Genomic DNA, 55,570 nt, shown 5'->3' with positions numbered 1-55,570 from the left:
TCAACACAAATAACACCAGGACGAACAGCACCAGGAACAGGGTATAGCGGGCTTGGATGGAGCGCAGTGGGGGCATGGGGTCGTCCTTACGAAGCGTTTATTATCGACGCGGCTTTTTTAGAGCTTCGTAGGGCTATCGGCCTGGCAGGGCGGAGCTTTAGGTACGATCGTGCAAGAAAAAACCGCGCCGATGAGCGGCGCGGTGTTTATTCAGATATCCAGCATGGCCATCACTGCCTCGGGGTAGCGCAAGCCAGCGGGCGCCTCGGCGGGGAAGATCACCTCCAGGGCCGCCAGTTCGCTCGGGCTGAGGCTGACCGACAGCGCGGCGGCATTCTCTTCCAGGTATTTACGCCGCTTGGTGCCGGGAATCGGAATGATGAAATCACCCTGCGCCAGCACCCACGCCAAGGCGAGTTGCCCGGCGCTGATGCCTTTGTCGGCGGCCAGCGCCTGCACCTGTTTGACCAGTTCGAGGTTCTTGGCGAAGTTCTCGCCCTGGAAGCGTGGGCTGAAGCGGCGATAGTCATCGGCGCCGAAGTCGTCCGGGCTTTGCAGCGCGCCAGTGAGAAAACCACGGCCCAGCGGGCTGTAGGGCACAAAGGCGATGCCCAGGCGCTGGCAGGTGGCGAGGCAGCCGTTATGTTCCTGGTCGCGGCTCCACAGCGAGTATTCGCTTTGCAGGGCGCTGATCGGGTGCACCTTGTGGGCACGCTCCAGGGTGGCGGCGGAGGCTTCGCTCAGGCCCAAGTAACGCACCTTGCCCTGGTGCACCAGCTCAGCCATGGCGCCGACGGTTTCTTCGATGGCGACGTCCGGGTCGATGCGGTGCTGGTAGTACAGGTCGAGGGTCTCCACACCCAGGCGGCGCAGGGTGCCGTCGATGGCGTTGCGGATGTATTCAGGGCGGCCGTTCACACCCCGCAGGGCGGGATTGGCCGGGTCACGCACGATGCCGAACTTGCTGGCCAGGAACACCTGGTCGCGCTTGCCGACGATGGCCTTGCCGATCAGTGCTTCGTTGGTGTGCGGGCCATAGATATCGGCGGTGTCGAGGAAGTTGATGCCCAGTTCCAGCGCACGGTGCAAGGTGGCGATGGCTTCGCGGGTGTCGCTGTCGGGGGTGTAGAAATCGCTCATGCCCATGCAGCCGAGGCCGATGGCTGAGACGAGTGGGCCGTGGGTACCGAGTTGGCGGGTATGCATGGGTGTTGCTCCTTGGATGGGAAGGCCTGCATTGTCACGCTCGACAAAACCTGGATAAACCGGCTAAAAGCACTAACACTATTCGTAATATCTAAATAATCAGCGCAAGGAACCGCCCCTTGGACCGTTTCAACGCGATGCGCGTGTTCACCCGTATCGTCGAACTGCGTGGCTTTGCCAAGGCCGCCGACAGCCTGCAACTACCCCGCGCCTCGGTGACGGTGTTGATCAAGCAATTGGAGGCACACCTAGGCGTGCAACTGTTGCAGCGCACCACGCGGCAAGTCAGCCCGACGCTGGATGGCGCAGCGTATTACCAGCGCTGTGTGCAATTACTGTCGGACCTTGAGGAAACCGAGGCGGTATTTTCCACGCAACGCCAGAACCCGCGCGGCACCTTGAGTGTTGACATGCCGTCAGGCATCGGGCGCTTGATCGTGATCCCTGCATTGCCGACATTCACGGCCCGCTATCCCCAGATCGAACTGGAGATCAGTCTCAACGACCGCCCGGTGGACTTGATCCGTGAAGGCGTGGATTGCGTGCTGCGCGGTGGTTTGGCCCTGGATGAATCGCTGGTGGCACGGCCTCTGGCGATGATGGATCAACTGACCTTGGCGAGCCCGGTGTATCTGGCGCGCCGGGGTATTCCGGCATCGTTGGAGGACCTGGCCAACCATCAGATGGTCGAGTACGTCTCCAGCGTCACTGGCAAACGCTTTGGCCTGGAGTTTGAAGTCGACGGCCAATTGCGCACGTTCAACCTGTCAAAAGGCTTGGCGGTGAACAGTTCCGACGGCTACTTCGCGGCCTGTGAAGCCGGGTTCGGCTTGATCCAGGCGCCGGCTTACCACGCGACGCGTCAACTGGCCGAAGGCACCCTGGTGCAGGTATTGCCCAGCCTGGCGGTGCCGAAAATGGCCCTGTCGGCGCTGTATCCGCCACACCGTCAACTGTCCCAGCGAGTACGCGTATTTGTAGACTGGCTGATCGAGCTTTGCGCCCGGCCCGGCACTGGTTTGCAGCGCTAGGCCTGGGCCTTGCGATACGCCCCAGGCTGCTGCCCGGTCACCTTGTGAAACGCACGGGTAAACGCCGCCACCGACTGATACCCCACGGCCAGCGACACATCCGCCACGGTCTGGTCCTGCTTGAACAGCTGGCAGGCATGGCGCATGCGCATCATCAGCAGCACTTGGCCCGGCGACTGTCCGCACAGTTCATTGAAGCGCTTGAAAAACGCCGAGCGTGACAGCCCGGTACAGGCGGCCATGCTTTCCAGGGTCCAGGCGTCGGCGGGATGGGCGATCAACTGTTCCAGCAGGTTGGCGAACGCCGGTTGCCGGGCCAGCGCCGCCAGGCCGCCGAGCTCACGGTTGTCCAGCACCTGCTGGCGCAGGACATACAGGAACAGCAGGTGGCACAGCCGTTCAAGCAGGGCCGAAGAGGGCGCCGGCACGCGCTCGCACTCGTGCAGGATCAGTTCGAACAGGTTGCGCGCGGCGGTCAGCGAAGGGTCGCCTGCGCGCAGGATGATCCAGGCGGGCAGGGTGTCGACGATCATCGCCGACAGGCCTGACTGAAAGTGGAAGAACCCGCAGACCAGGCCGACGCCATCGTGGGCGGCGCTGTCCAGGGGCTCCATCGGTACACGGGGGCATTCCTGGGCGCTGGCGGCGGTGGGCTCACCGGACAGGCGATACTCCAAATCCCGCAACAGGAACACCGCGTCGCCGTTATCCAGCCGATGCGGCGTGGCGTCGCCTTCGATATGCAGCCAGCACTGGCCCTGCACAATCAGGTGGAAACTCGCGCTTGCCAGGCCATGGGTGCTGGCATGCCAGTCGCCGCAATAGCGGCCCACATGGAACAGGCTGGTGTCGAGTTCGAGGCTGTCTAATAACCAATCGACAAGTGCACTGGACGAATTCATCTAATGGAAAGACTCAAGAGCAAGTAATCGCTACTTTAGCCTATTGAGACGATTTTTTATAACCAACAGACTGGATACACGAACCCATCAGGAGACCACTCCATGTCCCGTGTACCCTTGCTCACCCCTGAAACCGCGCCGGAAGCGGCCAAGCCCTTCCTGGAAAACGCGCTGAAAGGCTCGGGTTTCATCCCCAACCTGCTGGCAGTACTGGCCAACGCCCCGGCGGCGCTGGAGACCTACATCACCGTGTCCGGGCTGAACGCCAAGGCCGAACTCAGCCTGGCTGATCGCGAAGTGGTGCAACTGATCGCCGCCACCACCCACGGCTGCGATTTCTGTGTGGCCGGCCATACTGCCGTGGCACGCAACAAGGCCAAATTGCCGGAAGAAGTCATCGACGCCCTGCGCCAACGCGGCGAACTGCCGAATGCCCGCTACGAAACACTGGCTGCGTTTACCCGCGAAGTGATCGCCACCCGTGGCGATGTCAGCGATGCCGGTTTTGACGCGTTCCTCGCCGCCGGTTATACCCAGGGCCAGGCGCTGGAAGTTATTTTGGGCGTGAGCCTGGCAACCCTGTGCAACTTCGCTAACGTGTTTGCGCGCACCCCGTTGAACCCGGAGCTGGCGCAATACCGCTGGGAAAAACCGGCAAGCTGAAGATGGCCCACCTGCTGTGAAAAGGAGAAACATGAATGCTTGACCCAATCTTGAGCCGTTGGCTCGATGTTCAAGCGCAGGCCCTGGACGTGGGCAGTTGCGATCCACAGGAAGTGCTGCCACGGCTGGCAGAGGCCAATGTATTGCGTATCGGCGTACCGGCTCAACTCGGTGGCCTGGGCGGGGATGTGGCGGGTGCAGTGGAGGCCATCGCCAATGTTGCCAGCCATTCCCTGGCGGCGGCGTTTGTGTGCTGGGGCCAGCGTTCGTTTATCGAATATTTGCTGCAAAGCCCGAATGCGCAGCTGCGTGAGCGACTGTTGCCGGACCTGCTCAGCGGCAAGTTGGCGGGGGCCACGGGGCTGTCCAACGCGATGAAGTTTTTGTCCGGTATCGAGGCCTTGCAGATCAGCGCCGAGCCCACCGACAACGGCTGGACCCTGAACGGCCGGCTGCATTGGGTGACCAACCTGCGCAAGAACGGTTTTGTCGCTGCGGCGGCCATCGAGCAGGTCGGCGGTGGTGCGCCATTTATCCTGGCGATTCCGGACGCGGTGGCCGGCTTGCAGCGCTCCCGTGACCTGGAACTATTGGGTTTGCAGTCCAGCAATACCGCGGCCCTGGGCCTCGAAGGCGTTGAGCTCAGTCGCGACTGGCTGCTGCATGAGGATGCGCGCAAGTTTTTGCCGGCAGTGCGCCCGGCGTTCCTGGGGTTGCAGTGCGGCATGTCCATCGGCCTGGCCCGGCGTTCCCTGGCGGAGGTGGCCAACCATTTGGGCGCGACCCGTACGGTGTTGCGCGAAGAACTGGAAACGCTGCGCGTGACGCTGGATCACCTGGTCACCGAGCTGAAGAACGGCCTGTTGGCCGGACGCTTTGCGGCCGAACCGGTGCCGTTGTTCAAGCTGCGCATCGCCCTGGCCGAAACGGCTGCCAGCGCTGTGCAACTGGAGTTGCAGGCCAGCGGTGGCAAGGCCTACCTCACCGCCCACGGCAGTGGCTTTGCGCGGCGCTGGCGTGAGTCCGCGTTTGTGCCGATCGTGACCCCGAGCCTGGTGCAGTTGCGCACCGAGTTGCAGCGCCAGGCAAACCTATGACGAATGCCGTATTGAACGCCCGGGGGATTTGCCTGGGGTATGCCGGCGGGCCGGTGTTGCGGGGCTTTGACCTGCAACTGCAGCCCGGCGAAGTGGTGTCGATCCTCGGCCCCAGCGGGGTGGGCAAGTCCAGCCTGTTGCGGGTGCTCGCCGGTTTGCAGGCACCGCAGGGCGGCAGTGTGCGGGTGCTCGGCGAGCCCGTCGACGGGCCTCATCCGCGTGTGGCGGTGGCCTTCCAGGACCCCAGCCTGTTGCCCTGGCTGAGCCTGGAAAAGAACGTCGCGTTCGGCCTGGATTTCGCCCGTCAACCCCACTTGAGCGTTGAGCAACGCCGCCAGCGTGTCGACCACGCCATCGCCGCCGTCGGCCTGGAACATGCGCGCCAGCAGTTCCCGGCGCAGCTCTCCGGCGGCATGGCCCAGCGTACGGCACTGGCCCGTTGCCTGGCGCGCCAGCCCCAAGTGCTTTTGCTGGATGAGCCTTTCGGCGCCCTCGACGAGGTGACCCGCGCCGACATGCAGCACCTGCTCCTCAAGGTCAACCGCGAGCAAGGCTCGGCGGCCGTGTTGATCACCCATGACATTGACGAAGCGCTGCTGTTGTCGGACCGCATCCTGCTACTGGGCAACCGCCCGGCGCGGACGTTGGGCGAGTGGCTGATCGACCTGCCGCAACCGCGCGAAGAACAGGTGGAAGCCATCGGCGCGCTGCGCATCGATATCCTTAAAACCCTACGGCAGGCGAGCCGCCCCCAACCCAACTCACTTGACCTGCTGGAGCCTGCCCATGTGCCTGGATGACCTGACCCACTCGCGTCGCGACTTTCTCAAACTCTCCGCCGTGCTCAGTGCCGCCGGAGCCTTGCCGCTGCTGAGCAGTCTGCAGGCCCGCGCCGCCAGCGAGCCGGACGCCCCCGTACGCATCGGTTACCTGCCGATCACCGACGCCACGCCGTTGCTGGTGGCGCATAACAATGGCCTGTTCGAAGCTGAAGGCATCAAGGCCGAGCGCCCGGTGCTGCTGCGCAGTTGGGCACAGGTGATCGAGGCGTTCATCTCGGGCCAGGTCAACGTGATTCACTTGTTGTCACCGATGACCGTATGGGCACGCTATGGCAGCAAGGTGCCGGCCAAAGTGGTGGCGTGGAACCATGTGGGCGGCTCGGGCTTGACCGTGGCGCCGGGCATCACTGACGTGAAGCAACTGGGCGGCAAGTCGGTGGCGATTCCGTTCTGGTATTCGATCCATAACGTGGTGGTGCAGCAGCTGTTCCGTGACAACGGCCTCACGCCGGTGGCGCGGGCGGCGGGCAGTGCAATTGCGGCCAATGAGGTCAACCTCATCGTGTTGCCACCGTCGGACATGCCACCGGCCCTGGCCAGCCAGCGCATCGATGGCTACATCGTCGCCGAGCCGTTCAACGCCCTGGCGGAAAACCTCAAGGTCGGTCGCGTGCAGCGCTTCACCGGCGACGTGTGGCGCAACCATGCGTGCTGCGTGGTGTTCATGCACGAGCACGACCTGACCAACCGCCCGGAGTGGTCGCAGAAGGTGGTGAATGCCATCGTCAAGGCGCAGGTGTGGACCCGCGACAACCGCGAAGAGGCAGTGAAGCTGCTGTCCAAGGACGGTCCGAACCGCTACACCCCACACGCCGAGCCGGTGTTGAGCAAAGTGCTGGCACCGGCCGCCGCCGACCGTGCGGCCTACCTGGCGGACGGCGCGATCCAGCACGCCAATTGGGATGAGCACCGCATCGACTTCCAACCCTACCCATTCCCCAGCTACACCGAGGAGCTGGTGCGCCGCCTGAAGGACACGTTGATCGAGGGCGACAAGAAATTCCTCGCCGATCTGGACCCGGCATTTGTCGCCAAGGACCTGGTGGACGACCGCTTCGTGCGCAACGCCATCGAGTCCGTGGGCGGTATGAAGACCTTTGGTTTGCCTGATGGCTTTGAGCGGCATGAGGAGATCGGCGTTTGAACACGCGTGAAATCCCCGGCTGGTTGCTCGGGTTGAGTGGCTTGGCGGGGTTGCTGTTGCTCTGGTGGCTGGGGGTGAAAGTGTTTGGCGCGGCGGACGGCTTGTCGGCACGCTTTTCCCTGTCCGCCACCGCCGCCAGCCTGTGGGAATTGCTCGGGCGCGGGGAGCTGTATCTGCATATCGCCGTGAGCCTCAAGCGCATCTTCGTCGGACTGTTCCTGGCCTTGCTGGTGGGCGTGCCGTTGGGGCTGCTAGTGGGTAGCTCGCGCAAGCTGGAGGCAGCGACCACGCCGGCGTTCCAGTTTCTGCGCATGATCTCGCCGCTGTCGTGGATGCCTATCGTGGTGATGCTGATGGGCGTAGGCGACCAGCCGATTTATTTCCTGCTGGCCTTTGCCGCTGTGTGGCCGATCATGCTCAATACCGCTGCCGGTGTGCGTCAGCTCGACCCACGCTGGTTGCAATTGAGTGCCAGTTTGAGCGCGACCCGCTGGGAGACCTTGCGCCGGGTGATCATTCCCGGCGTGGTAGGGCATGTGCTGACAGGCGTGCGCCTGGCCATCGGCATTTTGTGGATCGTGCTGGTGCCTTGCGAGATGCTGGGGGTCAGTGCGGGGCTTGGGTATTACATCCTCGATACCCGTGATCGGCTGGCTTATTCGGAGCTGATGGCGATGGTGGTGCTGATCGGTTTGCTGGGGTTTGCGCTCGATGCGTTTGCGCGGTGGCTGCACCAGCGCTGGGTGCATGCTGGCTGATTGACCGAGCCAAAGTATTCCCGCGCCTGTAACATGAGCGCCTGTCGGACCTGCTCGCCATCGTGCGTAAGGCAGGTCCGGCGATTCACAGTGGCTACATTTTTCAGGTTCAGGAACCCGTCATGACCCAAAAGCAGCGTTTGAAATATTCGATTCTGATTGCCCTGGCCGTATTGGCGACGATGTTTGGCCTGTCCTATTTGCAGAACACCGGGGTCATCAGTGAGAAGACATTCCAGACCATCGCCATTGCCGTCGCAGTGGTCGTGGTGGTGATCAACGGCATCATGCGCCGCAAGGTCAAGCTCTAAAGGCGATCAGGCGCGGCCTTCGAGTACCTTGGCAGCCTCTTCATGGAGGCTGTAGCTTTTGTCCGCATTGAGGGTGATCACGCCCTCGCTGCACAGGCGCTTGAGCACTTCGCGCACGCTGAGAAACGACAACGGAATGCCCAGCTCCAGCAAATGGCTGTGCACGCCGCGCACGCCGAGGGTGCGTTGGTTGTCGGCAGCGGTGAGCAGGGCGTCGATGACCTTCAGCCGGATCAGGCTGGTACGCAAGCCAAAACACTTGAGCAGATGGCGGATGCGCTGGTTGCCGTGCTGTTCGGGCGCTTTGCCGAACGCTTGCGGGCCGCTGCCGAAACTGGCCTCGGCCATTTGTGAATGTCCATCCGTGGGCACTTGCGGGTTGTACATGCAAAAACTCCTTATCAGAGCCTGATCAGGAAAAAATGAGTGCTCTTAGTTGATAAGACGAACGAGCGAGCAAAATCATGAAGTGTCGGATGTAGAAATTTCGTCAGTATCGGTTTTGTCACCTGCGCATCGCCTTAAATAAACGACCCTGCGCGCTAAATTATTCCTGGTGGTTTGCGTTCTTACGGTGGGCTTATTGCCCCTTGTGAGGCGGTTAAATCTGACGGTGGAGTCTGCGTGATTATTTCCAATGGGTTGTCCAGGGTGTGTGTGGCCGGGGTGTTGCTGGGCGTGAGCCTGGCTGCCGCTGCGCGGGAGCAGGTGACGCAAGCATCGGCGGAGATCCGGCGCACCAGTTACGGCGTGCCGCATATCCGCGCCAACGATGAGCGGGGCCTGGGCTTCGGCATTGGCTACGCCTACGCCCAGGACAACCTGTGCCTGCTGGCCAATGAAGTGGTCACCGTAAATGGTCAGCGCGCCCGCTTCTTCGGCCCCGAACAGGCGACCCTGGAGGAGCGCAACAACCTGGCCAGTGACCTGTTCTTTGGCTGGCTCAATACGCCGGACGCGGTCGCTGCGTTCTGGAGGGCGCAGAGCCCGCAGATCCAGCAGCGTATTGAAGGTTATGTGGCCGGCTACAACCATTATCTGAAAGAGCAGGGCGCGCCTGCACAGTGTCAGGCGGCGTGGGTACGGCCGCTGGTGGCTGAAGACCTGGTCAAGCTGACCCGCAGGCTATTGGTCGAAGGTGGTGTCGGCCAATTCGCCGAAGCCCTGGTGGGTGCGATGCCGCCTCAAGCAACGGCCAACGTTGCGACCACCGCCAAGGCCTTTGAAATGGCTGCCGCCAACCAACAGCGCTTCGCTTTCGATCGCGGCAGTAACGCCGTGGCAGTAGGCCGTGACCGCTCGTTCAACGGGCGCGGCATGTTGTTGGCCAACCCGCACTTCCCATGGGTGGGCGGCATGCGGTTTTACGAGATGCACCTGACCATCCCCGGCCAGCTGGATGTGATGGGCGCTGCGCTGCCGGGCCTGCCGGTGATCAATATCGGTTTTAACCAGCATGTGGCGTGGACCCATACGGTGGACACGTCCAAGCACTTCACCTTGTACCGCCTGACCCTCGACCCCAAGGACTCCACGCGCTACCTGCTCGACGGCAAATCGGTCGCCCTGGATAAAACCACGGTGACGGTGCAGGTCAAACAAGCCGACGGCAGCCTCAAGGACCAATCGCACACGGTCTATAGCTCGCAATTCGGCCCGGTGGTGCAGTGGCCGGGCAAGCTCGATTGGGACAGCCATTACGCCTTCAGCCTGCGCGACGCCAACCTGGGCAACGACCGCGTGCTGCAACAGTGGTACGCGATGAACCGTGCCGGCAGCCTCGACCAACTGAAAACCTCGGTGCACACCCTACAGGGCATCCCGTGGGTCAACACCCTGGCCGCCGATGACCAGGGCCAGAGCCTGTACATGAACCTGTCGGTGGTGCCCAACGTCAGCGCATCCAAACTGGCGCAGTGCAGCGACCCACGCGCCGGCTTGCAGATGATCATGCTCGACGGCGCCCACAGCGCCTGCGCCTGGGACGTTGACCCGCGCGCCGCCCAGGCCGGCATCTTCGCGGCCGAGCAACTGCCGCAACTGCAACGCACCGACTACGTGCAGCACTCCAACGACTCGGCATGGCTGGCCAACCCCCAGGCGCCGCTCACCGGGTTCTCCCCGGTGATCAGCCAGGACCACATCGGCCTGGGCGCGCGTGCGCGTTTCGCCTTGCAACGTCTGCAATCGCTGGCTAAACCGATCAGCGTCAGCGACCTGCACAACATGGTGATGGACAACGAGGTATACCTGGCTGGCCAAGTCATGCCCGACCTGCTCGCGTTCTGTGCCAAACACCTCGGCGCCGACGCCACCGCCTTGCAACCCCTGTGCACCAGCCTGAAAACCTGGGACCAGCGCGCCAACCTCGACAGCGGCCTTGGCCTGGTGCACTTCATCAACCTGGTGCAGCACCTGCAGCAGATCCCCGACGCCTGGCGCGTGGCCTTCGACCCGGCCCAATCCCTCACCACGCCACGTGGCCTGGCCATCGACCGCGCCGACGTCGCCAAAGCCCTGCGCGAAGCCATGCTGGCCTCCACCGCTGACGTCGCCAAACGCGGCCTGACCGCCAACAGCACCTGGGGCGACATCCAAGTCTCCGGGCAAACCCCGATCCACGGCGGCCCGCAGGAACTCGGCATCTACAACGCCATGCAAACCGTGCCGCGCGCCGACGGCAAGCGTGAAGTGGTCAGCGGCACCAGCTACCTGCAAATCGTCACCTTCGACGACCAGGGCCCCCATGCCCAAGGCATCCTCGCGTTCTCCGAGTCGACCAACCCGGCTTCCCCACACGCCAAGGACCAGACCCTAGCCTTCTCCCAAAAACAACTGCGCCCGCTGCCCTTCACTGAAGCCCAAATCAAGGCCGACCCGCAGTACCAGCAACTGCGCATCAAGGAGTAGGGCAGGCCCGCAACTCCTTGATGCCAATACGAAATATTTTTGAAATCAAGGGGTTGCACGCCTAGGCAAATACGTACATAATGGCGCCCATCGAACGCAACGAAGCATTAAAAACTTCAATGTATTCAATAAGTTAGAGTAGAGGCAGGGTTATACAGCCCACTCAAGTTTTTATGCGGTGAGTGTCAGCAGTCAGGGCATTGATCGTTTGAGGCCGAGTAGCAAAATGGTTATGCAGCGGATTGCAAATCCGCCTACGCCGGTTCGATTCCGACCTCGGCCTCCACTCTTAAAGCCCCGTAGATCAATGATCTACGGGGCTTTTTTATTGTCTGGGATTTGGGGTCGTTTCCGCAATCCGATCAGACGGTTAGCCACCTAACCAAAAAACCGCATTTTCTGAAGTAGGTGCGGGGAGGTCGCTCGCAAATAAGTTAAGGCAGATATCTTTTAAAAATATCATTGGATAAATTGGCCGCCAAGCGATTGTGAGTGAAGATTCTTACTTGGCTTTTATATGTTCGACAGATTAAGAACTGGCCAGTTCCTGTTCAAAGTTCAACGCCACGTAACACAGTTTTTCTCTTTTAGTTATATTTAAGTTCTTCGAGTAATACTCGACAAGAATCTGGTCAGCCATTGGGATCTCTAAATAAGATCCCTCACGGAGTCCCTGAATTTGATTAGTTAAAATTCTGAGGCGCGATGTCCTTTCGGCGTTTGCGCCTTTAGCGGTTCTCAAAAGACTGCAAATATTATCTATGAAGATGGCCGCTGGTACGGTTTCCATGGTCATTTTAATTCTCCTGTTTTGAGTTTTCTCTTGCGTTTCATGGATTGGAGCTGTAGGTATATTTTTTCCAGTTGCTGGAAGAATTTCACCTGTTAGAAGTAACAGTTTTTTAGAGTATTTCGATATTGATTTTTAATCGAATGGATATAAGATCTCGCGTTTTTTCATATTGTGCGAGGTATTAGAAGTTGACGAGATACATGCCACCCTCGTTGCCGCTCAGGGTGCTACCTACCGTCAGGCTCTAGTTTTACTTAGTCAGACCTGACAATCCGCTGTTCCTTAACCTCACCCGCATACGCGCGGATCTTCTCCTGTTGCGCTGCCAGCAACGCACAGATCTTCATCAGCGCCACTGCATCATCCGGCGTCCGACCGCTGGCGGCCAAGGCGGTCAACTCAACCACCGACCAGCCAATCACCGCCGCCGCATCTTCCAGGTCGTAGAACAACTCCTGCTGGGCCGTCCTGGGCCCGTCGAGCCCCTGGATCAATTCTTCCATTTATTGCCCCAACCGTTTCAGGTCAAACCCCATGACATCCATCCCAATCTCCGCCAGATCGGTCTTGAATGGAATTTCCCCCATCACCTGGAAGCCAAACGCCTGATAAAACCGCCGCGCATCCGGATTGGACTTGAGTACCGTCAGCCACAGCAAGCTGTCTCCACGTTCCACGGCCTGTTCACAGATGTATTGCACCAGTCGTTTCCCATACCCACGCCCAGCCGCCGATTTGAGAAAGTAGATCTTGCGCAGTTCTGCGCCCACTTCACCCGTGACCGGGGCAGGGGCTGACCAGTTGATCTTGGCGAGGCCTACGGGCCGCTCGCTTTCGTCCGACGCGAGCAGCCACGTTTGGCTGTCGGATGATTCGAGTGATTGGTTCAACGAGGCAGGGGAGAAGTCGCGGTCGAGGAAGGCCTGCAAGCCGGCAGGCGACCAGATGTGTGCGAAGTGTTCTCGGTACGTGGTGCAGCCGACGTCGCGCAGGGCTTCAAGGTCGGCGTGGGTTGCTGGATGAATACGGAGCATGCTGTCCTCGTGTCAGGCGGCGCTTGGCGAGGCAGTGTGTCACAACGTCCAGCCCAGCCCCAATGCCTTGTGCAACGAAGCAAAATCCTTGAGTAACTCCGCGTCCCCGGAAATCCGGCTCTCCTGGGCCTGGTAGCGGGTGCGTTCCGCATCCAGCCAGTCCAGGGTGCTGGCGGTGCCCGCACGGTAGCGTTGGCGGGTCAGGTCTGCCGCACGCACTGCCGAGGATTCCACACTGCGCAACAGCACCACGTTCTGGCGTTGATGGCCGTACCGCGCCAGGGCCACATCGGCGTCGCGCAGCGCGCTCAGTACGACACTTTTGTACTGTGCGAGCGCTTCGTCGCGACCGGCTTCGGCGCCTTTGACACTGGCGGCCACGCGGCCGAAGTCCAGGGCGTTCCAGGTCAAGCGCGGCAGGATCAGCCAGGTGCCGTTGTCTTTGCGGGCGAGGTGGCCGGGGTCGCCGGCGGAGAACGACAGGTCGCCCATCAGGCTAAGCTTGGGAAACCAGTCGGCGGTTTTCTCGCCGATCTGTGCGTTGCTGGAGGCCAGTTTGCGTTCGGCGACGCGGATGTCGGGGCGGGCCTTGAGCAGGGCGGCGGGGTCTGCCACGGGCACCACGCCGGGGATGGCGGGCAGGGCTTTGGCGGTGGCGAGACGGCCGTCCAGTTCACCGGGTTCCTGGCCGCAAAGCAGGCCGAGTTGGTCCAGGGATTCAACGATGGCGGCTTGCAACGGCAGGCGTTGGGCCTGGGTGTTTTCTGCCTGGGTGAGGACTTGTTCCAGTTGCAGCTGTGAGGCCACACCACGGCTGCGACGTTGCTGGGTCAGGTCGAGGGCCTGGTTTTCGATGTCGACACTGGCGTCGACCAGGGCCAGGCGTGCCTGTTGGTCGCGCAGGTCGGTGTAGGCCTGCACCACTTCGGCGGCGAGTTGCACCTGGGCGTCAGCCAGTTGCGCCTGGGCAGCGTCGGCTTCGGCTTGCGCGGCCTCGACCGCACGCCGCGTGCCGCCGAACAGGTCGGCCTCCCAACTGGCATCGAAGCCGGCCAGGTAGAGCGTCAATGGCCCACGACCGCCACCGCCGCCACCCAGTGCGGAGGTGTCGGGCGAGCGCAGTTTGAGCATCGCGGCGTCGCCGGTGACCTTGGGCAGGGCGTCGGCCCGTGCACCGCTGAGGCTGGCGCGCGACTGTTTCAGGCGGGCCTGGGCGGTGACGATGTCGGGGCTGTTGTTCAGCGCCAGGTCGACCAGTTGATTGAGTTGCGGGTCATTCAACGTTCGCCACCACTGCGCCACGGCCGGTGCGCTGGGCGCTTTGTGGTCGGCGTGGGGCAGGTGCCCGGCGGCCAGGGTTTTCGGCGCGGCATCGGGGGCGCCCGAGTAGTCCGGGCCCACGGTGCAGGCCGATAGCAGCCCAACGGTCAGGAGCAGAGGAAACGAGCGAGCAATCATGGCTGTACCGTGCGCTTTTTAAGGATGAAAATCAGGGGCAGGCACGCCAGCATTGCGAGTCCCAATACGTAGAACGAGTCGTTGTAGGCCATCACCGAGGCTTGGCGGGCGATGTCGTTGGCCAGTTGGGCCATGGCTTGCAACGAGGCGGTGGAGGCGTCGCCGGTCTGTGCCAGGTAGCTGGCGGTGTTGCTGGCCATGTGATCCTGGGTCAATTGGCTGTTGGCCAGGATCCCTTCGCGCAGCCGGTCGTCATGGAAGTGGCTGCGCCGGTCCATCAACACGCCGAGCAGCGCCAGGCCGATGGTGCCGCCGAGGTTGCGTGACATGTTGTAGAGCCCGGCCGCATCGCCGGCGTCCTTGGTCTCGACCGAACGCATGGACAGTTGGCTGAGGGGCATCATCACCAGGATCTGCCCGAAGCCACGTAGCAACTGCGACCAGACAAAGTCATGGCCGACGCTGTCGGCAGTCAACAGGGTGTCCACAAAGCAACTGGCCCAGTACAGCAGCAGGCCTGCGCCGACCATCCAGCGCAGGTCGTAGCGGCCGAGCATCCTCGGCAGGATCGGCATCAGCAAAAACGCTGGAATCCCCGACAGCAGCATGATCGCGCCGGATTGCTGCGCGTTATAGCCGGACAAAATCCCGAGAAATTGCGGCACCAGATAGGCCGTGCCATACAGCCCTGCGCCCACCGCCGTACCGATCAGCAACACGCTGCCAAAGCTTTTGTTGAGCACCAACGGCAGGCGCAGGATCGGTGTACTGGAGCGCAATTGCCCCACGGCAATCAGGAAAAACCCGGTGACCGTGGCAATGCTCAGCCACACGATCAGCAGCGAGTCGAACCAGTGTTCACGCTGGCCTTCTTCCAGCACCACGGTCAGCGAGCTCAAGCCCATCGCCAGTCCGAGAATGCCCAGCCAGTCGGCGCTGATAAAGCGCTGCAGGTTCATGCGTTCGCTGGGCAGGCCGGTGATCAGCAAGGTGATCAGCGCGATGCTGATGGGCAGGTTGAGAAAGAAGCACCAGCGCCAGTTGATGTTCTCCGTCAGCCAGCCGCCGATCACCGGGCCGAGCAGGGGGCCGAGGATCACGGTCATGCCGAACATCGTGGTGCCGATGGCCAGTTGGTGAGGCGGCAGGCGCGTGCGCACGATGGTCTGCGCGGTCGGAATCATCGCACCGCCGGCGAAGCCCTGGCCAATGCGCCCGGCGATCATCGCGCCAAGGCTGGTGGACAGGCCGCAGAACATCGAGAACAGCGTGAAGGTGAGTGCGGTGCCGATCAGGAAGCGGCGCAGGCCGAAGACTCGGGTCAGCCAGGCCGCGAGGGGGATCATGACAATTTCCGACATCAGGTAGCCGGTGGCAATCCAGGTGCCTTCGGTACCGGTGGCGCCGATCTGGCCCTGGATCTGCGGCAACGCCGAGTTGGTGATCGACACATCCAGGGTCGCCAGCAGGGCACCCAGCGCGCCGGCGGCGACGGCGATCCAGTCGGTCAGCGAGGCGTTGCGCGGTTTCTCGGCAGCCACCCCGGCCATGCTCGCCTCAGCCATGGTTGGCGTCTGCGGCGTGGGTGCGGGTGTCGACTTCCACGGTGGCCGACAGGCCTGGCATCAATGCGGCACGCAGGTCATCCGGTATGTCCAGGGCAATGCGCACCGGTACCCGTTGCACGATCTTGGTGAAGTTACCGGTGGCATTCGACGGCGGCAGCAGGGCGAACTGCGCGCCGGTGCCGGGCGCCAGGCTGTCGATGTGGCCTTGCAGGTCGCGGCCGGGTAGGGCGTCGACATGCACGGTGACGGTCTGGCCGGGGCGCATGCCACCGATCTGGGTTTCCTTGTAGTTGGCGGTGAGGTAGATCGCGCTGATCGGCACCACGGTCAGCAAACGCGTACCAGGTTGCACGTACTGCCCCACGCGTACGCCACGGTCAGCCACACGGCCGTCCAGCGGGCTGCGGATGACCGCGTCGTCGACGTCCAGTTGGCTTTGCGCCTCGCTGGCCCTGGCTACGCCCAGTTGCGCCTGGGCCTGCTTGAGCTGGGCCTGCAACGTGCCGTAGCGAGTCTGGCTGGACCGCAGCGCCGCCTGTTTGGCCGCCACGGTGCTGCGGGCCTGTGCCAGTTGGTTGTTCAGTTGGGCCAGGCGCTCTTCGGGTTCGGCGCCGGAGCGGGCCAGCGGCGCGTAGCGAGCGACTTCGGTCTGCGCATGTCGCGCATCGGCTTCGGCACCCTGCAATTGGGCGCGGGCTTCGGCGATGGTCGAGTCCTGTTGCACCAGGTCGGCCTGGGCCTTGGCGAAGTCGGCATTGCGTGCGGCGATGGTCGCCGAGGCTTCATCGCTCACGGCCTGGTACTTGCGCGCATCCAGGCGCACCAGCACGTCGCCACGCTTGACGTTCTGGTTGTCGCTCACCAGCACGTCGGCCACGTAGCCGTTGATCTTTGGCGCCACGCTGATGCTGTCGGCTTGCAGGTAGGCGTCGTCGGTGGTCTCGATAAACCGCCCGGTGATCCACCACCAGGCGCCCCACGACACGCCCGCCAGCACGGCAACGCCGGCCACGCTGAGCAGGATGCGCCGGGCCTTGCCGCGTTGACCGTTGACAGTTTCTTCAGGCATGACCTGAGGGGAGGGAGGTGCAGCCGACATCGAGGTCACTCCAGATTTATAACAGGTGGAATAAATTCGTTTTTTCGCGAATTTTTGTCAACTGGTATATTTTGGTCCGGTATTCGAAGGGAGCTGCACATGGCACGACACAAACCTGCCGCCGAGGGTGGTTACCAGCGCGGCGAAGAAACCCGCGCACGCATCATCGAGGCCGCCGTCGAGGTGTTTGGCGCACGGGGCTACGATGGCGCCTCCACGCGTGATATCGCCACGGCTGCCGGCGTCAACGCGCCTGCGATCCAGTACTACTTCGATGGCAAGGAAGGCGTGTATCTGGCGTGCGTCGAGCACTTGATCACGCTGTTGTGGCACAAGATGTCGCCGTCGGTGGAGGCGGCGGAAAGCGTGCTGGCCGATGCCGATTCCGGCGACAGCGCGCTGATCGACGCCTCGCTGGGCATTCTCGGCACCGTGGTTTCAACCATCCAGGACAGCCCGCAAACCACGGCATGGCGTGCGTTCATGGATCGTCACCAGGCTGGGTTGTGCCCGCACAGCGCGACGATGGCTTTCGAGGAGCGGTTCAAGGCGCGTATTGCGCGGGTCATCCGCCAACTGATCGCGCGCGTGGCCGGCCTGGCGCTGGAGGATGAGCGCACAGTGATCCATTCCATGGCGCTGTTTACCCAGGGCCTGGCCTTCCGTATCCAGAAGCCCAAGCTGCTGGAAGCCTTGAAGTGGAGCGAAGTGAACCAGAAGGAGATGGAACGGGTGCGGGAGGTGGTGCTGATGCAGGCGCGGTTTACCCTGGAAGGGCTGGCCCGGCACCGGGACCAGCAAGCCTTCCGTTAATCGGCGGTTGCCGCTTACTTGCCGCCTGTCACATCCAGGAAGGTCCCGGTGATGAACGACGCTTCCTTACCGGCCAGCCACAGGATAGCGCGCGCCACCTCTTCGGGTTCGCCGCCACGGCCCATGGGAATGCTGTCCTTGACCCGGTCCACGCGACCCGGCTCGCCGCCGCTGGCGTGCATGTCGGTGTAGATATGCCCAGGCCGTACGCAGTTGACGCGTATGCCTTCGCGGGCGACTTCCTTGGATAAGCCGATGGTGAAGGTCTCCAGGGCCCCCTTCGACGCAGCGTAGTCCACATACTCGTTGGGGCTGCCCAGCCGGGCGGAGGCCGAGGACACGTTGATCACGCTGCCACCCGTGCCGTTGTGGCGCAGCGACATGCGTTTCACCGCGTGCTGCGCGCACAGCATCGGGCCGATGGCGTTGATCGCGAAGACGCGCTGCATGCGGGCGAAGTCGAGGTCTTCAAAGCGCGACTGCAGGGCAATGATCGCGGCGTTATTGACCAGTACGTCGATACGGCCAAATGTCTGGTCAATGCCAGCGAACAGTTGCGCGACCTGTTCAGGGTCCGCACTGTCGGCGCGGATGGCCAGGGCGCGCCGCCCCATCGCTTGCACATCCGCCACCACGCCGAGTGCGGCTGCTTCGTTGCTGACGTAGCTGATGGCGACATCGTAGCCTTGCGCCGCCGCAAGCCGTGCGGTTGCCGCGCCGACACCGCGGCTGCCGCCGGTGATCAGAATCAGCGGTGTTGCAGAGACCTTGTCCATTGCTTGAACCTCCTGTGAGGGGTGAAAGATCAACCTATCAGCATCGTGCCGAGCGCAATGACCAGGCACGCCAACACTTTGCGGGCAGTCAGCGACTCGCCCAGGAAGCAATAACCGATCAAGGCCGCGAACAGCACGCTGGTTTCGCGCAGGGCTGAAACAGCGCCCATCGGCGCGTGGGACATGGCATAAATAACGATGCCGTAGGCCAGCAGGGACACCAGCCCTCCGACCAAGGCCGTGATGACGCCGGGGCGTGGTGCGAAGAGGCTGCGTGTGTCGCGCAGGCCGATGTACACCAGTGGCATCAATACGCCCCAGAGCGCACACATCCATACCGTGTAGGCCAGCGGTGCGCCGGACAGCCTCGCGCCAATACCGTCCGTGACGCTGTAGGCCGCAATGAAAAAACCTGTGCCCAGGGCGTAGGGCAGGCTGGGCACCGCCAGCCTGCGCTGTCTGAAGGCCAGCGAAATAATGCCGCCCGATACCAGCACGATGCCGATCAGGGCGTTTGTGCTGACCGTTTCCCCGGCAAACACCAATGCGCACAGCGTGATCAGAATGGGCGAGGAGCCGCGGGCAATCGGGTAAGTCTGCCCTAGGTCGCCCACCTTGTAGCTTCGCACCAGGAACAGGTTATAGCCCACGTGCAACACGCCCGACAGCACGGCGTAGGGCCAGCTGGCTGGCGCGGGAGGGGCGAGAAACAAGGCTATTACGAAGCTGGCGATGGCGACTGCTACGCACATCATGGTCATTGACCACAGCCTGTCGGCGCCGACGCGCAACAATGCGTTCCAGCTGGCATGCAAGAGGGCGGCGAAGAGGACGAGTAGAACGATGGATAAAGGCATGCGCCATGGTAAACACCACAAGGGCGTGCCTAACAGCGAAGTCTTTTCATCCGGTCATGAGTGATTCTTCATGCATCACTATAATTCTGCTGTGCCTGCATCGACTCGGCCAACAACCAGTTACGAAAGCTGATGATATGCGGCTGGGTTTCGATCCCTTTGGGGCACACAAAGTAGTAGCCGACCGGCGACGCGAACGGCAGCTCAAACAGTCTGACCAGGCGGCCGTCGTTGATTTCCGCTTCAACGTGGCCGCTTCGCGCCAGCGCAATACCTTGGCCCAGCAGCGCTGCCTCGATGGTCATGTTGGTGTCAGCGAACCTGACGCTTTCCTTGAGGGGGGCAATGCTGACGCCGATATGCTCGAACCAGGCTTCCCACTTGGGCACTAGGTCTGCGCCGTCTCGCGTCAGCAACGGGTAACGCAGCAGCTCGGCGGGCTCGTGGGGAGCGCCGAAACGCTTGAGCAGGTCGGGGCTGGCCACCGGGAAGATCTGCTCGCGGAGCATGAACTCCGAGTGCAGGCCGGGGTAATTGCCGTTGCCCAGGCGGATGGCCACATCCGCGTCTGCGCTGGAGAATTTGATGGCCTTGTCGCTGGTCTCCAGCGTGATCAGGATTTGCGGATGTTGCTGCGACAGGCTGGGCAACCTGGGCAGCAGCCATTTCAAGGCGAACGAATACGTGGTGCTGACCTTCAGGCGAACCCGGCCTTTTTGTTCCCTGAGGTCAGCCAGCGTGGCCTCAAGGTTCATGAAAAACTCGCGCACAATGGGCGCCAGTGCGGCCCCGGCCGGGGTTAGCCGCAACGCTTTGCCGCGCTGGAACAACTGCAGGCCCCACAGGTCTTCGAGGTGCTTGAGTTGGTGGCTGACGGCGCTCTGGGTCACATGCAACTCTTCTGAAGCCGATGTGAACGTCGCGTGCCGGGTCGCGACTTCGAAGGCACGCAGCGTGGCGGTGGGTGGCAGGTCTCTCATGGCTGGGTTCCGGGTAGGGGGCTGGCGATCAATCAGCATGAATACCGGCTCATGGTAATGGATTCGCAGGCTTTCACAGAAGCCGCAGACCCTGGCCTTGTGAATTGTTGTGAAGCACAGATTAATGGCCCATTGCCCATGCTAACGTCTGCTCCTGGCTATCGTCAGCACGACGATTTCATTCGTACTATCAGGGGAGCAGCGCCGATGTCTACCACCGTAACGCCCGCCGGCAGCGGGGCAAACACGCCTAAAGCGTCACCGTCGGTGTTCGATGACAAGTTGAACATCGCCAAGTCCAGCAAAGTGATCGCCGACTACATGCGCCAGACCGGCAAGTCAGCCATTACCAAGCAGGAACTGACCCAACTGGCCAACAACGCCTCGGGCAAGGTGCCGGCCGAAGTCTCCGATGCGGCCAAGTACATGGAGCGTCATCCTGACGTCTTCACCGCCATCGAAACCCACGATGTGCCGGGTGCCGATAACCTCTCCGGTGTGTGGAACTTCGATTGGGCCGCCAACGGTGGGCTGAACGGCACGTCGACCGACGCGATTGCAAAAATGCAGGACACCTTCGATTTCGCGATTGCCAAGTCTGCGCAGATCACTGAGATTTCCACGGGTAAAAAAGCCGAGCTGGATTCGACCAAGCAGCGGCCGCAGAACTAAAACAGCAGTTTGTACCGTTGGCCCTACAAACCCTACCAACGGGTTACACGATAGCCGTGACGCACTTCGGTTTGCACTGTCATACCCAGCGAGAAGTCAATCTCGTCAAGTAAGAGAGTGTAGTCATGAAGTTGAGTTATCTAACCAAGGCGGCTGTGGTGGTCGCGCTGTTATCGACCTTGTCCGGCTGCTGGATGTTCATGCCACCGGGTGGTGGCGGTGGTCACGGCGGTGGCGGGCATGGTCAGGGCGGCGGCCCTGGCCCTGGCGGCGGACCGCGTTAACCGATAGGCCAGGCAGGCAAGCCGTGAAGCACGGCTTGCCTGTTTTTTTGCCTGCGATAAACCCAGGGCAAAGAAAAGCCCGCGTGGGGAGCGCGGGCTAAAGGGATGTTCATTAGGAGCTGAAGCCACCCTAGGCGCTTGTCTGTGAAAGGTTTGTGAAAACCATGGCAAAAAAGTGTATGCCTCAATCCGGCCCTGGCTGTACGGGGCAGGGTAGCCGATAACCCTCTACTGTCGCAGGCACACCCCCGCCGTTTGGATGCCGCGTCATGTTCATGTCTACCAGCTTGTTGTCCGCCTTTGTGCTGTTCGCCTTCGTGTCCTCGATCACGCCCGGGCCCAATAACACCATGCTCCTCGCCTCCGGGGTGAACTACGGCTTTCGCCGCTCGATGCCCCATGCATTGGGGATCAGCATCGGGTTCATGCTGCTGGTGATTTCGGTGGGGCTGGGGCTGGGCGAAGTGTTCAAGGTGTTCCCGTGGGCATACACGGTGTTGCGCTACGTGGGGGCTGCGTACTTGCTGTACCTGGCGTGGAAGATCGCGACAGCGGGCGGCATGTCCGACAGCGCGGACGAGCAGGGCAAGCCCATGACTTTCCTCGGCGCGGCGGCATTCCAATGGGTGAACCCCAAGGCCTGGATCATGGCGCTGGGCGCTATCACCACTTACACGCCGGCCGAAGGCTACGTCACCAATGTGCTGCTGATTGCACTGGTGTTCGCCGTGGTCAACCTGCCCAGTGTGTGTGTATGGGTGGGGTGTGGCAGCGGCTTGCGCAATGTGCTGCGTGAGCCGCGCTGGTTGCGCCTGTTCAACTGGACGATGGCCGGGCTGCTGGTGCTGTCGCTGTACCCGATGCTGTTTGCCGGCTGAGCGTCAGACCGGCGAGATCGTGGCCAGCAGGCCGATGCCGATGGTCAGCACCAAAAAGCCGAACAGGAAAAGTGCCATCTTGGTCATAAGGCCTCCGAAGGGAAGGGAGTGGTGATGGGGTCATTGTCCGCCCAGACGGCGTTTCGATACAGACGCAGATAGCAAAGAAAAAACCGTATCAGATGCGCTTGCCTCTGTTCAGCCGGGGGCTTGCAGTGCGTGTGGCTTTCTCAGGATCAGCGCCTGCGGCAGCCAGGTCTCTAGGCACAACAGGCGATAAATACGCTGTGGCGAGCGGGCTTGCCCCGCGTTGGGCTGCGAAGCAGCCCCAAAACCAGCAGCCACAGAGTGCCTGATTCACCGCATTCCCCCTTCCAGGGTCGCTTCGCAACCCAACGCGGGACAAGCCCGCTCGCCACAGCTACAGTGTTCGCCATTAATGGCCGGTTTTTCAAAGACCTCAACAATAAGAGTGGGCCAACCCTCGATGGAAAGACGTCAATTCAGCGGTGGCATGAAAGGCAAGAACCTGCGCTACCTCAACGAAACCCAACAGCCGGCGTCGGTCACCCGCGTCGGCTTCCTGTTGCTTGAACATTTCTCCCTGCCAGCATTCACCCAGACCCTCGACACCTTCGTCACCGCCAACCTGCTGCGCCCCGAACTGTTCGCTTCGCGCACCTTCGGCTGTGACGATGGCGAAGTCATCAGTGACCTGGGCCTGGTGATTCGCCCCGATGCGCGCCTGGATGCCGGGGCATTGCACGACCTGGACCTGCTGGTGATCTGCGGCGGATTCCGTACCGAACTCAAGGCCGGCGAAGCCTTCATCCAACTGCTGCACACCGCCGCGGAACAGGGCATCAGCCTTGCGGGGCTGTGGAACGGCGCCTGGTTCCTTGGGCGCGCCGGCCTGTTGCAGGGCTATCGCTGCGCCATTCACCCAGAACACCGTCCGGCGCTGGCAGAAGTCTCCAAGGCCACTCACGTTACCAGCGAACCCTACGTGATCGACCGCGACCGCCTCACCGCTTCAAGCCCGTCCGGCGCCTTCCATATGGCGCTGGACTGGATCAAAGCCCTGCATGACAAGGCACTCGTCGAAGGCATCGAAGACATCCTGGCCTTCGAAGAGTCCCGCTACCGCCGCATCAAACCCACCGAAAACGTCAGCGTCAGTGCGCCGTTGCGTGAAGTGGTGAAACTGATGGACGCCAACCTCGAAGAACCCCTGGAGCTGGACCAACTGGCGGTCTACGCCGGCCGCTCACGGCGCCAGTTGGAGCGCTTGTTCAAGGAACAACTGGGCACCACCCCGCAGCGGTACTACATGGAGCTGCGGGTGACCGAGGCGCGGCGGCTGTTGCAGCACACCGAGTTGTCGCAGGTGGAGGTGCTGGTGGCATGTGGGTTCGTGTCGCCGAGCCATTTCAGCAAGTGCTATAGCTCGTATTTCGGTTATCGCCCCTCGAAGGAGAAGCGGTTGGTCAAGTGACTGCACTCGTCAACCAAGACAGTCACATTCCTCCTGTGGTGAGTTGGCGTGTTGTGGCGAGCGGGCTTGCCCCGCGTTGGGCTGCGCAGCAGCCCTAAAAACGAACAACGCGTGCTGTCTGACAGGCCGCGGTGTTTTCTATTGGGGCCGCTGCGCAGCCCAACGCGGGGCAAGCCCGCTCGCCACAACAGGCAACTCACCGCAAAAAACGCGTTGGTCAGAATCGGTCCAGACGATAAGGAGTAAATAACGGAGTTTGACCCTTGCTCGCCAACTCCCCAATCATCTCCGCCGTCACCGCCGCCTGCGTCAACCCCAGATGCTGGTGCCCGAACGCAAGCAGCACCTTCCCGTCACACACCCGGTCAATCACCGGCAACGAGTCCGGCAGCGACGGCCGAAACCCCATCCACGGTGTCGCACCCTCTGCGCTGAGGTCATCGTGAAACAACCCCTTGCTCAACCGATGCAACTGCCAGGCACGCTGCATATTCGCCGGGCGGTCAAGGCCGGCGAATTCCACTGTACCGGCCAGGCGCAGGCCGTCGGTCATGGGGGTCATGATGAATTTTCGTTCCAGGGAAGTGACGGCAAACGGCAGGCGATGCGGCTCGTGGGGCAGCATCAGGTGATAGCCGCGTTCCGTGTCCAGCGGGACTTTTTTGCCGGTCAGGGCAGCGGTCAATCTGGCTGAGTGGGCGCCGCAGGCAATCAGCACCTGGCGTGCGCTCAGGGGGCCCTGAGCGGTGGTGAGGGAGACGCCGTGTTGGTCAAGCCGCCCATCCAGTACCTGGCGCTTGAGGAACTGCACGCCACTGGCTTTGGCGGCCTCGACCAGTTCGCACACCACCTGGAACGGGTCGAGGAAGTGCCCGGTGCCCGGGAAAAACAGCCCGCCCTGGATGTGCTCGCTCAATTGCGGCGCAGCCTGGCGAATGGCATCGCCGCTCCAGAACGCTACGGGCACCTGCTGTGCTTGCATGCGCTGCTGCAAGGCCCGGAGCGCATCGCGTGAGTCTGCTCGTTCGTACACCAACAATGACCCGTCTTCACGCAGCAGGTGCGCACGTCCGATGCTGTGCAGCAGGCGTTGCCACGCACCCAGGCTGCCTTCGTTGAGCACGCGAATAGCTGCGACGCTACGCTGATAGGGTGCCGAACGCAGGTTCAACAGCAGCCGCAGGAACCAGGGCAGGGCGCGCGGCAGGTATTTCCAATCCAGGCGCAGCGGGCCCATGGGGTCCAGCAGCATGCCGGGCAAGCGCTTGAGGATCGACACATCGGCAATCGGGAACACCTGTTCGGTCGCCAGGTGCCCGGCGTTGCCATAGGACGCGCCCATGCCGGGTTCCTGTTGATCGACCACCACCACGTGCCGGCCCTGACGCGCCAGTTGCAGGGCGCACGCGACGCCAATGATGCCGGCGCCGACTACGACGATATCGGGATCGGACATCGCTTATGCCTCTCTCTGGCCATCAAGCAGGCGCCGCAGCAACAGCGGGTTGCCGTGCTGGAGCGCGGCCGGCAGCAATGCATCGGGGAAATCCTGATAACACACCGGTCGCAGGAAACGCTGGATCGCCGCCGTACCCACCGATGTGCTGCGCGGATCCGAGGTGGCCGGGAAGGGGCCGCCGTGGACCATGGCATCACAGACTTCCACACCCGTCGGCCAGCCATTGACCAGCAGGCGACCGGCCTTGCGCTCCAGCACTGGCAGCAGGGCCTTGGCATCGGGAAGGTCGTTCTCATCCATGTGTAACGTGGCGGTGAGCTGGCCTTCGAGATGCTCGGATACTTGGCGCACTTCTTCACTGTCGGTGCAAACGACTAGCAGTGACGCCGCGCCGAACACTTCCGCTTGCAGATGCTCATTGGCCAGGAACGCCTGCGCCTGGGTCACGAACAGCTGGGCCTGGCCCTGGTTGGGGCCTGTCACCGGCAAACCCTTTGCGGCCACCTTTGCATGTTCAGCGAGTTCGCCTACGCCTGCAGCGTAGGCACTGGCAATGCCCGGCGTGAGCATGGTCTGTGCCCCACAGGTCGGCAGTAAGCCACTGGCCAGGCTGATGAAGCCATCCAGGGCTGGGCCTTGCACCGCAATGACCAACCCCGGGTTGGTACAGAACTGCCCGGCGCCCTGGGTCAACGACGCCACAAAACCCTGGGCCAATGCTTCACCCCTGGCCGCCAATGCTGCCGGAAACAGGTACACCGGGTTGATCGAACTCATCTCCGCGTACACCGGAATCGGCTCTGGCCGTGCCTGCGCTGCCTGGATCAACGCCAGGCCACCGCTGCGCGAGCCGGTAAACCCGACGGCCTTGATGCGCGGGTCGGTGACCAGCGCAATGCCCACCTCGCGGCCCGAACCGTACAGCAGCGAAAAAACGCCCTCCGGCAGACCGCACGCCTTGACCGCCTGCGCCACCGCACGACCCACCAGTTCACTGGTGCCAGGGTGCGCGCCGTGGGCTTTGACGATGACCGGGCAACCGGCAGCCAGCGCAGAGGCGGTATCCCCACCGGCCACGGAAAAGGCCAATGGGAAGTTGCTGGCGCCAAACACCGCGACCGGGCCGAGCGCGATATGGCGTTGCCGCAGGTCTGGACGGGGCAGGGGCTGGCGTTGCGGTTGTGCGTTATCAACCCGCACATCCAGCCATTCCCCGGCACGCACGGTGCGGGCAAAGGTGCGCAGTTGCCCGCAGGTGCGCCCACGTTCGCCCTGGATACGTGGGCGGGGCAGGCCGGTTTCGGCAACGGCGCGGTCGATCAGTTCATCGCCGAGGGCCTCGATGTGCGCGGCGATGGTCTCAAGGAAAGTGGCGCGCGCCTCCAAAGAGGTTTCGCGATAGGCATCCAATGCCGCCCACGCCAAGGCACAGGCCTGTGCGACATGCTCGCCGTTGCCGCCGAGGTAGGCCGGTTCCAAGGCGGCATCGGTGGCGGGATTGATCGCCCGGATCGCTTTGCGATTGCCGGCAGTGGCGTGCTGACCGATCAGCATCTTGCCCGTCAGAGTCATGGGTATTTCCTGGAAAAAAGAGGGTTGGCCGCTGCGAGCGTCGCAGCGGCGCGCGAAGGGTCAGGCGACGTTCTGTTCCGCCGACCAGCTGGCGTACCACTGGCGGAACAGGGCGTACTGGTTCTCTGCGTAACGACGCTGGGCATCGCTGAGGGCATCGGTTTCGTTGAAGTGCAGGGCGTAGCCCTTGTCACCGTTCAGCACCATCAAGTGTTTGTAATACAGCACCAGGTCGCAGCCCTCGTCGAAGGACGACAGCACCGCCAGCGCAGCTTCCAGTTCACGCGCCTGGCGACGGGCCTTGGCATCGCCCTTGGCGGCTTTTTTACTCAGGGCCACCAGTTGCAGCACTTCCCGAGGCAGTGCGTTGCCGATGCCGGTGATGGCGCCGGTGGCATTGCAGTTGACGAAACCGTGCACCACCTGGGTGTCGACCCCGACCATGAGGGTCACGCTGTCGTCCTGGGAGGTGATGTGTTCGGCGGCGTAGCGCAGGTCGGCACCGCCACCGAACTCCTTGAAGCCGATCAGGTTCGGGTGTTCGCGGCGCAATTCGAAGAACAGCTCGGCGCGGGTCGCGAAGCCGTAGTACGGGCTGTTGTAGATCACCGCCGGCAGGCCTGGCGCAGCCTTGAGGATCGCCGAAAAGTGCGCCTTTTGTGCGGTGGCGGAGGCACCCCGGGACAGCACACGCGGAATCACCATCAAGCCATGAGCACCGACCTTGGCGGCGTGGGCCGCATGGGCCACGGCTTCGCGGCTGTTCACCGCGCCGGTGCCGACGATGGTCGGTACACCGGCCGCCACCAGCCGCGCCACGCCTTCCTGGCGTTCGGCCTCGGTGAGCAACGGCCAGTCGCCCATGGAGCCGCAGTACACCACGGCGCTCATGCCGATATCGATCAGCTCGCGGCCCTTGGCGACCAGGGCGTCGAAGTCCGGCTTGCGCTCAGGCGTGCACGGGGTCATCAGGGCAGGGATGCAGCCGGTGAAGATGTTGTCGTTCATGGTGTTCACTCCAGTTTCCAGTAGGGGGAGGGCTCAGATGCCCCAGGCAAAAGGGTCTTGCGGGTCGATCAGCAAGGTGCTGTCGGCGGTCATGTGGGCACGGCCGGTGATGAAGGGGCGTACACGTTCGCCGTCCCATTCATAGCGGCCTTCGAATTGGCTGCCGGTGATGCTGGCTTGCACCCAGGTTTCGCCGGGCGCGAGTTTTCCATCGGCGGCCAGGCAGGCCAGCTTGGCGCTGGTGCCGGTGCCGCAGGGCGAGCGGTCGTAGGCTTTGCCGGGGCACATCACGAAGTTGCGGCTGTCGGCGTGGTCGTCGTCGGCGAACAGTTCGATGTGGTCGATCAGTGCACCGTCGGCGCCGTGGATGCCTTGGTCTTCCAGGGCCTTGAGCATCGCCCAGGTGTAGTCGGTGAGGGCGTCGACGTTGTCCATCTGCAGGCGCTGGCCATGCTCCGACACCAGGAAAAACCAGTTGCCGCCCCAGGCGATATCGCCATGGACTATGCCGTGACCCGGCACGAGCACTGCGATCTGCTCGCGATAGCGGTAGGCAGGAACGTTGCGCAAGGTCACCGCGCCGTCTTCGTGCAAGGTAGCCGCGACCGGCCCGACGGGTGTGTCGATTGTGTGCACGCCGGGCGCGATGCGACCCAGGTGATGCAGGGACGCGACCAGGCCAATGGTGCCGTGTCCACACATGCCGAGGTAGCCGGCGTTGTTGAAGAAGATCACTCCGCAGATGGCGCCCGGCGTGACCGGCGCGCAGTACAGCGCGCCGACCAGCACATCATTGCCTCGCGGCTCCAGGATGCAGGCGCGGCGCCATTGGTCATGCTCGGTGCGCAGGTGGTGCAGCTGATCGGCAATCGTGACGCCTTCCAGCGCCGGAAAACCGCTCATCACCAGGCGCGTCGGTTCGCCGCCGGTATGGGAGTCGATCACGTGCAATCGCTTCATAAAACGCTCCTGAATCAGTAAGTCGCAGGCGTCAGCGGGGCGTGAGGCTCGTCAACCGCTTCGCTTTCATCGGCTTCGTGTTCCAGCCGAACCAAGTGAGCTGGCACGCCAGTGGCGGCGCCCCAGTAGTAAATGCCGAGTGCGCATGCCGCGACCACAAGGGTGTCGAGCGGATGGCTGAGCACACTGATGCCGCCAAAACTGCCGAGCTTGGACAGCAGGATGGTCACTGCGTAGAAGCCGATCAGCCAGGCTGAGGAACGCACTTGCTGCTTGAGGTCGAGGTGCGCGGTCGGCACCCAGCGCGCGCACAACAGGTACACCACGAACATCAGGATTTGCAGGCCGAGCAGCCAGGACACCGTGCCCCAGCCGGACCAGTACACGATCAGCGCAGCGATGATGAACGACAGCGGACCGAGCACGGCCATGCCCTTGACCCGGAACGGCCGCGCCATCTGCGGTGCATTGCGGCGCAGTGCGGCGACGGTCACCGGGGCCACGGCATAGCTGAGGATCAACGCGGCGGACACCACATTGATCAGCGCTTCCCAGGAGGGGAACGGCAGGGTCCAGAATACCGACAAGCCAAACGTCAGCCACAGCGCCGGGCGCGGGATGCCGGACTTCTCGTCGATACGCGTGAAGATCTTGAAGAACGTGCCGGTCTGCGCCCAGCCATACACCACCCGCGGCGTGGCGTTCATGTAGATGTTGCCGCAGCCGCTGGGGGAGATCACCGCATCCGCCACCACCAGGTAGGCCAGCCAGCCCACACCCAGCGCCAGGGCGATATCCCGATAGGGCAGCGCCAGTTCCTTGCTGATCCCGGCCCAGCCGTTGGCGAGCATTTCCGTGGGAACGCCGCCCAGGAAGGCGGTTTGCAGCAGCACGTAGATCGCGGTCGACAGCAACACCGAGAGGATCAACGCAATCGGAATCGTGCGCTGCGGGTTCTTCACTTCACTGGCCACCGAGATGATCGGTGTGAGCCCCAGGTAGGCAAAAATCACCCCGCCCGCAGAAACCGCCATCTCGATCCCGGACAGGCCGAACGGCGCAAAACCCTGTACCTGAAAGTTCGCCGGCTTGAAGAAGGTGAACAGCACACCGATCACCAGCAACGGCACGATGAACTTGAACACGCTGACCAGGTTATTGGCGATGGCGAAGGTCTTCACGCTGCGGTAATTGAGCACGAAAAACAGACAGAGCAGGGCGAACTGCACCAGCCAGCCGAGGGTGGTCGGGTCGCTGGAACCGACCTTGGTCAGCTCGGGAAACCAGGCCGCGGCGTATTGGCGCGAGGCGACCACTTCGATGGCGACCAGGCTGGAAAATGCGATCAGCGTGATAAAGCCCATCAGGTAGCCCAGCAACGGGCCGTGGGAATAAACCGGGTAGCGCACCACGCCACCGGCGCGGGGCAATGCGGCGCCCAACTCGCAGTACACAATCCCCAGCAGCAACACCGCGAACCCGCCAATGAGCCAGGAGATGATGCCCGCCGGGCCGGCAATGGCCGACACATGACTGGCTGCGAACAACCAGCCCGAACCGAAGATGGCCCCCAGCCCGATAAAGGTGAGGTCCATCAATGAAAGTTGTTTCTTGAACTTGCCTTGACCTGACATAGCGTCGCCTTCTTGTGAGTTATTGGATAGGCATGCAGTGGCCATACAGTGAACTCACGGGCGGCGGCGCGATTGATGTTTTTTGCCGACATCGATGACGAAATCGGCACAGTTTTCGTGGCTCGACAGCGCTCAAACCATCGGGCAATCTGCGTGCGTCGAGGCATTCAACAGGGGATCGAAAGTCATGTTGCAGACTGCGTTTGCGGCCCTGTGCCAAGGGGATGAGGCCAATCGACCCCACAGCATCGAGCTGCTCCTGGCCGGTGTGGTGCAGCTGTTGCCGATGCTGGATGTGATCCCCAATGCGGCGATTTTCATCAAGGACACCCAGGCCCGCTACCTCCTCGCCAACCGTACGTTGGTACAACGCTGCGGCCTCAAGCAGCTGCAACCGCTGCTGGGCAAGACCAGCGCACAAGTGTTCCCCGCACAACTGGGGCCGGGTTACACCGAGCAGGACCGCCGCGTGCTGGAACAGGGCTTTGTGCTGGAAGACCAGCTCGAACTGCACCTGTATGGCACCCGTGAACCCGGCTGGTGCCTGACCCACAAGTGGCCGCTGTACAACCACCTCGGCGCGATCATTGGCCTGGCCGGTATCTCGGTCGACCTGCAAACCGCCAGCGAGAGCCACCCCGCCTACCAACGCCTGGCCGCCGTGGACGCGCATATCCGTGCGCACTTCAACCGCCGCGTCACCCTCGGTGAGTTGACCCGCATCGCCGGGATTTCCGTGGCGCAGTTGGAGCGTTACTGCAAGCGCGTGTTCCACCTCACCCCCCGGCAAATGATCCAGAAAGTGCGGCTGGAACACGCCCACCGGTTATTGCACAGCGACCTGCCGATCACCGAGGTGGCACTGCAGTGCGGGTACACCGACCACAGTGCGTTCACTCGGCAGTTCAAGGCCTCGACGGGGTTTACGCCGAGGCAGTATCGGGACACTCGCTGAATGAAGCGTTTCTGTAGGAGCCGGCTTGCTGGCGATGGCAACACCGCTGTGTGTGGAACCCAGCGAGTACGTTGAGATGGATTGCAGGACTGCGAGGATGGCATTGAGCTATCATGGTGGGCGCTTTCATGCCGCACCTCAGATTGTTAAAGGATGATTCAGTGACTCAAGGAATAGTGATCAGGTTTAAACGGAGCATCAGCGCCTTCCTCAAGGTATGGAGAGCGCACAAGGCGATACCCTTGAGTGAAGAGGGTTTCGTAGACTTGACGCCTGTATTGCTCGAGGGGGCGCAGGCTGATCGCTATGTCAGTGAGTTGCTGCACGCGCTCGAAAACGAGCAGGTTCGCAACATTGCGATAACGGGTGGGTACGGCGCAGGCAAGAGCAGCGTGATCAGGACTTTTTTTGATCGTCACCCCGAATACGAGCCTGTATTCGTCTCCCTTGCCACGTTCAGTCAAGACAACCCGGCAGAGCGTGCAGTATCGCCGGCTGAACCGCCGGCCAAAAACGATGATCTGATGCCACGCATTGAGGAGACCATCGTCCAGCAGCTGCTCTACGCCGTACCTGCGCGTAAGGTGCCAAAAACGCGGTTGAAACGCATCGTACACGCCTCGAATGCCCGCAACCTCTTTCATACGGTGTTCTTCGCCCTGTTGGTTGCCTGTGGTGTGCGGCTGTACCTGCCTTTCGTCGATCCTATGCCCAAATACGTTCCCGATTGGCTTATCACTCAACTGTTGTGGGTGCCGGATAGTTGGACCCTGGCGTTCGTCCTGGCTGCGGGTGTGTACTTGCTGTATTGCGCCTTGAAGTACTTGTCGCTTTTCAGCATCGACGGGCTGACCCTCAAAGGCGGGAAACTGGAATCCCTTCACCATGGTTCAGTGCTGCACAAGCATGTCGACGAGATCATCTACTGTTTCGAACGCAGTGATATCAACGTCGTCGTGATCGAGGACCTTGATCGATTTGGCATTCAGGACGTGTTTTTTCGCCTGCGCGAAATCAACTTCACCATCAAGCAATCACCACAAATCAAGCGTCCCGTGCACTTCATCTATGCAATACGCGATGAACTGTTCTTCGCTGACGACCAGGCAAAGTTCTTTGACCTGATCATTCCCGTGGTACCCGTAGTCAACTCGGAGAACTCGCAGGAAAAGATGATGGACCTGCTCAAGGCAAAACGCTTTGATTCAATTCGCCGTTTCGACCCTGTGCTGATCGAGACGGTGTGTTACTACATCGACGATATGCGGTTGATCAAGAACATCATCAACGAGCTGGACCTGTTCTCCAGCCTGCTGGGTGGTCGCGGCGTGAAACTGGACGTTAACAAACTGTTGGCGATGGTGGCCGTGCGCAACCTGTACCCGGAGGCCTGTGCCGAGCTGCTCAAGCGACGCGGGCCGATTTTTTCTGTCTTCAATGAGTTTGGTGCTTGGCGTATTGCCCAGGCAAAAGAGATTGATGCGCAGATATCTGACGTGCGAGAGCAACTGGCGATTGTGGAGCGCGAACACCTTGCGAGTCTGGAAGAACTGAGGGTTTGCGTTTGGTACCAGGTCGTCAAGCTGATCAATCCCGTGGACACCACTGATCTCACGTACGACAACGAAGTGACAATGACGTTGACGGAGTTTGTACAAGACGAGTTTTTTGATGAAGTGATCAAGAAAAACCGGACGCTGTCCATGGAAAGTCGCCATCACATCAACTTTAACACTCAGGTAAAAACGGTTGAGAGTGAGCGCGTCTTGCACTTGACGTCATACCGGGAACGCGCTTCGGGACTGACGGCTGAGCGGGAGGTTTTTACCAGGAAAATCGAAGCGCTGAACAATCAGAGCATCCGCATCCAGCGCATGTCGTTCAGAGAGGCTGCAAAGGCCGAGTATGGCGAAGTACTGACTCAGAAGCTCGGGTCTATAAAAGCGTTGATTTATCTGATGCGTGAAGGATATTTCGACACCGACTACTATGATTACCAAGGGTTCTTCTACGAAGGGTCGCTCACGCAGGATGACAAGAACCTGATCCTGGCCCTGCGCGGTGGTGAGTCACCAGAGGTGATGACAGTCGTCAATAACCCGGAGAGGGTGCTCGGCAAACTTGACCAAAAAGCGTTGGGGGAGGGGCGCGGCTTGATTGCAGGGTTGGTCGATTACCTGTGCAGTCAATACACGGCTGCGGATCACGGTACCCATGGGTGGAAGCTGAACGCGATCCTCAGCACGGCAGCGCAATTCATGCCACGCTTTGCCAGTGTGGTGGATTCCATCCTGACAAGTGAAAACGCCCCCGCCTTGATTCAAGCTATCTACGACACCGACCCTGAGTCTCTTGAGGGGCTGTTCTCGTCAAAACGTTTTGTGGACAGCGGTCCAAAGCAGGCGTTGGTCTGCGCAATAGTCAGCAGCTTGGCTCCTGAGCAAATCAGCGCACTGGAAGACTGCGACCACGGCGTGCTAGAAAGCCTTGAAGGGTTGCAGGATGTCAGCGATGTCGTGTCGCTGCTTGCCAAGGGCGAGGCCACATGGGGCTGGTTGCGTCAACATCCTGTGCAATTTTATAACCTCAGTGATGCCGTCGCGGCGGATGACCTCAAGCAGTTGGTGAGCTGGGGGTTTATCGCGCCTGAACTGAAAATGCTTCGTTTGATATGCGCGTCATTTGAGTTGGGCTCGGAACAGGAGTCGCCTGTAACTTACCGTCGGCTGACAGCGTTGCGACTGGAGGGGATCGAAACGTTGTTGGAGCGTGACCCACAGAGACTGGTCCAGCAATTACTCAGCCAGACTGGCATGTTGGATGAGTCAGCAGAGTCTTTGGCCGCGTTGCTTACTGCTATTTATGCCGAGCCTGAGTGGGTCAGATCCTTGCTGGATCGCACAGACTGCGAATTCGCGACACTTGAAAGCGCCTCCATGAGTCTGTGGGTGCGGCTGATGGCTGCCGATAGGGTCAGTGACAAAGCTGAAGCCGTCTGGACATATTTTCGAGCGAATACCGATATCCTCACGCCGCGTTTTCACACCAAGGCGGAGCGTCACAACAGGGAGAAAAGAGCTGCCCTGAACAACTTCATCCTCCTGAACCTGGAGGTCTTGGGGGATTCTCTCTGGCAACTCCATCCCGATGACCATCACAAACTACAACTGTATTTACTAAAACAGGCTGTGATTTCTGATGAAGTGTTGTTGAGGTTGTTTTCGACGACCACACTGAAATCCACTGAAATGTTGAACACGATCCCGAGCGAACGCTGGGGCATGCTTGTCGCTTCAAGTTTTCTGCCGCATTCCGAGATGATGAGGGAGTTCGTCCATCTCCATGCGAGTCCGGAGCACGCTGCGTATTTCGAACGACGCAACCCCACATTCAATGCAACGAATAGCCCCTCGACGCCTCATATGACTACACCCGGTGTTATCGAGACTTGATACTGCCGCGTTGGACTCATCCACGACGACAGGTACCACGCTTATGACTGCGGCTGAAAACAACCATGTGAACTGGCTGGTGGAACAATCGATGCTGCACGCGGCCCGCCAGCGCGCCAAGCTCTACTCGGGCCAGGGCCGGTTGTGGCAGCAGCCTTACGCGCAGACCCGGCCCCGGGATGCTTCGGCGTTGTCGTCGGTATGGTTTACCGCCTACCCGGCCTCAATCGTGACCCGCGAAGGCGGCACGGTATTGGAGGCGCTTGGGGATGAGGCGTTGTGGCATGCGCTGTCGAAGATCGGCATCCAGGGCATCCATAACGGTCCGCTGAAAAAATCCGGCGGTTTGAGCGGTACACAGCACACGCCGACCATCGACGGCAATTTCGACCGCATCAGTTTCGAGATCGACCCGCAACTGGGCACCGAGGCGCAGTTGCAGGCGTTGACGCGCATGGCGGCGGCGCACAATGCGGTGATAATTGACGATGTGATCCCGTCCCACACCGGCAAGGGCGCGGACTTCCGCCTGGCCGAGATGGCGTACGAGGACTACCCCGGCCTGTACCACATGGTGGAAATCCGCGAAGAAGACTGGTCGTTGCTGCCCGACGTCGCCGAGGGCCGCGATGCGCAGAACCTCAGCCCGGCGCAGGTCGATGCATTGCGTGACAAGCACTACATCGTCGGCCAGCTGCAGCGGGTGATCTTCTTCGAGCCCGGCGTCAAGGAAACCGACTGGAGCGCCACCGACGTGGTGCTGGGCGTGGATGGCAAGCCGCGTCGCTGGGTCTACCTGCATTACTTCAAGGAAGGCCAGCCATCGCTGAACTGGCTGGACCCGACTTTCGCCGCGCAGCAGATGATCATCGGCGATGCATTGCACGCCATCGACGTGATGGGGGCGAAGATCCTGCGCCTGGACGCCAATGGTTTCCTCGGCGTGGAGCGCAAGCTGGACGGCACGGCCTGGTCCGAGAGCCATCCGCTGTCGATCACCGGCAACCAGTTGCTCGGCGGGGCGATTCGCAAGGCCGGCGGCTTCAGTTTCCAGGAGTTGAACCTCACCGTGGACGACATCGCGTCCATGTCCCATGGCGGCGCCGACCTGTCCTATGACTTCATCACCCGTCCCGCTTACCAGCACGCGTTGCTGATGGGCGACGCCGAGTTCCTGCGCCTGATGCTGCGCGAAATGCACCGCCAGGGCATCGACCCTGGCTCGCTGATCCACGCGTTGCAGAACCACGATGAACTGACCCTGGAACTGGTGCACTTCTGGACCCTGCATGCCCATGACACTTTCCTGTACCAGGGCCAGACCTTTCCCGGGAACATCCTGCGCGAGCACATTCGCGAACAGATGTACGAGCGCCTGGCCGGCGAACAGGCACCGTACAACCTCAAGTTCGTCACCAACGGCGTGTCCTGCACCACCGTCAGTATCATCACGGCGGCGCTGGGGATTCGCGACCTGGACGCCATCACCCAAGCGGATATCCAGCAGATACGCCAGATCCATTTGCTGTTGGTGATGTACAACGCCATGCAGCCGGGGGTGTTTGCCTTGTCGGGCTGGGACCTGGTGGGGGCGCTGCCGCTGGCGGCCGAAGAGGTTGAACACTTGATGCAGGACGGCGATACGCGCTGGATTCATCGCGGTGCTTATGACCTGGTGGATTTGAACCCGGATGCCGAATTGTCCGCCGGCCAGATGCCGCGCTCGAAAAGCTTGTATGGCAGCCTCAACAGCCAGTTGCAGGACCCTGAGTCGTTTGCCTCGCAGCTGCAAAAAATCCTCGCGGTACGCCGTGCCTATGACATCGCCGCCAGCCGCCAGATCCAGGTGCCGGAAGTGGAAAACCCGGGGCTGCTGGTGATGGTCCATGAATTGCCGGCCGGTAAAGGCATACAAATCACCGCGCTGAACTTCGGTGCCACGCCCATCACCGAAACCCTGCATTTGCCGGATATTGGCGCGGGCATGGTGGTGGACATCATCAATGAGCGGGTCGAGGGTGACTTGACGGCGGAAGGCGAGTTTACGATCACGCTGGATGCCTATGAGGGCCTGGCGCTGCGGGTGGTGAGCAACTCGCCCCTGTAATTGCGGGGGCGAGCTTGCAGCTGACTCAGTAGAGCTGCGGCACGATCAACTCCGGCGGCGTGGGGCTGCGGGAATAATCTTCCTGCCGCACACGCTGTGGCAACTCGATTACCGGCAATTGCACTTCTTCATACGGCATCTGCCCGAGCAAATGGTGGATGCAGTTGAGGCGGGCTTTCTTCTTGTCATCGGCTTGCACCACCCACCATGGCGCTTCGGCGATGTGGGTGCGCTCAAGCATGATTTCCTTGGCCTTGGTATAGGCTTCCCAGCGCCGACGGGATTCCAGGTCCATGGGGCTGAGTTTCCACTGCTTGAGCGGGTCGTGAATGCGGCTGAGAAAACGCAGGTGCTGTTCCTGGTCGGAGATGGAAAACCAGTACTTGATCAGCTGGATGCCGGAGCGGGCGAGCATGCGCTCGAACTCCGGCACGCTGCGGAAGAACTCTTCGTACTGCTCGGCGTTGCAGAACCCCATGACCTGCTCGACGCCGGCGCGGTTGTACCAACTGCGGTCGAACAGCACGATTTCACCGGCGGCTGGCAGGTGTGAGACGTAGCGCTGGAAGTACCACTGGGTCTGTTCGCGGTCGTTCGGCGCGGGCAGGGCGGCCACCCGGCAGACCCTGGGGTTCAGGCGCTGCGTGATGCGCTTGATCACACCGCCTTTGCCGGCGGCATCCCGCCCTTCGAACAGGATCACCACCTTGTGGCCGGTCTTGACCACCCAGCTCTGCAACTTCACCAGTTCGCCTTGCAGGCGGAACAGCTCGCTGAAGTATATGCGGCGTGCGGTTTTTTCGGCGCTTTCACCCACATGTTCGTCAAACAGCGCATTGAGGTCGTGCCCGTCTTCGGATAATTCCAGTTCCAGCTCTTCGTCACTGTGATCCAGCAGTTCACGGTGGATGCGTTGCATCAAGGCGTCTTCGATCGAGGACATGGACGGAGCTCGCGTGGTGGGAGATGGCAAAGTCTTAGTCTCAATTTGTTACGAACCAATGACGTCAAAATGCCTGATTGCGGGGGGAGAGGGGGACAACCAGGCGTTTTGCCACTCCACGTTCATAAAACCGTAACAAGATTGTTGCAGAGTTCCCCAGCCCGTAATTCACAAGGATTTTCCTGAATGAAACGTCTGATGAAGTCTGCTGCACTCGCCGTTGCGGTTTCTCTCAGTGCCACCTCGGTGTTTGCTGCCGAGAGCATCCGTCTGACCGGTTCCGGTGCGAGCTTCCCCGCGCCGATCTACCTCACCTGGTTCAAGGATTTCAGCAAGAAAACCGAGGGCGTCACCGTTGACTACCAGTCCAAGGGTAGCGGTGCGGGTGTACAGGACTTCCTGAACAAAACCGTCGATTTCGCCGCCAGCGACTCGGCCATGAAAGACGAAGACATCGCCAAGGTGGCCGAAGGCGTGCAACTGCTGCCGATGACCGCTGGTGAAATCGTGCTGGCCTTCAACCTGCCGGGCAACCCTAAAGAGCTCAAGTTGCCGCGCGACGTGTACTCCAACATCTTCCTGGGCAAGATCACCAAGTGGAACGATCCGAAGATCGCTGCCGCCAACCCTGGCCTGAAACTGCCAGAGCTGCCGATCACGGTGGTGGTGCGCGCAGACTCCAGCGGCACCACAGCGGTATTCACCAAGCACCTGTCGGCGATCAACCCTGAGTTCCAGAAAGACCTGGGCGAAGGCAACACCGTCAACTGGCCTGCCAGCGACAAGTTCATCAAGTCGCCGAAGAACGACGGCGTGACCGCCACCGTGCGCCAGACCCCGGGCGCCATCGGTTACATCGAGTACGGCTTCGCCAAACTGGCCAAGGTTGACTTTGCCCAGTTGCAGAACAAGGCCGGCAAGTACGTGGTACCAAACGCCGAAAGCGGTGCCGAAGCCCTGGCTGCGGTGAAGATGCCGGAAAGCCTGGTGGCTTGGCTGCCGGATCCGGATGGCGCCAAGTCCTATCCGATCACCTCCTACACCTGGATGATCTTCCGCAAGGACAACGGCAACCCGGCCAAGGCCAAGGCCATGCGTGAAATGGTCGAGTACAGCCTGACCGAAGGCCAGAAAATCGCCGACTCGATGGGCTACATCCCGCTGCCTAAATCGGTAGTCGACCAAGTTCGCAAAGCTTCCGCCAACATCCAGTAAGGCTCGCCACGCCACTCCCGGCATGGGCGGTCAGCCATGTCGGGAGCGATCCCCCCTTGTTCCGGAATCAACCAATGAACAAACCCTTTGTCGTACCGGTCAACCCGGATTCTGCGTGCCAGCCACCCTCTACCAAGGATTTCGTGGTTGACCGTACCTTCCGTGCGCTTGCACGCATCGGCGTGGTGTTGGTGCTGGCGCTGGTCTTCGCGCTGGTCTTCGAAGTAGGGCGCAAGGCACTCCCCGGCATGGAAAAGCACGGTTTCGATGTGCTGTTCGGCAGTGTCTGGGACGTTAACCAAGGCAAGTACGGCATTTTGCCAGCTATTTGGGGCACGCTTTACAGCGCCCTTATCGCGTTGCTGATCGCAGGTTTCTTCGGCGTCAGCATGGCGATTTTTCTTACCCAGGATTTCCTGCCGGCAAAACTGGCGGCGGTGTTTCGCACCATCGTCGAATTGCTCGCCGCCATCCCCAGCGTGGTCTACGGCCTGTGGGGCATCTACGTGGTGATCCCGGCCATCCGCCCGCTCACCGCGTGGCTGAACACTGAACTGGGCTGGATTCCTTTTTTTGGCACGTCCCTCAGCGGGCCGGGCCTGTTACCGGCCGCATTGGTACTGGCGATCATGATCCTGCCGACCATCGCTGCCGTTTCCCAGGACGCCCTCACGGGTGTACCGATGAAAACCAAGCAAGCCGCCTACGGCATGGGCACCACCCACTGGGAAGCGATTCTCAAGGTGATGGTGCCGTCCGCAGCAACCGGCATCTTCGGTTCCCTGGTGCTCGGCCTCGGTCGTGCCCTGGGTGAAACCATGGCCCTGGCCATGCTGGTGGGTAACGCCAATAACATCTCGCTGTCGCTGTTTGCCCCGGCCAACACCTTGGCGGCCCTGTTGGCGCTGAACTTCCCCGAAGCCGGCCCCAACGAGATCGAAGTGTTGATGTACGCCGCCCTGGTGCTGATGTTCATCACGCTGCTGGTGAACATCATCGGTTCGATGATCATGGTCTACGCCCAGCGGGGGACTAAATAATGACTGACCTTTCTACGCCGATGACGGCCATGCCGAGCCTGCAGCGCCGGTTCGAGGGCCGTGCCCTGCGCAGCCTGGTGCTGACCACCCTGGTGTGGTTCGGCGCGCTGCTGGCCAGCGTGCCGCTGATTTCCGTGCTCTACATGCTGATCACCCGTGGCGGTGCGCGCCTGAGCCTGGAAGTGTTCACCGAACTGCCGCCTACCGGTTTCGAGACTGGCGGCGGCTTCGGCAACGCCATGGCCGGTACCTTCGTGATGGTCGGTATTGCCGCCGCCATCGCGGTGCCGGTCGGCATCCTGGCGGCGATTTTCCTTGCAGAACTGGGGCCGGACAGCAAGCTGGCCAACGCCTCGCGCTTTGCCGCCAAGATGCTCACCGGCTTGCCATCGATCCTGGCGGGCGTGTTCGCCTACGCCCTGGTGGTGATGACCACCGGCACATACTCGGCCCCGGCCGGTGGCGTGGCATTGGCCGTGCTGATGCTGCCGATCGTGGTGCTGACGGCGGAAGAGTCGATGAAGATGGTGCCCAAGATCATGAAGGACGCCGCCTACGGCATGGGCTGCACCCGCTCGCAGGTGATCTGGAAAATCGTCTTGCCCACCGGCATGCCCGCGATCCTCACGGGCGTCATGCTCGCCGTGGCCCGCGCCGCCGGCGAAACCGCGCCGCTGTTGTTCACTGCGCTGTTCAGCAACTACTGGATCTACCACGACGGCAGCCTGGCGGTGATGAATCCGACGGCGTCCCTGGCCGTGCTGATCTACAACTTCTCCGGCATGCCGTTCGACAACCAGCTTGAGCTCGCCTGGGCGGCTTCGTTGGTGCTGGTGATGATCGTGCTGGTCGTGAATATCGTGAGCCGTATTTTCGGCAAGCCCAAGTACTAAGAACGGGAGCATCTGAATTTTGAACATGTCAACTGCGCAAGTAGCCGCTCCGTTTATCACCCAGTCGCCTGTGGTCATGGACTGCAAGCTGGACAAGATTTTCTACGGCAATTTCATGGCGGTGCGTGACAGCCATGTGCCGATCGAGAAAAACAAGATCACCGGTTTCATCGGCCCGTCCGGCTGCGGCAAGTCCACGGTGCTGCGTAGCCTCAACCGCATGAACGACCTGGTGAAGGGCTTCCGTTTCGAAGGCCATGTGCACTTCCTCGGCCAGGACGTATACGGCAAAGGCGTTGACCCGGTGGTCGTACGTCGCTACATCGGCATGGTCTTCCAGCAGCCGAACCCGTTCTCGATGAGTATTTTCGACAACGTGGCCTTTGGCCTGCGCCTGAACCGCTACAAGGGCGACCTCGGCGACCGCGTCAAGCACGCCCTGCAAGGCGCTGCGCTGTGGGATGAGGTCAAGGACAAACTCAAGGTCAGCGGCCTGTCGCTGTCCGGCGGTCAGCAGCAACGCCTGTGCATCGCCCGCGCCATCGCCACCGAGCCGGAAGTGCTGTTGCTGGACGAACCCTGCTCGGCACTCGACCCGATTGCCACGCGCAGGGTGGAAGAGCTGATGGTCGAGTTGAAGAAGGACTACACCATCGCACTGGTCACCCACAACATGCAGCAGGCGATCCGTGTGGCCGATACCACCGCGTTTTTCTCGGTGGACATCTCCCAGGGCACCCGTACCGGTTACCTGGTGGAAATGGGCGCGACCACGCAGATCTTCGAAAACCCGCGCGAACAAATGACCGGGGACTACATCAGCGGCAAGTTCAGCTGACCCGCCATTCATCGTTTTTCAGGATTGCCAATGACCGCAACACGTCGTCTTGATTTGCTCGCCATCGAACGCGCCCTGCGTGAGGTCCAGAGCCGTTTTGCCCAGCTCAGCCGGGACTTTACCGAGCCACGCGACCCGCTGACGGACGAAGTGCTGCAGAATGTGCTTGAAGGCTACGCCCTGATTGACGACTATGTGGCGCGCGGTATCGATCTGTTCGACCTTCAGCAGCTGAACCTGATGCTGGAGATCAACGCCACCGTGCTGTGCGGCACGGACCCGGTACGCAGGCGTGAATACGCCCAGCACCTGGCGGCCACCGAAGTGCATTTTTTCAACAATGTCGAAGGTGGCATCAAGGACTTGTACAACTGGTACTGCAAGCACCACAACGAGTCGGTGTGGAAGCGTGCAGCCGGGGTGTATGTGCGGGTCCTCAGCAAGCCGCAGTTGTTCATTGAAGGCAACCACCGCAGTGGCTCGCTGATCGTCAGCTACCTGTTAATGCGCGAGGGGTTGGCCCCATTTGTACTGACGCTGGACAACGCCGAGGGCTACTTCAACCCGTCCTCGGTCATACGCAACTCCGCCAAGCATGGCGTCATGGCCTTGTACGAATTGCCCAAGATCAAGAAAAAATATGCCGCGTTCCTGGAAGATAAGGCCCCTGATCCAATGGAGTTTTTCCTGAGCGACACACCTGTGCCTGTGTATCAGGGAAATCAATGATGGGAAGGTACCCAGTGCTCGACACAATCAAGCGGGTGTTCAAGCGTCAACGCATTCGTATCTCGTTCGATATCGATGACACGCTGGCCTGCCAGTTGCACCACAGCGCGACCGAACATAGTCGCTTGCCGGCGTGTGTGCACCGTTGGCTGGGTGAGCCGCTGCGCAGCGGCACCCGCAAGCTGACCCGCGAGCTGCGCCGCCAGGGCTGCAGCGTGTGGGTCTACACCTCGTCGGGCCGCACGCCGTCCTACATCCGTCGTTGGTTGTTGTTGTACGGCATTCATGTGGATGGCGTGGTCAACAGCGTGCGACACAACCAGGCTCTCACCGAGCGTGGGCTGACGAGCACACCGTCGAAATTCCCGCCGGCCTTCGACATTGACTTGCATGTCGATGATTCCGAGGGTGTGCAGCTTGAAGGCGTCGACCATGGTTTTCGCGTGGTGGTCGTCGACCCGGAAGACGAGCAGTGGGCGCAACGCGTGCTGGATGCGGTTGCGCAGGTCCAGGCGCAGCTTGCCCGGCAGCAACCGCAGCGGCACAAGGTGCCAGTGCGGGCGTATCCGGGGTTGACGCTCAACGGATAAAATCACTCGACGGATGAAATAAAAGGGAGCGACTGAGTGATCAGTCGCTCCCTTTTCTCTTACTGGGCGCTCAACGCCCCAAGAAACTCGGTATGGCGCAACACCTTCGAAAACATCGGCAGCGTGAAGTTTTCGGCGGCCTTTTGTTGTTCGTCGGTGAAGGTGGCGGTGCAGTCGCTCAAGGTCACCACGTTGTAACCCTTCTCATACCCTGATCGCACCGTGCCTTCGACGCAGCAGTTGGTCAGAAAGCCTGCCACCACCAGGTTCTGGACACCATTGTTGCGCAGCACCAGGTCCAGGCCCGTGGTGGCAAAACCATCCAGCCCGCGCTTGCCTTCCACGAGAATATCCCCGGGTTCACGGGTAATCGACTCGCTGATCTCGGCCCCCCAACTGCCGGTACGAAACGCGCTGCCGTCGGCTACACCTTTGAGAATCCCATAGTCGCGCAATGCCAGCTCCGGATAGCCTTCGGCGAACTGGATGGGCAGGTGAATGATCTTTACGCCCAGTGTGCGCGCTTGTTGCACGGTGGTGGCGGTGTTGGCCAGCATGTCGGACTGATGCATCACGTCTTTGACCGCGTCATGGAACACACCACCCGGGGTGGTGAAGTCGTTCTGGAATTCGATCAGGACAAGGGCGGTGGCGTTGGGATTCATCTCGGGTCTCCGATAGGGGGGGTCACTGCGGGTATTCCGCTACCAGCCGCTGGGGAACCAGAGGCGGGCGAGCCTGACGTCTCGGATCAGGCACATCGTCTTAGCATAGTCGGCTTCAACATCAATGGGCAGCGACCCGCAGGCTCGTCAGGAAAGGCTGATGGTTCAGTAGGAATACAAGGCCTCCAGTGTTAGATTCTTCGGGCTTCTCACCCCACAAGGACAGTGCAATGACCCGCTATTTCAAACATCCGGACAGTGACCAGGTTGAAGAGGTCGACGCCTTTCAGGTCCTGGCCGTACTGTTTCTCGGCCCTCTCTACCTGCTCTTCGCGGGCCTTTGGCGCCACTTGCTGATCTGGGGGGCCGCCCTCGGACTGGGCCTCTTGGCAGGCCCGCCCTGGGCGGCGATACCGATTGCAGTATTGCCCATCATCTACTGTTTCCTGATACGTAAAATCGTGGCAGGTGAGTATCTGAAGAAGGGCTGGGTCGAGGTGCCCGATCCAGCGCTGGCGCTCAAGAAGCCAGCGCCAGACGCTGCGTCTGTTACAGAATAGTTACGTCAAAGTCGCCTTCGCCGGCTTTTTGAAGGATGACGTCCGGACATACCTGGCCAGTTTCCACAGGCCACTACCCAATGCGGCCAGGGCAACGGCTACGAGCAAGTTGGCCACCCCTTCGCCAATCTGCTCGGGCGTCACAAATCGGGAAAGCATCTTCACCGACGCAGTGACGATCAGGTAGACGGTCAACATCCAAAACACGACCGCAGTCGCGTAGACCGGCATCGACAGGGTTGTGTGTAGCCAGGTAGGGGACTTGTGCATCAGCGATGACTTCCTTGTTGGGCTGAAGGGTCAGAGAGTCGTGGCAATGGCCTGGGCCAACTGCATGTCAGACATTAGGGGGGCAGTGTAGTTTGAACGGTAGTAGCGCGATGCCTGTTCAAACTGCGCCCCACGGATCTCTCCCCCTGAGCCGATATACGCAAGTGCATCGCTTTTGGAGGATTTGAACAGGTCAGGAATAGCGGAGGTTAACGCCAGGGCGCCGGAGGTCAGCACAAACGGAGCGACCGACGTGAGCATCAGCGCGGCCTGAAACGGGTTGTTGTTCTCGGCGGCCACGGCTGAGTTGCCGAGCACTGCCAGGGCAATGATTGTAAATACCTTGCGTGAGTCCATTCTGCGATGTGTCCATTCCGTTGGGGGCGTCACAGTACCAGAGCTGGCGGGTTGCCGAGCAACAGGTCTCTTGGACTGGCTTCCAAAAGCTAATCTAGATCACTGATCTAACAAGCTTTTTTCACCCGTCCAGTTGTGCGATAAAGCTGTCTTGCGACCTTGCATCGAGGCGAAGGGATCTATATATTCCCAACCCTGCAACACGCGCTGCCGCCCGAATGGCGAAACTGGTAGACGCATGGGACTTAAAATCCCCCGCTCGTAAGGGCGTCCCGGTTCGATTCCGGGTTCGGGCACCATAGATATCAAGGGCTTGCCGGGGAAACCTGACGCAGGCCCTTATCTTTTTTAAGAACAAAAAAAGCCCCGGATCATCCGGGGCTTTTTTGCATGTGCGGCTTATACAAACGGCTGACCACTAAATCCCCGTGGCAAACGCTGCAACCCTGGCAAGTCCGTCAACCGTTGTGTCCATGCACTGCGCCAGTCGACGGCGGTGTGGCTCTTGGCCTTGCGATTGGCACGGCGGGCGGCATTGCGCTGGGTGCGGCGCGCTTCCTTGTAGGCTTCGGTATTGCGGCAGGTACGGCATTTGACCCGGTTCAGCTCGTTGCTGGAAGGCAGGTTGTTGCCGTGGTGACCACAGGCGAGGTGGCCGGCGACCTTGAAGTGAATGACCATGTAAGCGTCTCCTTCTTGGGGGTACGCGCATCGGTAGACCCACGATGCACGCGGGGAGGGCGGGGTAGTAAAACCCCGGCACCTAAGGTTACGACCCCAGGTGCAGCTCAGCGTTCGGTTGGGTGTATGGCCTGTTCAAGGTCGAGGTCGGACGTTAACCTGCCACCCACCCCATCCATGAAAGGAAGTGATGATGAGTGCCGACACCCTGCCGCAAGAGGGTAGCTGCCGTTGTGAACGTGTACGTTTCAGCGTGAGTGCTGCCCCAGTGATCACCATGGCCTGTCACTGCACCGGTTGCCAGAAGATGTCCTCCAGCGCGTTCTCCTTGAGCGCGTTGATTCCCGCCAGCGGTTTTACGGTGACCCAGGGCTGCCCGGTGATCGGCGGCCTGCAGGGCGTGGACCGGCATTACTTTTGCCCGCACTGCATGAGCTGGCTGTTCACCCGTCCCCATGGCATCGATGAGTTCGTCAACGTGCGTGCGACGTTGCTGGATAACGCCGGCGATTACGTACCTTTCATGGAAACCTGGACCCGCGAAAAATTGCCCTGGGTGTCCACGCCCGCCGTTGAAAGCTTTGCGCAATTGCCCGAACCTCAGGAATTTCCGCGCTTGCTGCAGGCGTACGCCGAGTTCAGTCGATCAGCGCCAGCAAATCCGTAGTGCCCACATCCAGCCCCACCTGGCTCAGCAGGGTGGTGGCCTGGCCGCGATGATGGGTCTGGTGATTGAAGAAGTGCACCAGCAGGCCGAAGAACGGCTTGTCGGCTGCGACGCCGCGCATGTTGCTGTAGTGCAGGCGCTGATCCAGGTCGGGCTCGCGCACGGTGTGGGCCCAGTCGATGATCAGTTGGTCCAGCCAGGCGCGGTGGGTGGCCAGTTCGCGGATATCGGCAAATGCCAACTGCCTCAGGTCGAGCGGTGCGGCAATCGCCTCCAGCGGCGCCAGCGCTGTGTACCCGGCGGGATGCCCGGCAAAGCGCTTGAGCCACACGGTGTCGCCCAGCGCCACATGGTTCAGCGTGCCGAGGATCGAGCCGAAAAACGCCTGGCGATCCATCGACAACTGCGCGTCCGACAACGTGTTGGCCGCGTCGTAGAGCTTGCGGTTCATCCACTGGTTGTAGTTGGCCATCAATGCGATGTGTTCAATCCGGTTCACGTGGCTGTTCTCTCGAAGGCGCGGTGACGCAATGATAAGTCGCGCCCGCCCGGCGGTCATGGTGTTCCGGCAAGGCCGGGCTATGTTTGTTAAACGCCAACACTGCGCCCTGGGAGGGTAGCACCATGAACACCAGCGACTTACTGGAACAACTCTTGCGCGCCGGGCAAGGTGGCAGTGCTTCTTCGGGCGATGGCCTCGGTGGGCTATTGGGCGGTTTATTGAAAGGCACCAGCACCGGTAATGCTTCAACCGGTGGCGGCCTGGGTGACCTATTGGGTGGCCTTGGCGGCATGCTGGGCGGTGCGACGGGCGCTCGTCCTGCCCAAGGGCGTTCCGGGGGAATGAATTACGCGGCACTCGCGTCCCTGGGCATGGCCGCATTCCAGGCCTATCAAGCCTGGCAACGCCAGCAGGCCAACGCACAGCAGCAAGCCTTCCAGACGGTGGACCAGCTTGACGGCCCCGCCGCCGAAGCCCACAGCCACGCGGTATTGCGTGCCTTGATCGCGGCGGCCAAGGCAGACGGGCGCATCGATGAGCAAGAGCAGCAGTTGATCTCCAATGAGCTGGGCCGGCATACCGACGACCCGCAACTGCAAGAGTGGCTCGACGCCGAAGTGGCCAAGCCGCTGGATGCCGCGGATTTCGCCGAGTTTGCCAGCGACCCGGCCGTGGCGGCCGAGGTGTACCTGGCTAGTGTGATGCTGGTGGACGATCAGCAGGACGCCGAACGCAATTACCTGGACGACCTGGCAGGGCAGTTGCAAATCGACCCGCAATTGCAACTGCACCTGGAACAACAAGCCAAGGCCTAGAAACGCAGCGTGGCGCCGGTGGTCAACCACTGCGCCCGATCACCGATCAGGCTGCGGCCGACCACCAGGTCCACGTCGACGAATTCGCCCACATGCAACCGGGGCCCGGCCTGCCAGGCCTGGTCGCCGCCTTCCTGGCCGTAGCGTTCGGCGATCAGCGTCAGCAACGGCGCCACCTGGTATTCAAAACCGGTGCCCCAGGTCAGGCGGTGTTTCTGGTCACCATCGTTGTAGGCATGGGACCAGCCGGCATTCAGGTTAAGCCGCAGGGGCTCCAGCGGTTGCCAGGTCAACGGAATATTGAAGTCCGCGCCATCAAACCCGTGATGACGATCCAGGGCAAAGTGCGCGCCGGCGGACAGGGCCAGTTCCAGGCCCAGATCCTCCCGCGACCACAACTGGGCCTTTAGCTGCGGGTTCACCTGGGTTTCGCCCTTGTCTGTGCTGGTTGCACGCGACAGGGCCGCGCCCCATTGCACCGAAGGCAGCGCGGCGAAGGTGCAGGCCGGTGACAGCGTTTCTGTGTGGGTACTGCCGTCGTGGCGGTTGGCGGTGTACCAGGCGTCGACGTTGCATTCGCCTGGCGCGTTGATCGCACCGTCGTCGACCACATAGGAGCCGCCGGCCGCGTGGGCTTTTGACAGCAAGGCAATCGCCAGCAGGATGCCCAGGGTCAGGCCGATGAAGATCAAATTGCGCTGCAATGCGCGGCGTTTGGCCGGTGGCAGCAGCAGTAACGTGTGGCGTGCATCGCGGTAGTGACGCGCACGGTATTTGGCAAACCCGTCCTGACGGGCTGGGGTGTGTTTTTTGTGCATGATGCACCTCGCATGAATTCAGCTTTCTACGGTCAGTACCGAAATGCCGCTGGCTTTGGCCTGGCACACCAGCTCGCTGGTGTCGTCCCCGCCGGGCAGGGCGATGACCACATCGGGGCGGCTGTCGGTCAGCATGAAATGGTTGCGCTGGCGTTCCGCCTGTTTGCCGTGGCGTTGCCAGTTGGGCGGGTAGCGCACCACATCGATGCCCAGTTCCCGTGCCCATTCCTCGACGTCACTGCCGAGGAATTGATTGCCGCCGTGGATCAATACCTGCACCGGGCGCAGGCGGTGGTAAGCGTCCAGCACCTGGCGGGACATTTTGGTGTCGGCGTAATGACGACCTGCACAGATCAAGACGCGCATAGGGTGTTTCCTTGTAGTGCACGGTGGCGGCCGGGCGACCGCCACCGTTTAAACGGCGGGAGAGATCAGTACCACTGCTTGAAGCGGCGGATGTAGATCGTCTTCATCAGTTGGGCCACGCAGCAGTAGCTGAGCAAGGTGCCCACCAGCCATGGGAAGTAGGCCATCGGCAGCGGTTGCAGGCCCACCAGGGTGCCCAGCGGCGAGAACGGCACGTAGATCCCCAGCACGATCACCACGCAGGTCATCATCAACACCGGCCACGCGGCGGTGCTCTGGAAGAACGGGATCTTGCGGGTACGCAGCATGTGCACCACCAGGGTTTGCGAAAGCAGGCCCTCGATAAACCAGCCGGACTGGAACAGGGTCTGCATCTCGACGCTGTTGGCGGCGAACACGTACCACATCAGCGCAAACGTGGTGATGTCGAAGATCGACGAGGTCGGCCCGATCCAGATCATGAACCGGCCGATGTTCTTCGCATCCCACTTGCGCGGCTTGGCCAGGTATTCCTTGTCCATCTTGTCCCACGGCAGCGCCAGCTGGGAGATGTCGTACATCAGGTTCTGCAGCAGCAGGTGGATCGACAGCATCGGCAGGAACGGAATGAACGCACTGGCCACCAGCACCGAGAACACGTTGCCGAAGTTGGAGCTGGCAGTCATGTTCAGGTACTTCATGATGTTGCCGAAGGTCTCGCGACCCTTGAGCACGCCTTCTTCCAGCACCATCAGGCTCTTTTCCAGCAGGATGATGTCGGCTGATTCCTTGGCGATATCGGTGGCGGTGTCGACCGAGATCCCCACGTCGGCATCGCGCAGCGCCGGTGCATCGTTGATCCCGTCACCGAGGAAGCCCACGGTGTGGCCGTTGGCTTGCAGCGCCTTGAGCACCCGGGATTTCTGCAGCGGTGTCAGCTTGGCAAATACCGTGCGTTCTTCCACGCGGCGCAGCAGTGTCGCGTCGTCCATCGCTTCGATTTCGGTGCCCAGCAGCGGCTGGCCTGGATCGAGGCCGACCTGGCGGCAGATCTTGCTGGTGACCACGGCGTTGTCGCCGGTGAGCACTTTGATCGCCACGCCAATCTGTTGCAGCGCGGCAATCGCTGGGCCGGCAGTTTCCTTCGGTGGATCGAGGAAGGTCAGGAAGCCCTGGATCACCAGGTTGCGCTCATCGGCCGTGGTGTATTGCTGACGCGCCAGGGATTTAGGAATGTGACGGGTCGCCACCACCAGCACGCGGAAACCGTCTTCGTTGTAGTCGTTGGCAATCGCCAGCAACTCCTCGCGGCGACGCTCATCCAGTGGCACCGCAGCGCCGGCTTCCATCACATGGGTGGAGATGCCCAGCATCTCTTCCACGGCGCCTTTGCACACCAGCAGTTGATCGTCGGCGGCATCCTTGACCACGATTGACAGGCGACGGCGGACGAAGTCGAACGGCAACTCATCGACCTTGCTGTAGGCAAACGGCACCTGGAACTTCGGATTACGTTCCGAGAACTCCACCACGGCCTGGTCCATCAGGTTTTTCATGCCGCTCTGGTGATGGCTGTTGAGCCAGGCCAGGGACAGCACCGCATCATCACGTTGGCCGAAGGCGTTGACGTGGTGTTCGAGGATGATCTTGTCCTGGGTCAGGGTGCCGGTCTTGTCGGTGCACAGTACGTCCATCGAGCCGAAGTTCTGGATCGCGTTGAGGCGCTTGACCACCACTTTGCGCTTGGCCATGGCCGTGGCGCCCTTGGCCAGGTTGGCGCTGACGATCATCGGCAGCATTTCCGGGGTGAGGCCTACGGCAACCGCCAGGGCAAACAGGAACGCATCGCCCCAGTCACCCTTGGAGAAGCCATTGAGCAGGAACACGATCGGCACCATCACCAGCATGAAGCGGATCAGCAACCAGCTGACGCTGTTCACGCCCCGGTCGAAGGCGGTTTGCACCCGCGAGCCGACAATCGCCTTGGCCAGGGAGCCAAAGTAGGTGCGTGCCCCGGTGGCCACGACGACAGCCTGCGCACGCCCGCTGACCACGTTGGTGCCCATGAAGCAGATGTTGGGCAGGTCCAGCAGGTTGCCCTGGTCGGCGGCCATGGAACTGGCGGATTTCTGCGTGACATCGCCGAGGGTGTCGTACTTTTCGACCGGCAAGGCTTCGCCGGTCAGCACCGCCTGGCTGATGAACAGGTCACGGGACTCGATCAGGCGGATATCGGCCGGGATCATGTCGCCGGCCGACAGCTGCACGATATCGCCGGCTACCAACTCGCGCATCGGCACCTCACGCAGGGTCGGCTGGGAACCCACTTGCTCACGGCGTAGCACGGTGGCGGTGGTGCGGACCATGGCCTTGAGGGCTTCGGCGGATTTGGCCGAGCGGTGTTCCTGCCAGAAGCGCAGCAGGCTGCTGAGCAATACCATGGTCATGATGATGATGACTTTGGTCGGGTCGGCGTCTTCGCCTTCCTGCATCGGCAGCCAGCAGTCAGTGAAGAAACTGATGCCGCCCAGGGTCAGCAGTACATAGATGAACGGGTTGTTCAGTGCCTGCAGGAACTGCACGATGGCGTGAGGCGGCTTGTCATGCGCCACTTCGTTGTAGCCTTCGCGTTGCAGGCGCGCCTGGGCGTCCAGCTCGGTGAGGCCGTCTTTGGTGGCGCGGACGTTGGCCAAGGTGGCCGACAGTCCGTTCTGGGCTTCGCGGGCGGCACGCATCGACAGTTTGGTGTCGGTGTGGCTGCTGCTCTTTTTGTTCAATGGGGCGTTTTTTACGGCGCTCATGGTGTGTGCTCCTGTCGCCAATTTTTCGACAAAACATACCCGTTACCGGCCTGATGACAGGCGAGCGAAAGCATGCCGAGTCGCTAACTTCGCGATCGGTTTAAATAAGGTGTTCACATAACTTCTACAGCGCCCGCTAACAGCGCGTTAATTAACTAACGCGCAGCGGGCTACTACTGGACGTGTTCATAAAGAACTCCAGAACAATAATCAGGAAGTTGCTGTTTCCAGCCGGGTCAGGCGGCGCGAGCGCTCACATACAGACCGAGCATCAAGCTGGCCTGGGCCAGGCTGGAAACCTTGGGTCTCTGTGGGTCTTGAGGGTCGGCGTGATCCCAGTGCTGGACCAGTTGGCCGCTGTCAGGGCAGATACGCCAATGCGCCAGCGGGTGAGCCGGGCGCATTTGAGGGGAGGGTGCAGCAAAGGCAGAGCGGGTAGGCGAAAAGCCTACAGGCTCGCGGCACAGCTTGGCGCGCAGGGCGGCCGCGAGTGTGCGTACATCGGGCAAAGCAAGGGTTAGCAAGGTCATAACACACCTCGGGACCGGACGGGCGACCGGCGAGGCAGTTACGGTGGAGCATCAAGCTCTAGCGCAGCTTACCGGACCGGGGAGGCGAGTCCTGTCATGTTCTGGGTTTGGCGCCCGATGCCCGCCAAGGCGGTGCTCGGACAGCGACTAGATACTGTGTCCATTGGCTTCTTTTGTGAGGTTTAAAAAAGGCCCCAGTTGCAGGCACGGGCAATCTACTCAGGCGGTTACAAAATGTCAACGCATGATTAGTTAAAATGGCCGCTGTTCAGAGTTTATTCAGACAAGGAGCACTCGTAAGTTGCCGGATATATAACTTCATATCCCGAGTGCAGCCAGAATAGCCAGATAGATCAATACCACGCCACACACGCCATAGCTGACGCGTTGCCATAATGCAGAAGCGTTCTGGCGTATCAGATTCACCAGTGCCGCTATTAGAAAACACGACAACAGCGACGCGAGCATGAACCCGGCAAAGAACATCAGCGTCTGCCCGTGGCTGGGCGTGGTGCCGACAATCCCCGACAGCGCACTGCCCAGTGCGCCCCAGTAGACGATGTTCTTCGGGTTGGCCAGGGAAATTGCGGCGCCTACCGCCAGGGCATTTTGCCGGGTGCTGGCGGGCGCGCTGTCCGGTTGTGGCAGGTGCCAGGCATCGACCAGGCTGCGTACGCCCAGCCAGGCCAGGTACAACGCACACACCACCGTCAACGGCACACGCACCGCGTCATGCTGGATCAGCAGGGCGATCCCGGTCAGGCCGATCACTGCCCACACGGCATCGCCCACCAGTGAGCCGAACTGCACCAGCAGGGCTGGTGTAAAGCCATGCAGCAAGCCACGGCGCAGGGTCTCCGCGAGCACGGCGCCGGGGGAGAGGCAAAACACAAAACCGAATATCAGTGCATAAAAAAAGATCGTCAGCATGCCTGCATTTCCTTCAAGTGAGGCGGGGCAGTGTGAGGATGTGCAGGCGCGGTGTCTTGGACCAGATTGCTCTGTTCAGCGTTTTACGGTGCTTTGGTAGTGGCCAGGGGTGATGCCGTAGGCCGCCCGGAAATGCCGGTTCAGGTGACTCTGGTCGGCGAAGCCCAGGTCGTGGGCCGCCTCGCCAGCGGGGACGCCCTTGCGCAACAGGCCTTTGGCGCGACGGGTACGCAACTGCATGGCCCACTCCCGGGGCGTCAGCCCGGTTTCTTTCTGGAAGGCACGCAGCAGGTGGAATTTGGACAGCCCCAGTTCGCCGCCCAGGTGGTCAAGTGTCAGGGGTTGATGCAGGTGTTCGGCGAGTAATGCCTGGGCGCGGCTGATCATGGGTTTACCGGGGCTGGCGCTGCCGGGCAGGCGCACGCCGCTGATGTTCACCACTTCACCCAACAGCAGCACCAAGGCGTCTTCATTCACGTCGCGAACCAGCGCGTCACCGCTCATCGCACCTTTGATCGCGGCGGCCAGTCGCAAGGCAAGCTCGGGCTGAACACATAAAGCACGGTCAAATTCCAGGTGCACCAGCCCCAGGTCCGCCGCCAATTGTTCCGCCGTGGCGTACAAGCTCACAAAGTGCCAGGGCGCACCATCGGCCGCACCGCCGCCTTGAATCTGGCCGGGATTGTACAAGGTGATGGCACCGGGGCCGGCGTGGAACTCGCGACGATCCAGCCAGACTTTTTCCTCGCCTACCAGGTTCACGCCGATCACATATTCATCATGGCTATGGCGGGCAAAGGTCAGCCCGTTGCAGGCCGTGCTACTGACTTCATAGTTGCCCAGCCAGGCGTGTTGCACGGCGCTCATCGATTTCACTCAGTCGGGGGACAGGCACGAGCATACGCTGGCCGGGGGGATCAAATCGACCGTTGATTGACCCGGCGCGCCAGTTCATCGGCGCTTTCCTTGCGCTCCGAGTAACGGTCCACCAGGTCGGGGCGGTCGCGCAGCAGCAGGGTGAAGCGCACCAGTTCCTCCATTACATCGACGACCCGATCATAAAGCGCCGAGGGCTTCATGCGGTCCTGTTCATCGAACTCCATGAAGGCCTTGGGCACCGAGGACTGGTTGGGGATGGTGAACATGCGCATCCAGCGCCCCAGCACCCGCAGTTGGTTGACGGTGTTGAAGGACTGGGAGCCGCCGGACACTTGCATCACCGCCAGGGTCTTGCCTTGAGTCGGGCGCACCGCGCCCAGGGTCAAGGGCACCCAGTCCAGTTGCGCCTTGAACACCGCCGACATCGAGCCATGCCGCTCGGGCGAGCACCACACCTGGCCTTCGGACCACTGCATCAGTTCCAGCAGTTCCTGCACCTTGGGGTGATCGCTGGGCGCGTCATCGGGCAACGGCAGGCCACTGGGATTGAAGATGCGGGTGTGTGCGCCGAAGTGCTGCAACAGGCGTGCGGCTTCTTCCACCAGCAGGCGGCTGAACGAGCGTTCGCGGGTCGAGCCGTAGAGCAGCAGGATGCGCGGCGGCTGGTCCGCGCCGCCGAGTTTTGAGTCGACCAGGGACAGTTCCAGGTTGGGCAGGGTGGTCATAGGGCCTCCGATTACAACTGCGCAATACGCGCAAGTTCCGCCTTGAGGTCGGCAGGGCTGAGTTCGTCGAAGGGCAGGACGAAAAACGCCCGGCAACGTGTGGCGATGGTCTTCAGCGTGGCGTCGAAGGCGGCCTGCACACTGGCGTCGTCACCCTCGACGTCCGACGGGTCTTCCAACCCCCAGTGCGCCTTCACCGCCGGCCCGAAATACACCGGGCAGGCTTCGCCGGCGGCCTTGTCGCACACGGTAATCACCACATCCGGCGGGCTGCCTTCAAAGGCGTCGTTGCCCTTGCTGTACAACCCCTCGGTACTGATGCCCGCCGCCTGCAACGTGCTCAAGCTGCGCGGCAGCACCTGGCCCTTGGGAAAGCTGCCCGAGCTGATCGCTTCGAAGCCTTCCGGCGCCAGGTGGTTGAACAGGGCTTCGGACAGGATGCTGCGGCAGCTGTTGGCGGTACACATGAACAGGACTTTCATCGGGGTATCTCCGTTAGAAACTCAGGCGCAGGGCGAGGGCGGCGAGGGTGATCAACAGCACCGGCAGGGTCAGCACGATGCCGACCTTGAAGTAGTAGCCCCAGGTGATGCTGATGCCTTTGCGCGCCAGGATGTGCAGCCACAGCAACGTGGCCAGGCTGCCGATAGGGGTGATCTTCGGGCCGAGGTCGCTGCCGATCACGTTGGCGTAGATCATCGCGTCCTTGACCACGCCCACGGCATGGCTGGATTCGATGGACAGCGCGCCGATCAACACGGTCGGCAGGTTGTTCATCGCCGACGACAGCAGTGCGGTCAGCACGCCGGTGCCCATGGCGGCGCCCCACACGCCGTAGGTGGCGAACGTGTCGAGCCAGGTCGCCAGGTAGGTGGTGAGGCCGGCGTTGCGCAGGCCGTAGACCACCAGGTACATGCCCAGGGAAAAGATCACGATCTGCCACGGTGCTTCCTTCAGCACTTTGCGCGTGGAAATCTTGTGCCCCTTGGCGGCGATCACCAGCAAGAGAAGGGCACAGGCGGCGGAAATCGCGCTGATCGGAATGCCCAGCGGCTCCAG

General features: G+C 61.4%; 57 protein-coding genes, 2 tRNA genes and 1 pseudogene (2 of these 60 cut by a window edge). 27 read left to right on the top strand and 33 right to left on the bottom strand.

Going from position 1 to position 55,570, the window contains the following annotated elements; all coding sequences use genetic code 11:
- Window positions 1-76: pseudogene (locus NL123_RS16950) on the bottom strand (cache domain-containing protein) (its annotated part extends 1,010 nt beyond the left edge of the window); the annotation flags it as partial.
- Window positions 77-210: 134 nt separating this feature from the next.
- A complete protein-coding gene (locus NL123_RS16945) occupies window positions 211-1,206 on the bottom strand; it encodes an aldo/keto reductase (RefSeq protein ID WP_494355847.1) in 996 nt (331 codons plus the stop codon).
- A gap of 119 nt (window positions 1,207-1,325) precedes the next feature.
- On the opposite strand from NL123_RS16945, the gene NL123_RS16940 reads away from it, so the two are divergent.
- Complete coding sequence (locus tag NL123_RS16940) at window positions 1,326-2,237, top strand: LysR family transcriptional regulator (RefSeq protein ID WP_071495487.1); 912 nt, start codon at window positions 1,326-1,328, stop codon at window positions 2,235-2,237.
- On the opposite strand, the gene NL123_RS16935 is transcribed toward NL123_RS16940, so the two are convergent.
- The gene (locus NL123_RS16935) at window positions 2,234-3,139 is read right to left on the bottom strand and encodes an AraC family transcriptional regulator (protein WP_494355846.1); all 906 of its coding nucleotides are present in this window, start codon (window positions 3,137-3,139) and stop codon (window positions 2,234-2,236) included. The two genes, NL123_RS16940 and NL123_RS16935, sit on opposite strands and share 4 nt — an antisense overlap.
- Before the next feature lie 102 nt (window positions 3,140-3,241).
- Here NL123_RS16935 and NL123_RS16930 point away from each other — a divergent pair, with 102 nt between their 5' ends.
- The 6 genes from NL123_RS16930 to NL123_RS16905 all read left to right on the top strand — a co-directional run bounded on the left by NL123_RS16930 (window position 3,242) and on the right by NL123_RS16905 (window position 7,954).
- Entirely contained in the window at window positions 3,242-3,802 is a 561-nt protein-coding gene (locus tag NL123_RS16930; protein WP_248481361.1) for a carboxymuconolactone decarboxylase family protein, read from the top strand.
- A gap of 35 nt (window positions 3,803-3,837) precedes the next feature.
- On the top strand, window positions 3,838-4,899 hold the full coding sequence (locus tag NL123_RS16925) for an acyl-CoA dehydrogenase family protein (protein WP_494355845.1): 1,062 nt from the start codon (window positions 3,838-3,840) through the stop codon (window positions 4,897-4,899).
- Window positions 4,896-5,699: an ABC transporter ATP-binding protein gene (locus tag NL123_RS16920; RefSeq protein WP_494355844.1), complete on the top strand. Its 804-nt coding sequence runs from the start codon at window positions 4,896-4,898 to the stop codon at window positions 5,697-5,699. Before NL123_RS16925 ends, NL123_RS16920 begins: the two co-directional genes overlap by 4 nt.
- Complete coding sequence (locus NL123_RS16915) at window positions 5,686-6,885, top strand: ABC transporter substrate-binding protein (RefSeq protein WP_494355843.1); 1,200 nt, start codon at window positions 5,686-5,688, stop codon at window positions 6,883-6,885. The genes NL123_RS16920 and NL123_RS16915 overlap by 14 nt, the downstream gene beginning before the upstream one ends.
- Window positions 6,886-6,896: 11 nt before the next feature.
- Window positions 6,897-7,643 carry an ABC transporter permease gene (locus NL123_RS16910; RefSeq protein WP_494358319.1) on the top strand — a complete coding sequence of 249 codons (747 nt, stop codon included), beginning with the start codon at window positions 6,897-6,899 and terminating at the stop codon, window positions 7,641-7,643.
- Window positions 7,644-7,765: 122 nt separating this feature from the next.
- Window positions 7,766-7,954 carry a hypothetical protein gene (locus NL123_RS16905; protein ID WP_010210250.1) on the top strand — a complete coding sequence of 63 codons (189 nt, stop codon included), beginning with the start codon at window positions 7,766-7,768 and terminating at the stop codon, window positions 7,952-7,954.
- 6 nt (window positions 7,955-7,960) lie between these two features.
- Here NL123_RS16905 and NL123_RS16900 read toward each other — a convergent pair whose 3' ends face one another.
- Window positions 7,961-8,341: a fe2+ zn2+ uptake regulation protein gene (locus tag NL123_RS16900; RefSeq protein ID WP_248481367.1), complete on the bottom strand. Its 381-nt coding sequence runs from the start codon at window positions 8,339-8,341 to the stop codon at window positions 7,961-7,963.
- Window positions 8,342-8,578: 237 nt separating this feature from the next.
- On the opposite strand from NL123_RS16900, the gene pvdQ reads away from it, so the two are divergent.
- Both pvdQ and NL123_RS16890 read left to right on the top strand, forming a co-directional pair.
- Window positions 8,579-10,864, top strand: coding sequence for a bifunctional acylase PvdQ (gene pvdQ, locus NL123_RS16895; protein ID WP_494355842.1), 2,286 nt, complete (start codon window positions 8,579-8,581; stop codon window positions 10,862-10,864).
- A 212-nt stretch (window positions 10,865-11,076) separates the two neighbouring features.
- Window positions 11,077-11,150 (top strand) — tRNA-Cys (locus tag NL123_RS16890).
- 243 nt (window positions 11,151-11,393) lie between these two features.
- On the opposite strand, the gene NL123_RS16885 is transcribed toward NL123_RS16890, so the two are convergent.
- From NL123_RS16885 to NL123_RS16860, 6 genes are all read right to left on the bottom strand, one after another.
- Complete coding sequence (locus NL123_RS16885; RefSeq protein ID WP_494355841.1) at window positions 11,394-11,660, bottom strand: hypothetical protein; 267 nt, start codon at window positions 11,658-11,660, stop codon at window positions 11,394-11,396.
- Between the two features lie 251 nt (window positions 11,661-11,911).
- Window positions 11,912-12,160, bottom strand: a complete 249-nt coding sequence (locus NL123_RS16880) for a hypothetical protein (protein WP_494355840.1) — start codon at window positions 12,158-12,160, stop codon at window positions 11,912-11,914.
- On the bottom strand, window positions 12,161-12,691 hold the full coding sequence (locus NL123_RS16875) for a GNAT family N-acetyltransferase (protein ID WP_494355839.1): 531 nt from the start codon (window positions 12,689-12,691) through the stop codon (window positions 12,161-12,163). It lies immediately after the preceding gene.
- Window positions 12,692-12,730: 39 nt separating this feature from the next.
- Complete coding sequence (locus NL123_RS16870; protein WP_494355838.1) at window positions 12,731-14,149, bottom strand: efflux transporter outer membrane subunit; 1,419 nt, start codon at window positions 14,147-14,149, stop codon at window positions 12,731-12,733.
- Entirely contained in the window at window positions 14,146-15,714 is a 1,569-nt protein-coding gene (locus NL123_RS16865) for a DHA2 family efflux MFS transporter permease subunit (RefSeq protein WP_083351452.1), read from the bottom strand. The genes NL123_RS16870 and NL123_RS16865 overlap by 4 nt, the downstream gene beginning before the upstream one ends.
- Window positions 15,707-16,816 (bottom strand): HlyD family secretion protein, encoded by a 1,110-nt coding sequence (locus tag NL123_RS16860; RefSeq protein ID WP_257102183.1) that lies wholly within the window; start codon window positions 16,814-16,816, stop codon window positions 15,707-15,709. Before NL123_RS16860 ends, NL123_RS16865 begins: the two co-directional genes overlap by 8 nt.
- 99 nt (window positions 16,817-16,915) lie before the next feature.
- On the opposite strand from NL123_RS16860, the gene NL123_RS16855 reads away from it, so the two are divergent.
- Window positions 16,916-17,629, top strand: a complete 714-nt coding sequence (locus tag NL123_RS16855; RefSeq protein WP_494355837.1) for a CerR family C-terminal domain-containing protein — start codon at window positions 16,916-16,918, stop codon at window positions 17,627-17,629.
- Between the two features lie 14 nt (window positions 17,630-17,643).
- On the opposite strand, the gene NL123_RS16850 is transcribed toward NL123_RS16855, so the two are convergent.
- The 3 genes from NL123_RS16850 to gcvA form a co-directional block, all read right to left on the bottom strand.
- Complete coding sequence (locus NL123_RS16850; RefSeq protein WP_494355836.1) at window positions 17,644-18,405, bottom strand: SDR family oxidoreductase; 762 nt, start codon at window positions 18,403-18,405, stop codon at window positions 17,644-17,646.
- Between the two features lie 29 nt (window positions 18,406-18,434).
- Entirely contained in the window at window positions 18,435-19,262 is an 828-nt protein-coding gene (locus tag NL123_RS16845) for an EamA family transporter (protein ID WP_494355835.1), read from the bottom strand.
- A gap of 68 nt (window positions 19,263-19,330) precedes the next feature.
- Window positions 19,331-20,242, bottom strand: coding sequence for a transcriptional regulator GcvA (gene gcvA, locus NL123_RS16840; protein WP_494355834.1), 912 nt, complete (start codon window positions 20,240-20,242; stop codon window positions 19,331-19,333).
- 207 nt (window positions 20,243-20,449) lie between these two features.
- Here gcvA and NL123_RS16835 point away from each other — a divergent pair, with 207 nt between their 5' ends.
- From NL123_RS16835 to NL123_RS16820, 4 genes are all read left to right on the top strand, one after another.
- Entirely contained in the window at window positions 20,450-20,914 is a 465-nt protein-coding gene (locus tag NL123_RS16835; protein ID WP_071495510.1) for a hypothetical protein, read from the top strand.
- Between the two features lie 125 nt (window positions 20,915-21,039).
- Window positions 21,040-21,198, top strand: a complete 159-nt coding sequence (locus NL123_RS16830) for a hypothetical protein (protein WP_166794298.1) — start codon at window positions 21,040-21,042, stop codon at window positions 21,196-21,198.
- 269 nt (window positions 21,199-21,467) lie between these two features.
- Window positions 21,468-22,076: a LysE family translocator gene (locus NL123_RS16825; RefSeq protein ID WP_494355833.1), complete on the top strand. Its 609-nt coding sequence runs from the start codon at window positions 21,468-21,470 to the stop codon at window positions 22,074-22,076.
- 514 nt (window positions 22,077-22,590) lie between these two features.
- The gene (locus NL123_RS16820) at window positions 22,591-23,571 is read left to right on the top strand and encodes a GlxA family transcriptional regulator (protein WP_494358318.1); all 981 of its coding nucleotides are present in this window, start codon (window positions 22,591-22,593) and stop codon (window positions 23,569-23,571) included.
- Window positions 23,572-23,788: 217 nt separating this feature from the next.
- Here NL123_RS16820 and NL123_RS16815 read toward each other — a convergent pair whose 3' ends face one another.
- Genes NL123_RS16815 through NL123_RS16795 form a run of 5 tightly spaced genes read right to left on the bottom strand, consistent with a single transcriptional unit; the run spans window position 23,789 to window position 30,204 of the window.
- Complete coding sequence (locus NL123_RS16815; RefSeq protein WP_494355832.1) at window positions 23,789-25,027, bottom strand: NAD(P)/FAD-dependent oxidoreductase; 1,239 nt, start codon at window positions 25,025-25,027, stop codon at window positions 23,789-23,791.
- Window positions 25,028-25,030: 3 nt separating this feature from the next.
- A complete protein-coding gene (locus NL123_RS16810) occupies window positions 25,031-26,602 on the bottom strand; it encodes an aldehyde dehydrogenase (NADP(+)) (protein ID WP_494355831.1) in 1,572 nt (523 codons plus the stop codon).
- Window positions 26,603-26,662: 60 nt separating this feature from the next.
- Window positions 26,663-27,610: a dihydrodipicolinate synthase family protein gene (locus NL123_RS16805; protein ID WP_494355830.1), complete on the bottom strand. Its 948-nt coding sequence runs from the start codon at window positions 27,608-27,610 to the stop codon at window positions 26,663-26,665.
- Window positions 27,611-27,643: 33 nt separating this feature from the next.
- Entirely contained in the window at window positions 27,644-28,570 is a 927-nt protein-coding gene (locus NL123_RS16800) for a 4-hydroxyproline epimerase (protein ID WP_494355829.1), read from the bottom strand.
- 14 nt (window positions 28,571-28,584) lie between these two features.
- Window positions 28,585-30,204 (bottom strand): APC family permease, encoded by a 1,620-nt coding sequence (locus NL123_RS16795; protein WP_494355828.1) that lies wholly within the window; start codon window positions 30,202-30,204, stop codon window positions 28,585-28,587.
- A 187-nt stretch (window positions 30,205-30,391) separates the two neighbouring features.
- Between NL123_RS16795 and NL123_RS16790 the strand changes: the two genes are divergently transcribed.
- The 3 genes from NL123_RS16790 (at window position 30,392) to treS (ending at window position 36,718) form a co-directional block, all read left to right on the top strand.
- A complete protein-coding gene (locus tag NL123_RS16790) occupies window positions 30,392-31,159 on the top strand; it encodes a PAS domain-containing protein (RefSeq protein ID WP_494355827.1) in 768 nt (255 codons plus the stop codon).
- 242 nt (window positions 31,160-31,401) lie between these two features.
- Window positions 31,402-34,611, top strand: a complete 3,210-nt coding sequence (locus NL123_RS16785) for a YobI family P-loop NTPase (protein WP_494355826.1) — start codon at window positions 31,402-31,404, stop codon at window positions 34,609-34,611.
- Between the two features lie 43 nt (window positions 34,612-34,654).
- Entirely contained in the window at window positions 34,655-36,718 is a 2,064-nt protein-coding gene (gene treS, locus NL123_RS16780) for a maltose alpha-D-glucosyltransferase (RefSeq protein WP_248481398.1), read from the top strand.
- Between the two features lie 25 nt (window positions 36,719-36,743).
- On the opposite strand, the gene ppk2 is transcribed toward treS, so the two are convergent.
- Window positions 36,744-37,661 (bottom strand): polyphosphate kinase 2, encoded by a 918-nt coding sequence (ppk2, locus tag NL123_RS16775; RefSeq protein WP_494355825.1) that lies wholly within the window; start codon window positions 37,659-37,661, stop codon window positions 36,744-36,746.
- Between the two features lie 186 nt (window positions 37,662-37,847).
- Between ppk2 and pstS the strand changes: the two genes are divergently transcribed.
- The 6 genes from pstS to NL123_RS16745 all read left to right on the top strand — a co-directional run bounded on the left by pstS (window position 37,848) and on the right by NL123_RS16745 (window position 42,966).
- On the top strand, window positions 37,848-38,876 hold the full coding sequence (pstS, locus tag NL123_RS16770; RefSeq protein WP_058427834.1) for a phosphate ABC transporter substrate-binding protein PstS: 1,029 nt from the start codon (window positions 37,848-37,850) through the stop codon (window positions 38,874-38,876).
- Between the two features lie 74 nt (window positions 38,877-38,950).
- A complete protein-coding gene (gene pstC / locus NL123_RS16765) occupies window positions 38,951-39,916 on the top strand; it encodes a phosphate ABC transporter permease subunit PstC (protein ID WP_248481400.1) in 966 nt (321 codons plus the stop codon).
- A complete protein-coding gene (pstA, locus tag NL123_RS16760; protein WP_058427836.1) occupies window positions 39,916-40,809 on the top strand; it encodes a phosphate ABC transporter permease PstA in 894 nt (297 codons plus the stop codon). Before pstC ends, pstA begins: the two co-directional genes overlap by 1 nt.
- A 76-nt stretch (window positions 40,810-40,885) precedes the next feature.
- Window positions 40,886-41,647 (top strand): phosphate ABC transporter ATP-binding protein PstB, encoded by a 762-nt coding sequence (gene pstB / locus NL123_RS16755; protein WP_217649954.1) that lies wholly within the window; start codon window positions 40,886-40,888, stop codon window positions 41,645-41,647.
- Between the two features lie 30 nt (window positions 41,648-41,677).
- Entirely contained in the window at window positions 41,678-42,376 is a 699-nt protein-coding gene (locus tag NL123_RS16750; protein WP_494355824.1) for a hypothetical protein, read from the top strand.
- Complete coding sequence (locus NL123_RS16745) at window positions 42,376-42,966, top strand: hypothetical protein (RefSeq protein WP_058427839.1); 591 nt, start codon at window positions 42,376-42,378, stop codon at window positions 42,964-42,966. Before NL123_RS16750 ends, NL123_RS16745 begins: the two co-directional genes overlap by 1 nt.
- A gap of 59 nt (window positions 42,967-43,025) precedes the next feature.
- On the opposite strand, the gene NL123_RS16740 is transcribed toward NL123_RS16745, so the two are convergent.
- Complete coding sequence (locus tag NL123_RS16740; RefSeq protein WP_248481402.1) at window positions 43,026-43,631, bottom strand: cysteine hydrolase family protein; 606 nt, start codon at window positions 43,629-43,631, stop codon at window positions 43,026-43,028.
- Window positions 43,632-43,861: 230 nt separating this feature from the next.
- On the opposite strand from NL123_RS16740, the gene NL123_RS16735 reads away from it, so the two are divergent.
- Complete coding sequence (locus NL123_RS16735) at window positions 43,862-44,191, top strand: hypothetical protein (protein ID WP_058427841.1); 330 nt, start codon at window positions 43,862-43,864, stop codon at window positions 44,189-44,191.
- Here NL123_RS16735 and NL123_RS16730 read toward each other — a convergent pair whose 3' ends face one another.
- Together NL123_RS16730 and NL123_RS16725 are read right to left on the bottom strand one after the other, a co-directional pair.
- Window positions 44,192-44,461 (bottom strand): hypothetical protein, encoded by a 270-nt coding sequence (locus tag NL123_RS16730; protein ID WP_248481403.1) that lies wholly within the window; start codon window positions 44,459-44,461, stop codon window positions 44,192-44,194.
- A 30-nt stretch (window positions 44,462-44,491) separates the two neighbouring features.
- Window positions 44,492-44,818 (bottom strand): DUF2388 domain-containing protein, encoded by a 327-nt coding sequence (locus tag NL123_RS16725; protein ID WP_248481404.1) that lies wholly within the window; start codon window positions 44,816-44,818, stop codon window positions 44,492-44,494.
- Between the two features lie 212 nt (window positions 44,819-45,030).
- Between NL123_RS16725 and NL123_RS16720 the strand changes: the two genes are divergently transcribed.
- Window positions 45,031-45,117, top strand: a tRNA-Leu gene (locus NL123_RS16720).
- 100 nt (window positions 45,118-45,217) lie between these two features.
- Here NL123_RS16720 and NL123_RS16715 read toward each other — a convergent pair.
- A complete protein-coding gene (locus tag NL123_RS16715; RefSeq protein ID WP_248481405.1) occupies window positions 45,218-45,499 on the bottom strand; it encodes a hypothetical protein in 282 nt (93 codons plus the stop codon).
- Between the two features lie 193 nt (window positions 45,500-45,692).
- Between NL123_RS16715 and NL123_RS16710 the strand changes: the two genes are divergently transcribed.
- Window positions 45,693-46,166: a GFA family protein gene (locus NL123_RS16710; RefSeq protein ID WP_494355823.1), complete on the top strand. Its 474-nt coding sequence runs from the start codon at window positions 45,693-45,695 to the stop codon at window positions 46,164-46,166.
- On the opposite strand, the gene NL123_RS16705 is transcribed toward NL123_RS16710, so the two are convergent.
- Window positions 46,138-46,665 carry a DinB family protein gene (locus tag NL123_RS16705; RefSeq protein WP_494355822.1) on the bottom strand — a complete coding sequence of 176 codons (528 nt, stop codon included), beginning with the start codon at window positions 46,663-46,665 and terminating at the stop codon, window positions 46,138-46,140. The two genes, NL123_RS16710 and NL123_RS16705, sit on opposite strands and share 29 nt — an antisense overlap.
- A gap of 125 nt (window positions 46,666-46,790) precedes the next feature.
- Here NL123_RS16705 and NL123_RS16700 point away from each other — a divergent pair, with 125 nt between their 5' ends.
- The gene (locus NL123_RS16700) at window positions 46,791-47,483 is read left to right on the top strand and encodes a tellurite resistance TerB family protein (protein ID WP_494355821.1); all 693 of its coding nucleotides are present in this window, start codon (window positions 46,791-46,793) and stop codon (window positions 47,481-47,483) included.
- On the opposite strand, the gene NL123_RS16695 is transcribed toward NL123_RS16700, so the two are convergent.
- From NL123_RS16695 to NL123_RS16655, 9 genes are all read right to left on the bottom strand, one after another.
- A complete protein-coding gene (locus NL123_RS16695) occupies window positions 47,480-48,301 on the bottom strand; it encodes a PA4824 family protein (protein ID WP_494355820.1) in 822 nt (273 codons plus the stop codon). The two genes, NL123_RS16700 and NL123_RS16695, sit on opposite strands and share 4 nt — an antisense overlap.
- An 18-nt stretch (window positions 48,302-48,319) precedes the next feature.
- Window positions 48,320-48,667 (bottom strand): DUF2493 domain-containing protein, encoded by a 348-nt coding sequence (locus NL123_RS16690; protein ID WP_025999705.1) that lies wholly within the window; start codon window positions 48,665-48,667, stop codon window positions 48,320-48,322.
- A gap of 65 nt (window positions 48,668-48,732) precedes the next feature.
- On the bottom strand, window positions 48,733-51,447 hold the full coding sequence (mgtA, locus tag NL123_RS16685; RefSeq protein WP_494355819.1) for a magnesium-translocating P-type ATPase: 2,715 nt from the start codon (window positions 51,445-51,447) through the stop codon (window positions 48,733-48,735).
- Window positions 51,448-51,683: 236 nt separating this feature from the next.
- Window positions 51,684-51,977, bottom strand: a complete 294-nt coding sequence (locus NL123_RS16680; RefSeq protein WP_248481414.1) for a hypothetical protein — start codon at window positions 51,975-51,977, stop codon at window positions 51,684-51,686.
- Window positions 51,978-52,295: 318 nt separating this feature from the next.
- Entirely contained in the window at window positions 52,296-52,907 is a 612-nt protein-coding gene (locus NL123_RS16675) for a LysE family transporter (protein WP_494355818.1), read from the bottom strand.
- Window positions 52,908-52,982: 75 nt separating this feature from the next.
- A complete protein-coding gene (locus NL123_RS16670) occupies window positions 52,983-53,774 on the bottom strand; it encodes a helix-turn-helix transcriptional regulator (RefSeq protein WP_494355817.1) in 792 nt (263 codons plus the stop codon).
- A 50-nt stretch (window positions 53,775-53,824) separates the two neighbouring features.
- Window positions 53,825-54,511 (bottom strand): arsenical resistance protein ArsH, encoded by a 687-nt coding sequence (gene arsH, locus NL123_RS16665; RefSeq protein ID WP_494355816.1) that lies wholly within the window; start codon window positions 54,509-54,511, stop codon window positions 53,825-53,827.
- An 11-nt stretch (window positions 54,512-54,522) separates the two neighbouring features.
- Entirely contained in the window at window positions 54,523-54,993 is a 471-nt protein-coding gene (locus NL123_RS16660; RefSeq protein WP_058427856.1) for an arsenate reductase ArsC, read from the bottom strand.
- Between the two features lie 13 nt (window positions 54,994-55,006).
- Window positions 55,007-55,570 carry the 3' end of an arsenic transporter gene (locus NL123_RS16655; protein WP_494355815.1) on the bottom strand. 720 nt of this gene lie beyond the right edge of the window, so the window shows 564 of its 1,284 coding nt (coding positions 721-1,284); the start codon falls outside the window, past its right edge — the gene reads right to left on this strand; it ends in the stop codon at window positions 55,007-55,009.

The sequence above is a fragment of the Pseudomonas sp. FBCC-B1565 genome (assembly GCF_059133265.1).
Note: the sequence above shows the minus strand (reverse complement) of the source record. Positions and strands in the feature narration are given on the sequence as shown.

Bases quoted from the DNA above. Each gene is read 5' to 3' on its own strand.
- NL123_RS16680 (WP_248481414.1), bottom strand. From the start codon at position 51,977: ATGACCTTGCTAACCCTTGCTTTGCCCGATGTACGCACACTCGCGGCC.
- pstS (WP_058427834.1), top strand. From the start codon at position 37,848: ATGAAACGTCTGATGAAGTCTGCTGCACTCGCCGTTGCGGTTTCTCTC.
- NL123_RS16835 (WP_071495510.1), top strand. From the start codon at position 20,450: ATGTCTACCACCGTAACGCCCGCCGGCAGCGGGGCAAACACGCCTAAA.
- NL123_RS16880 (WP_494355840.1), bottom strand. From the start codon at position 12,160: ATGGAAGAATTGATCCAGGGGCTCGACGGGCCCAGGACGGCCCAGCAG.
- mgtA (WP_494355819.1), bottom strand. From the start codon at position 51,447: ATGAGCGCCGTAAAAAACGCCCCATTGAACAAAAAGAGCAGCAGCCAC.
- NL123_RS16730 (WP_248481403.1), bottom strand. From the start codon at position 44,461: ATGCACAAGTCCCCTACCTGGCTACACACAACCCTGTCGATGCCGGTC.
- NL123_RS16935 (WP_494355846.1), bottom strand. From the start codon at position 3,139: ATGAATTCGTCCAGTGCACTTGTCGATTGGTTATTAGACAGCCTCGAA.
- NL123_RS16690 (WP_025999705.1), bottom strand. From the start codon at position 48,667: ATGCGCGTCTTGATCTGTGCAGGTCGTCATTACGCCGACACCAAAATG.
- NL123_RS16805 (WP_494355830.1), bottom strand. From the start codon at position 27,610: ATGAACGACAACATCTTCACCGGCTGCATCCCTGCCCTGATGACCCCG.
- NL123_RS16885 (WP_494355841.1), bottom strand. From the start codon at position 11,660: ATGACCATGGAAACCGTACCAGCGGCCATCTTCATAGATAATATTTGC.
- NL123_RS16845 (WP_494355835.1), bottom strand. From the start codon at position 19,262: ATGCCTTTATCCATCGTTCTACTCGTCCTCTTCGCCGCCCTCTTGCAT.
- NL123_RS16710 (WP_494355823.1), top strand. From the start codon at position 45,693: ATGAGTGCCGACACCCTGCCGCAAGAGGGTAGCTGCCGTTGTGAACGT.
- NL123_RS16815 (WP_494355832.1), bottom strand. From the start codon at position 25,027: ATGTCCGATCCCGATATCGTCGTAGTCGGCGCCGGCATCATTGGCGTC.
- treS (WP_248481398.1), top strand. From the start codon at position 34,655: ATGACTGCGGCTGAAAACAACCATGTGAACTGGCTGGTGGAACAATCG.
- pstB (WP_217649954.1), top strand. From the start codon at position 40,886: ATGGACTGCAAGCTGGACAAGATTTTCTACGGCAATTTCATGGCGGTG.
- ppk2 (WP_494355825.1), bottom strand. From the start codon at position 37,661: ATGTCCTCGATCGAAGACGCCTTGATGCAACGCATCCACCGTGAACTG.
- NL123_RS16735 (WP_058427841.1), top strand. From the start codon at position 43,862: ATGACCCGCTATTTCAAACATCCGGACAGTGACCAGGTTGAAGAGGTC.
- arsH (WP_494355816.1), bottom strand. From the start codon at position 54,511: ATGACCACCCTGCCCAACCTGGAACTGTCCCTGGTCGACTCAAAACTC.
- NL123_RS16750 (WP_494355824.1), top strand. From the start codon at position 41,678: ATGACCGCAACACGTCGTCTTGATTTGCTCGCCATCGAACGCGCCCTG.
- NL123_RS16725 (WP_248481404.1), bottom strand. From the start codon at position 44,818: ATGGACTCACGCAAGGTATTTACAATCATTGCCCTGGCAGTGCTCGGC.
- NL123_RS16675 (WP_494355818.1), bottom strand. From the start codon at position 52,907: ATGCTGACGATCTTTTTTTATGCACTGATATTCGGTTTTGTGTTTTGC.
- NL123_RS16870 (WP_494355838.1), bottom strand. From the start codon at position 14,149: ATGATTGCTCGCTCGTTTCCTCTGCTCCTGACCGTTGGGCTGCTATCG.
- NL123_RS16670 (WP_494355817.1), bottom strand. From the start codon at position 53,774: ATGAGCGCCGTGCAACACGCCTGGCTGGGCAACTATGAAGTCAGTAGC.
- gcvA (WP_494355834.1), bottom strand. From the start codon at position 20,242: ATGAGAGACCTGCCACCCACCGCCACGCTGCGTGCCTTCGAAGTCGCG.
- NL123_RS16715 (WP_248481405.1), bottom strand. From the start codon at position 45,499: ATGGTCATTCACTTCAAGGTCGCCGGCCACCTCGCCTGTGGTCACCAC.
- NL123_RS16855 (WP_494355837.1), top strand. From the start codon at position 16,916: ATGGCACGACACAAACCTGCCGCCGAGGGTGGTTACCAGCGCGGCGAA.
- pstA (WP_058427836.1), top strand. From the start codon at position 39,916: ATGACTGACCTTTCTACGCCGATGACGGCCATGCCGAGCCTGCAGCGC.
- NL123_RS16800 (WP_494355829.1), bottom strand. From the start codon at position 28,570: ATGAAGCGATTGCACGTGATCGACTCCCATACCGGCGGCGAACCGACG.
- NL123_RS16830 (WP_166794298.1), top strand. From the start codon at position 21,040: ATGAAGTTGAGTTATCTAACCAAGGCGGCTGTGGTGGTCGCGCTGTTA.
- NL123_RS16820 (WP_494358318.1), top strand. From the start codon at position 22,591: ATGAAAGGCAAGAACCTGCGCTACCTCAACGAAACCCAACAGCCGGCG.
- NL123_RS16740 (WP_248481402.1), bottom strand. From the start codon at position 43,631: ATGAATCCCAACGCCACCGCCCTTGTCCTGATCGAATTCCAGAACGAC.
- NL123_RS16865 (WP_083351452.1), bottom strand. From the start codon at position 15,714: ATGGCTGAGGCGAGCATGGCCGGGGTGGCTGCCGAGAAACCGCGCAAC.
- NL123_RS16795 (WP_494355828.1), bottom strand. From the start codon at position 30,204: ATGTCAGGTCAAGGCAAGTTCAAGAAACAACTTTCATTGATGGACCTC.
- NL123_RS16900 (WP_248481367.1), bottom strand. From the start codon at position 8,341: ATGTACAACCCGCAAGTGCCCACGGATGGACATTCACAAATGGCCGAG.
- NL123_RS16700 (WP_494355821.1), top strand. From the start codon at position 46,791: ATGAACACCAGCGACTTACTGGAACAACTCTTGCGCGCCGGGCAAGGT.
- NL123_RS16945 (WP_494355847.1), bottom strand. From the start codon at position 1,206: ATGCATACCCGCCAACTCGGTACCCACGGCCCACTCGTCTCAGCCATC.
- NL123_RS16915 (WP_494355843.1), top strand. From the start codon at position 5,686: ATGTGCCTGGATGACCTGACCCACTCGCGTCGCGACTTTCTCAAACTC.
- NL123_RS16860 (WP_257102183.1), bottom strand. From the start codon at position 16,816: ATGTCGGCTGCACCTCCCTCCCCTCAGGTCATGCCTGAAGAAACTGTC.
- NL123_RS16930 (WP_248481361.1), top strand. From the start codon at position 3,242: ATGTCCCGTGTACCCTTGCTCACCCCTGAAACCGCGCCGGAAGCGGCC.
- NL123_RS16875 (WP_494355839.1), bottom strand. From the start codon at position 12,691: ATGCTCCGTATTCATCCAGCAACCCACGCCGACCTTGAAGCCCTGCGC.
- NL123_RS16695 (WP_494355820.1), bottom strand. From the start codon at position 48,301: ATGCACAAAAAACACACCCCAGCCCGTCAGGACGGGTTTGCCAAATAC.
- NL123_RS16745 (WP_058427839.1), top strand. From the start codon at position 42,376: ATGGGAAGGTACCCAGTGCTCGACACAATCAAGCGGGTGTTCAAGCGT.
- NL123_RS16825 (WP_494355833.1), top strand. From the start codon at position 21,468: ATGTTCATGTCTACCAGCTTGTTGTCCGCCTTTGTGCTGTTCGCCTTC.
- NL123_RS16905 (WP_010210250.1), top strand. From the start codon at position 7,766: ATGACCCAAAAGCAGCGTTTGAAATATTCGATTCTGATTGCCCTGGCC.
- NL123_RS16925 (WP_494355845.1), top strand. From the start codon at position 3,838: ATGCTTGACCCAATCTTGAGCCGTTGGCTCGATGTTCAAGCGCAGGCC.
- NL123_RS16660 (WP_058427856.1), bottom strand. From the start codon at position 54,993: ATGAAAGTCCTGTTCATGTGTACCGCCAACAGCTGCCGCAGCATCCTG.
- NL123_RS16920 (WP_494355844.1), top strand. From the start codon at position 4,896: ATGACGAATGCCGTATTGAACGCCCGGGGGATTTGCCTGGGGTATGCC.
- NL123_RS16790 (WP_494355827.1), top strand. From the start codon at position 30,392: ATGTTGCAGACTGCGTTTGCGGCCCTGTGCCAAGGGGATGAGGCCAAT.
- NL123_RS16850 (WP_494355836.1), bottom strand. From the start codon at position 18,405: ATGGACAAGGTCTCTGCAACACCGCTGATTCTGATCACCGGCGGCAGC.
- NL123_RS16810 (WP_494355831.1), bottom strand. From the start codon at position 26,602: ATGACTCTGACGGGCAAGATGCTGATCGGTCAGCACGCCACTGCCGGC.
- pstC (WP_248481400.1), top strand. From the start codon at position 38,951: ATGAACAAACCCTTTGTCGTACCGGTCAACCCGGATTCTGCGTGCCAG.